This window comes from uncultured Modestobacter sp., assembly GCF_947486615.1.
Taxonomy (GTDB): domain Bacteria; phylum Actinomycetota; class Actinomycetes; order Mycobacteriales; family Geodermatophilaceae; genus Modestobacter.
The window spans coordinates 563,526-619,739 of the sequence record NZ_CANKUD010000001.1 but is presented as its reverse complement, the minus strand read 5'-3'; the positions used below and the strand labels follow the sequence as shown (position 1 = coordinate 619,739).

At 74.1% G+C, this 56,214-nt stretch carries 52 protein-coding genes and 2 pseudogenes (1 of these 54 cut by a window edge); 33 read left to right on the top strand and 21 right to left on the bottom strand.

Annotation, left to right across the window (positions count from 1 at the left end):
* Window positions 1-160: 160 nt before the first annotated feature.
* A complete protein-coding gene (locus tag Q1A09_RS02995; protein WP_299951904.1) occupies window positions 161-2,293 on the top strand; it encodes a SpoIIE family protein phosphatase in 2,133 nt (710 codons plus the stop codon).
* Between the two features lie 43 nt (window positions 2,294-2,336).
* On the opposite strand, the gene Q1A09_RS02990 is transcribed toward Q1A09_RS02995, so the two are convergent.
* From Q1A09_RS02990 to Q1A09_RS02975, 4 genes are all read right to left on the bottom strand, one after another.
* Window positions 2,337-2,786: an ATP-binding protein gene (locus tag Q1A09_RS02990; RefSeq protein ID WP_299951903.1), complete on the bottom strand. Its 450-nt coding sequence runs from the start codon at window positions 2,784-2,786 to the stop codon at window positions 2,337-2,339.
* Between the two features lie 467 nt (window positions 2,787-3,253).
* A complete protein-coding gene (locus Q1A09_RS02985; RefSeq protein ID WP_299951901.1) occupies window positions 3,254-4,021 on the bottom strand; it encodes a GAF and ANTAR domain-containing protein in 768 nt (255 codons plus the stop codon).
* 186 nt (window positions 4,022-4,207) lie between these two features.
* Window positions 4,208-4,768: a class I SAM-dependent methyltransferase gene (locus Q1A09_RS02980; RefSeq protein ID WP_299951898.1), complete on the bottom strand. Its 561-nt coding sequence runs from the start codon at window positions 4,766-4,768 to the stop codon at window positions 4,208-4,210.
* 76 nt (window positions 4,769-4,844) lie between these two features.
* Window positions 4,845-5,747 (bottom strand): SDR family NAD(P)-dependent oxidoreductase, encoded by a 903-nt coding sequence (locus tag Q1A09_RS02975; RefSeq protein ID WP_299951896.1) that lies wholly within the window; start codon window positions 5,745-5,747, stop codon window positions 4,845-4,847.
* 105 nt (window positions 5,748-5,852) lie between these two features.
* On the opposite strand from Q1A09_RS02975, the gene Q1A09_RS02970 reads away from it, so the two are divergent.
* Window positions 5,853-6,518 (top strand): TetR/AcrR family transcriptional regulator, encoded by a 666-nt coding sequence (locus Q1A09_RS02970; RefSeq protein WP_299951894.1) that lies wholly within the window; start codon window positions 5,853-5,855, stop codon window positions 6,516-6,518.
* A 50-nt stretch (window positions 6,519-6,568) separates the two neighbouring features.
* Here Q1A09_RS02970 and Q1A09_RS02965 read toward each other — a convergent pair whose 3' ends face one another.
* Window positions 6,569-7,417: a helix-turn-helix transcriptional regulator gene (locus Q1A09_RS02965; RefSeq protein ID WP_299951892.1), complete on the bottom strand. Its 849-nt coding sequence runs from the start codon at window positions 7,415-7,417 to the stop codon at window positions 6,569-6,571.
* Window positions 7,418-7,517: 100 nt separating this feature from the next.
* Here Q1A09_RS02965 and Q1A09_RS02960 point away from each other — a divergent pair, with 100 nt between their 5' ends.
* Window positions 7,518-8,282, top strand: a complete 765-nt coding sequence (locus Q1A09_RS02960; RefSeq protein ID WP_299951890.1) for an SDR family oxidoreductase — start codon at window positions 7,518-7,520, stop codon at window positions 8,280-8,282.
* 64 nt (window positions 8,283-8,346) lie between these two features.
* Here the strand turns inward: Q1A09_RS02960 and Q1A09_RS02955 are convergent, their stop codons facing one another.
* A complete protein-coding gene (locus Q1A09_RS02955) occupies window positions 8,347-8,991 on the bottom strand; it encodes a TetR/AcrR family transcriptional regulator (RefSeq protein WP_299951888.1) in 645 nt (214 codons plus the stop codon).
* 98 nt (window positions 8,992-9,089) lie between these two features.
* On the opposite strand from Q1A09_RS02955, the gene Q1A09_RS02950 reads away from it, so the two are divergent.
* Entirely contained in the window at window positions 9,090-9,809 is a 720-nt protein-coding gene (locus Q1A09_RS02950) for an SDR family oxidoreductase (protein WP_299951886.1), read from the top strand.
* A gap of 302 nt (window positions 9,810-10,111) precedes the next feature.
* Window positions 10,112-10,231, top strand: a pseudogene (locus tag Q1A09_RS22575) (dihydrofolate reductase family protein); the annotation flags it as partial.
* On the opposite strand, the gene Q1A09_RS02945 reads toward Q1A09_RS22575, so the two are convergent.
* The 3 genes from Q1A09_RS02945 to msrA all read right to left on the bottom strand — a co-directional run bounded on the left by Q1A09_RS02945 (window position 10,182) and on the right by msrA (window position 12,809).
* Window positions 10,182-11,384: a HEAT repeat domain-containing protein gene (locus Q1A09_RS02945; protein ID WP_366139750.1), complete on the bottom strand. Its 1,203-nt coding sequence runs from the start codon at window positions 11,382-11,384 to the stop codon at window positions 10,182-10,184. The pseudogene Q1A09_RS22575 and the gene Q1A09_RS02945 overlap by 50 nt on opposite strands.
* Before the next feature lie 8 nt (window positions 11,385-11,392).
* Window positions 11,393-12,085 (bottom strand): HEAT repeat domain-containing protein, encoded by a 693-nt coding sequence (locus Q1A09_RS02940; RefSeq protein ID WP_299951882.1) that lies wholly within the window; start codon window positions 12,083-12,085, stop codon window positions 11,393-11,395.
* Window positions 12,086-12,296: 211 nt separating this feature from the next.
* Window positions 12,297-12,809, bottom strand: a complete 513-nt coding sequence (gene msrA / locus Q1A09_RS02935) for a peptide-methionine (S)-S-oxide reductase MsrA (RefSeq protein ID WP_299951880.1) — start codon at window positions 12,807-12,809, stop codon at window positions 12,297-12,299.
* 425 nt (window positions 12,810-13,234) lie between these two features.
* Here msrA and Q1A09_RS02930 point away from each other — a divergent pair, with 425 nt between their 5' ends.
* From Q1A09_RS02930 to Q1A09_RS02915, 4 genes are read left to right on the top strand one after another with little or no spacing between them, the layout of a single operon-like run.
* Entirely contained in the window at window positions 13,235-14,161 is a 927-nt protein-coding gene (locus Q1A09_RS02930) for an ABC transporter substrate-binding protein (RefSeq protein WP_299951878.1), read from the top strand.
* Entirely contained in the window at window positions 14,161-15,123 is a 963-nt protein-coding gene (locus Q1A09_RS02925) for an amino acid ABC transporter permease (RefSeq protein WP_299951876.1), read from the top strand. Before Q1A09_RS02930 ends, Q1A09_RS02925 begins: the two co-directional genes overlap by 1 nt.
* Window positions 15,120-15,893: an amino acid ABC transporter ATP-binding protein gene (locus Q1A09_RS02920; protein ID WP_299951874.1), complete on the top strand. Its 774-nt coding sequence runs from the start codon at window positions 15,120-15,122 to the stop codon at window positions 15,891-15,893. Before Q1A09_RS02925 ends, Q1A09_RS02920 begins: the two co-directional genes overlap by 4 nt.
* Window positions 15,894-15,929: 36 nt before the next feature.
* Complete coding sequence (locus tag Q1A09_RS02915) at window positions 15,930-17,084, top strand: FAD-binding oxidoreductase (protein WP_299951872.1); 1,155 nt, start codon at window positions 15,930-15,932, stop codon at window positions 17,082-17,084.
* A gap of 17 nt (window positions 17,085-17,101) precedes the next feature.
* On the opposite strand, the gene Q1A09_RS02910 is transcribed toward Q1A09_RS02915, so the two are convergent.
* Window positions 17,102-17,770: a GntR family transcriptional regulator gene (locus Q1A09_RS02910; RefSeq protein ID WP_299951870.1), complete on the bottom strand. Its 669-nt coding sequence runs from the start codon at window positions 17,768-17,770 to the stop codon at window positions 17,102-17,104.
* 275 nt (window positions 17,771-18,045) lie between these two features.
* On the opposite strand from Q1A09_RS02910, the gene Q1A09_RS02905 reads away from it, so the two are divergent.
* The gene (locus tag Q1A09_RS02905; protein ID WP_299951868.1) at window positions 18,046-18,744 is read left to right on the top strand and encodes a class I SAM-dependent methyltransferase; all 699 of its coding nucleotides are present in this window, start codon (window positions 18,046-18,048) and stop codon (window positions 18,742-18,744) included.
* Between the two features lie 133 nt (window positions 18,745-18,877).
* Window positions 18,878-20,200 (top strand): aminotransferase class V-fold PLP-dependent enzyme, encoded by a 1,323-nt coding sequence (locus Q1A09_RS02900; protein WP_299951866.1) that lies wholly within the window; start codon window positions 18,878-18,880, stop codon window positions 20,198-20,200.
* Between the two features lie 10 nt (window positions 20,201-20,210).
* Here Q1A09_RS02900 and Q1A09_RS02895 read toward each other — a convergent pair whose 3' ends face one another.
* Entirely contained in the window at window positions 20,211-21,008 is a 798-nt protein-coding gene (locus Q1A09_RS02895) for a MerR family transcriptional regulator (RefSeq protein ID WP_299951864.1), read from the bottom strand.
* 133 nt (window positions 21,009-21,141) lie between these two features.
* On the opposite strand from Q1A09_RS02895, the gene Q1A09_RS02890 reads away from it, so the two are divergent.
* From Q1A09_RS02890 to Q1A09_RS02860, 7 genes are all read left to right on the top strand, one after another.
* Window positions 21,142-21,996 (top strand): helix-turn-helix domain-containing protein, encoded by an 855-nt coding sequence (locus Q1A09_RS02890; protein WP_299951862.1) that lies wholly within the window; start codon window positions 21,142-21,144, stop codon window positions 21,994-21,996.
* 67 nt (window positions 21,997-22,063) lie between these two features.
* Window positions 22,064-23,008: an NADP-dependent oxidoreductase gene (locus Q1A09_RS02885; protein WP_299951860.1), complete on the top strand. Its 945-nt coding sequence runs from the start codon at window positions 22,064-22,066 to the stop codon at window positions 23,006-23,008.
* A 240-nt stretch (window positions 23,009-23,248) separates the two neighbouring features.
* Window positions 23,249-24,259, top strand: coding sequence for a VanZ family protein (locus Q1A09_RS02880; protein WP_299951858.1), 1,011 nt, complete (start codon window positions 23,249-23,251; stop codon window positions 24,257-24,259).
* Between the two features lie 466 nt (window positions 24,260-24,725).
* Window positions 24,726-25,724, top strand: coding sequence for a hypothetical protein (locus tag Q1A09_RS02875; RefSeq protein WP_299951856.1), 999 nt, complete (start codon window positions 24,726-24,728; stop codon window positions 25,722-25,724).
* A gap of 1 nt (window position 25,725) precedes the next feature.
* Window positions 25,726-27,309, top strand: coding sequence for a hypothetical protein (locus tag Q1A09_RS02870; protein WP_299951854.1), 1,584 nt, complete (start codon window positions 25,726-25,728; stop codon window positions 27,307-27,309).
* The gene (locus tag Q1A09_RS02865; RefSeq protein WP_299951853.1) at window positions 27,306-28,025 is read left to right on the top strand and encodes an ABC transporter ATP-binding protein; all 720 of its coding nucleotides are present in this window, start codon (window positions 27,306-27,308) and stop codon (window positions 28,023-28,025) included. Before Q1A09_RS02870 ends, Q1A09_RS02865 begins: the two co-directional genes overlap by 4 nt.
* Complete coding sequence (locus tag Q1A09_RS02860) at window positions 28,022-29,377, top strand: ABC transporter permease (protein WP_299951851.1); 1,356 nt, start codon at window positions 28,022-28,024, stop codon at window positions 29,375-29,377. The genes Q1A09_RS02865 and Q1A09_RS02860 overlap by 4 nt, the downstream gene beginning before the upstream one ends.
* 91 nt (window positions 29,378-29,468) lie before the next feature.
* On the opposite strand, the gene Q1A09_RS02855 is transcribed toward Q1A09_RS02860, so the two are convergent.
* Window positions 29,469-30,854, bottom strand: a complete 1,386-nt coding sequence (locus tag Q1A09_RS02855; protein ID WP_299951850.1) for a serine hydrolase — start codon at window positions 30,852-30,854, stop codon at window positions 29,469-29,471.
* A gap of 584 nt (window positions 30,855-31,438) precedes the next feature.
* Between Q1A09_RS02855 and Q1A09_RS02850 the strand changes: the two genes are divergently transcribed.
* Complete coding sequence (locus Q1A09_RS02850) at window positions 31,439-32,068, top strand: FMN-binding negative transcriptional regulator (protein WP_299951848.1); 630 nt, start codon at window positions 31,439-31,441, stop codon at window positions 32,066-32,068.
* Between the two features lie 229 nt (window positions 32,069-32,297).
* Window positions 32,298-33,701 carry a threonine/serine exporter ThrE family protein gene (locus tag Q1A09_RS02845; RefSeq protein ID WP_299951846.1) on the top strand — a complete coding sequence of 468 codons (1,404 nt, stop codon included), beginning with the start codon at window positions 32,298-32,300 and terminating at the stop codon, window positions 33,699-33,701.
* 86 nt (window positions 33,702-33,787) lie between these two features.
* On the opposite strand, the gene Q1A09_RS02840 is transcribed toward Q1A09_RS02845, so the two are convergent.
* Genes Q1A09_RS02840 through Q1A09_RS02830 form a run of 3 tightly spaced genes read right to left on the bottom strand, consistent with a single transcriptional unit; the run spans window position 33,788 to window position 37,088 of the window.
* Window positions 33,788-34,630 carry an SDR family oxidoreductase gene (locus tag Q1A09_RS02840; RefSeq protein ID WP_299951844.1) on the bottom strand — a complete coding sequence of 281 codons (843 nt, stop codon included), beginning with the start codon at window positions 34,628-34,630 and terminating at the stop codon, window positions 33,788-33,790.
* Complete coding sequence (locus Q1A09_RS02835) at window positions 34,627-35,562, bottom strand: alpha/beta fold hydrolase (protein ID WP_299951842.1); 936 nt, start codon at window positions 35,560-35,562, stop codon at window positions 34,627-34,629. Before Q1A09_RS02835 ends, Q1A09_RS02840 begins: the two co-directional genes overlap by 4 nt.
* The gene (locus Q1A09_RS02830; RefSeq protein ID WP_299951840.1) at window positions 35,559-37,088 is read right to left on the bottom strand and encodes an NAD(P)/FAD-dependent oxidoreductase; all 1,530 of its coding nucleotides are present in this window, start codon (window positions 37,086-37,088) and stop codon (window positions 35,559-35,561) included. Before Q1A09_RS02830 ends, Q1A09_RS02835 begins: the two co-directional genes overlap by 4 nt.
* An 81-nt stretch (window positions 37,089-37,169) precedes the next feature.
* Here Q1A09_RS02830 and Q1A09_RS02825 point away from each other — a divergent pair, with 81 nt between their 5' ends.
* The 6 genes and pseudogenes from Q1A09_RS02825 (at window position 37,170) to Q1A09_RS02800 (ending at window position 42,226) form a co-directional block, all read left to right on the top strand.
* Window positions 37,170-38,414, top strand: a complete 1,245-nt coding sequence (locus Q1A09_RS02825; protein ID WP_299951838.1) for a CdaR family transcriptional regulator — start codon at window positions 37,170-37,172, stop codon at window positions 38,412-38,414.
* A 77-nt stretch (window positions 38,415-38,491) separates the two neighbouring features.
* Window positions 38,492-39,080: pseudogene (locus Q1A09_RS02820) on the top strand (histidine phosphatase family protein).
* A 34-nt stretch (window positions 39,081-39,114) separates the two neighbouring features.
* Window positions 39,115-39,891, top strand: coding sequence for an ABC transporter ATP-binding protein (locus Q1A09_RS02815; RefSeq protein WP_299951834.1), 777 nt, complete (start codon window positions 39,115-39,117; stop codon window positions 39,889-39,891).
* Window positions 39,888-40,652, top strand: coding sequence for an ABC transporter permease (locus Q1A09_RS02810; RefSeq protein WP_299951832.1), 765 nt, complete (start codon window positions 39,888-39,890; stop codon window positions 40,650-40,652). The genes Q1A09_RS02815 and Q1A09_RS02810 overlap by 4 nt, the downstream gene beginning before the upstream one ends.
* A gap of 30 nt (window positions 40,653-40,682) precedes the next feature.
* Window positions 40,683-41,453: a MerR family transcriptional regulator gene (locus tag Q1A09_RS02805; protein ID WP_299951830.1), complete on the top strand. Its 771-nt coding sequence runs from the start codon at window positions 40,683-40,685 to the stop codon at window positions 41,451-41,453.
* A 119-nt stretch (window positions 41,454-41,572) separates the two neighbouring features.
* Complete coding sequence (locus Q1A09_RS02800) at window positions 41,573-42,226, top strand: histidine phosphatase family protein (protein ID WP_299951828.1); 654 nt, start codon at window positions 41,573-41,575, stop codon at window positions 42,224-42,226.
* Window positions 42,227-42,276: 50 nt separating this feature from the next.
* Here Q1A09_RS02800 and Q1A09_RS02795 read toward each other — a convergent pair whose 3' ends face one another.
* Window positions 42,277-42,852 (bottom strand): hypothetical protein, encoded by a 576-nt coding sequence (locus tag Q1A09_RS02795; RefSeq protein WP_299951826.1) that lies wholly within the window; start codon window positions 42,850-42,852, stop codon window positions 42,277-42,279.
* 173 nt (window positions 42,853-43,025) lie between these two features.
* Here Q1A09_RS02795 and Q1A09_RS02790 point away from each other — a divergent pair, with 173 nt between their 5' ends.
* Window positions 43,026-44,321, top strand: a complete 1,296-nt coding sequence (locus Q1A09_RS02790) for a HupE/UreJ family protein (protein ID WP_299951824.1) — start codon at window positions 43,026-43,028, stop codon at window positions 44,319-44,321.
* A 57-nt stretch (window positions 44,322-44,378) separates the two neighbouring features.
* Here Q1A09_RS02790 and Q1A09_RS02785 read toward each other — a convergent pair whose 3' ends face one another.
* The 4 genes from Q1A09_RS02785 to Q1A09_RS02770 form a co-directional block, all read right to left on the bottom strand.
* A complete protein-coding gene (locus tag Q1A09_RS02785; RefSeq protein ID WP_299951822.1) occupies window positions 44,379-44,816 on the bottom strand; it encodes a MerR family transcriptional regulator in 438 nt (145 codons plus the stop codon).
* On the bottom strand, window positions 44,816-46,291 hold the full coding sequence (locus tag Q1A09_RS02780; RefSeq protein WP_299951820.1) for a SulP family inorganic anion transporter: 1,476 nt from the start codon (window positions 46,289-46,291) through the stop codon (window positions 44,816-44,818). Before Q1A09_RS02780 ends, Q1A09_RS02785 begins: the two co-directional genes overlap by 1 nt.
* Before the next feature lie 190 nt (window positions 46,292-46,481).
* The gene (locus Q1A09_RS02775; RefSeq protein WP_299951818.1) at window positions 46,482-48,167 is read right to left on the bottom strand and encodes a ribonuclease J; all 1,686 of its coding nucleotides are present in this window, start codon (window positions 48,165-48,167) and stop codon (window positions 46,482-46,484) included.
* A gap of 98 nt (window positions 48,168-48,265) precedes the next feature.
* Window positions 48,266-48,859, bottom strand: a complete 594-nt coding sequence (locus tag Q1A09_RS02770) for a hypothetical protein (RefSeq protein WP_299951817.1) — start codon at window positions 48,857-48,859, stop codon at window positions 48,266-48,268.
* 146 nt (window positions 48,860-49,005) lie between these two features.
* Between Q1A09_RS02770 and Q1A09_RS02765 the strand changes: the two genes are divergently transcribed.
* Together Q1A09_RS02765 and Q1A09_RS02760 are read left to right on the top strand one after the other, a co-directional pair.
* Window positions 49,006-50,157: a transglycosylase family protein gene (locus Q1A09_RS02765; protein WP_299951815.1), complete on the top strand. Its 1,152-nt coding sequence runs from the start codon at window positions 49,006-49,008 to the stop codon at window positions 50,155-50,157.
* Between the two features lie 187 nt (window positions 50,158-50,344).
* On the top strand, window positions 50,345-51,562 hold the full coding sequence (locus tag Q1A09_RS02760) for a 3-deoxy-7-phosphoheptulonate synthase (protein WP_299951813.1): 1,218 nt from the start codon (window positions 50,345-50,347) through the stop codon (window positions 51,560-51,562).
* An 81-nt stretch (window positions 51,563-51,643) separates the two neighbouring features.
* On the opposite strand, the gene Q1A09_RS02755 is transcribed toward Q1A09_RS02760, so the two are convergent.
* Window positions 51,644-51,922 (bottom strand): hypothetical protein, encoded by a 279-nt coding sequence (locus tag Q1A09_RS02755; RefSeq protein ID WP_299951811.1) that lies wholly within the window; start codon window positions 51,920-51,922, stop codon window positions 51,644-51,646.
* Between the two features lie 247 nt (window positions 51,923-52,169).
* Here Q1A09_RS02755 and Q1A09_RS02750 point away from each other — a divergent pair, with 247 nt between their 5' ends.
* The 4 genes from Q1A09_RS02750 to Q1A09_RS02735 form a co-directional block, all read left to right on the top strand.
* Window positions 52,170-52,622 carry a helix-turn-helix transcriptional regulator gene (locus tag Q1A09_RS02750; RefSeq protein WP_299951809.1) on the top strand — a complete coding sequence of 151 codons (453 nt, stop codon included), beginning with the start codon at window positions 52,170-52,172 and terminating at the stop codon, window positions 52,620-52,622.
* A gap of 5 nt (window positions 52,623-52,627) precedes the next feature.
* On the top strand, window positions 52,628-53,038 hold the full coding sequence (locus Q1A09_RS02745) for a VOC family protein (protein ID WP_299951807.1): 411 nt from the start codon (window positions 52,628-52,630) through the stop codon (window positions 53,036-53,038).
* Between the two features lie 97 nt (window positions 53,039-53,135).
* Window positions 53,136-55,502 (top strand): excinuclease ABC subunit UvrA, encoded by a 2,367-nt coding sequence (locus tag Q1A09_RS02740; protein ID WP_299951805.1) that lies wholly within the window; start codon window positions 53,136-53,138, stop codon window positions 55,500-55,502.
* Window positions 55,503-55,722: 220 nt separating this feature from the next.
* A protein-coding gene (locus Q1A09_RS02735) for an AraC family transcriptional regulator (RefSeq protein ID WP_299951803.1) crosses the window boundary here: on the top strand, window positions 55,723-56,214 show its 5' portion. The gene runs 306 nt beyond the window's last position; the window shows 492 of its 798 coding nt (coding positions 1-492); its start codon is at window positions 55,723-55,725; its stop codon lies off the right edge, out of view.

Here is a 56,214-nt window from a genome sequence, read left to right as displayed (position 1 = left end):
GAGGAACCACGCCCGGCCGCCCGGGCCCGCCCGGTCAGGGTCGCCTGTTGCTCGGCCGGGATGCGGGTTCGGCTTGGCAGAATGGGTCGCCACCGGGCCGGCAGCCGCGACCGGTCGACGACCGGGGGACGGGGCAGCTGTGGTGGGCGAGGGGCAGTGGTTGGACGCATGCGAGACCGGCGCGGTGCCGGACCGGTCGCCCGCGGTACCCGACGCGCAGGGCGAGCTGCTCGACCTCGACCTCGCCCGCGCCGCCGCCGGCATCGGCACCTTCGACTGGGACCTGGTCACCGGCCGGCTGGTGTGGGACGACCGGCTGCTGGAGCTCTTCGACCTGACCCCGGCGACCTTCGACCAGACGATCGAGGGCTTCAACGCCCGCGTCCACCCCGACGACCTGGCGCACGTCAGCGCGCTGCTCGACTCCGCGATCGCCACCTGTGGCGACTACGACGCCGAGTACCGGGTGCTGCGCACCGACGGGTCCTCCCGCTGGGTCGCCGCCCGCGGGCGGGCGCTGTGCGACCAGGCCGGCGTCGCCGTCCGGCTGCTGGGCGCGGCCTGGGACGTGACCGACCGGCGCGAGGCACAGGACCGGATCGCCGGCGCGCTGGAGGGCATGGCCGTCGGCTACCTGGTCATGGACGCGGACTGGCGGATCACGTACGTCAACGCGCAGGCGGAGCAGGCCTTGGAATCCCCGCGCACCGAGCTGGTCGGCGGGGTGATCTGGGACCTCTTCCCCGGCACGGTGGGCACCGACTTCGAGGCCGGGTACCGGCAGGCCCGCGACACCGGCCAGCCCGTCACCTTCGACGCCTGGTACCCGGAGCCGCTCAACGCCTGGTACGAGGTGCGGGCCACGCCCGAGGGTGGCGGGGTGGCCATCTACTTCATCGACGTCACCCAGCGGTACCGGGTCCAGCAGCGCAACGACCTGCTGGCGCAGGTCACCGGTGAGCTCACCGGCACCCTGGACGCCGAGGAGGCCGTCGCGCGGCTGGCCGACCTGGTGGTGCCCGCGCTGGCCGACTGGTGCATCGTCACGCTGGTCGGCGACGAGCGGCACGGCAACATCCGCCGCGACCTGCGCGACGTCGGCTTCGCGCACGCCGATCCGCAGCTGCAGGCGGCGGTGGCCGAGTACGCCCAGGTGCGCATCCCCGCCCTGCTGGACGGCTCGTTCGTGGAACGGGCGATGACCTCTGGTCGGCCGGTCGTCCTGCAGCGGGACGCCGCGGCGCGGATCAGTGCGGTCTTCACGCCCGGGCGGGCGCAGGAGCTGATCGGCGAGCTCGCACCGGATGCCTTCGCCGTCCTGCCGCTGCGCGGGCGCGGGCGCACCGCCGGCCTGCTCACCCTGTTCCGCGGCCCCGGCCACGGCGGGATCTCGGCCGAGGACGTCGCCACCGCCGCCGAGATCGCCGCCCGCGCCGGCCTGGCGCTGGACAACGCCCGCCTCTACCGGGAGCAGCGGGGTCTCGCCGAAGGGCTGCAGCGCTCGCTGCTCACCCCTCCGCCGGAGCCCGACCACGCGCAGGTGGTGGTCCGTTACGTGCCGGCTGCCGAGGCCGCCCAGGTCGGCGGTGACTGGTACGACGCCTTCCTGCAGCCCGAGGGGGCGACGGTGCTGGTCATCGGTGACGTGGTCGGGCACGACACGCAGGCCGCGGCCGCCATGGGCCAGATCCGGACCATCGTGCGCACCCTGGGCGCCCAGGCCACCCACGGCCCGGCGGAGATCCTGCGTCGGGCGGACACCGTGATGGAGACGCTCATGGTGGGCACCGTCGCCACCGTCGCCGTCGCCCGGCTGGAGCAGACGCCCGAGGAGGAGCTGCGCGGGGTCACCCGGGTGCGCTGGACGAACGCCGGGCACCCCCCGCCGTTCGCCATCCACCCCGACGGCAGCGTGCACCCGCTGCTCGGCGGTCAGCCGGACCTGCTGCTGGGCGTGCGCCCCGACACGTCCCGCCAGGAGCACGAGGTGACGCTGGACCGGGACAGCGTCGTCGTCCTCTACACCGACGGGCTGGTCGAGCGCCGGGGCCAGGACCTCGACGCCGGTCTGCAGCGACTGCAGGAGACCCTGGAGGAGCTGGCCGGGCGCGACCTGGACGAGCTGTGCGACGAGCTGCTCACCCGCCTGCTGCCCGGCAACGCCGACGACGACGTCGCCCTGATCGCGGTGCGCCTGCACCCGCAGCACGAGCCACGGCCGGTGGAGGCCGGACCGAACGTGGTCCCGCCGAACGTGCCCGACGCGCCTGACGTCATCCCGGGGGCGGGCTGACCGTCCCGGGTGGGGGGGACCGCGCCGGCCGCCCGGGGCGCGGTCAGCCGGCGGGGACCAGGGCAGCCCAGACGTGCTTGCGGGCGCCGTCGGCCGTCCAGCCGAAGGCCGCGGACAGCCGGGCGACGAGGTGCAGACCCAGTCCGCCGAGGGCTGGGTCGCGGTCGACCGCGGGCACCGGTGGTCGGTCGGGGAGCGCGTCGCTGACGTCGACCATCCAGCCACCGTCACAACTGTCCACCCGCACCTGGATCGGTGCGCCGCTGTGCCGCAGACCGTTCGAGGTGAGCTCCTCGAAGGCGAGGAGCAGCCGCTCCACGTCGTCCTCGTCCGCCCCGGAGGGCAGCGGTACGGCCGCGAGGCTGCGACTCAGTTCCCGGCGGGCACCGGTCAGCTCGGCCGGTCGGGCGATCGTCCAGTTCCAGGTGACGTGCGCTGCGGTGGCAGTCGGGAGGACGCGGTGCGCCCACGCAGCTGCGCGGTCGGTGCTCATGTGCTCCTGCAGTGGTCGAACGGCTGGTCTCGCCGCTGTACGGTCCCGGGTGGTGCTCTGCTGAGCGGCTCGGCCGAGCACCCGCCGGGTGCGCAGGACCCCGTCCCCGCCGGTCGTCGGGACCGGCAGAGCCACCGGGGCGTGGCGCACGACATGCAGCGTGCCAGCGGTCGAGCAAGCCGGCACGTCGACGTGACCGGGCACCCGTCGGCGGTGCCACCGGGACTGAGGCGCCGGCGCCTCGCGGCAGCCGCGTGGGTGACGTGCTCGACGCGGGAGGCGGTGCCGGACACCGCCGGTCGGGCAGACGCGGGCCAGGCGCTCGGGCAGCAGCTCGTCACCGGGCAGGTCGTCGGCGCAGTCAGCGGACATGGGCGACCCCGCTCGCCGTTGGTCCGACGAGCGGGGTCTTGACGCCGTCCGGGCCCGGGCCCGGACGGCGCCCGCACAGGGGCCGCGAGGCCGGGTCAGGCCGGGCGTCGGCGGCGGGGGAGGTCGGGCAGCGCCAGCTGGCCGGTGTCGACGAGCTCGGTGGCGATGTGGCGGAGCTTGCGGTTGCTGGCCTGGCTGACGGCGCTGAGCAGCGCGAAGGCGTCCTCGCGGGTGAGCTTGAACCGTTCGATGAGGATGCCCATGGCCGCACCGATGTCCCGGCTGGCGTCCAGGGCCCGTTCCTTGGCGGTGGCCTGCTCGGCCATCGACCCGCCCCACACGGCGAGCGCGGCGAAGGTGGACAGCACCGAGAGCACCGGCAGGGCCTGCTCCAGGTCGAAGGCGTCCCGGTGTCGGGAGTACAGGTTGATCCCGCCGATGAGCTGCTGGCCGGCCGACTGCTCCTCGGGATCGAGGAAGACCCGGTGGGACAGCATCGACTGCACACCGAGCTCGGCGGCGCGCCGGCCGAAGACCGGCCACTCCGGTGAGGATCCGAGGTTGCCGGTGGCGAAGGTCCGTTCGGTGAGGACGACGTCGACGCAGGGGCCGCTGTGCAGCTCGTACTGGACCTGGTCCACGCGTTTCACCAGCGGGTCGGTGGCCCCCAGGCTGGTCAGCTCGCCACGGCGATCGACCTTGGTGAGGCCTGCCCAGTCCGCGCCGTGGACGAGGTCGACCGCGGTCCTGGCCATCGCCGACGCGGCGTCCTCCGCGCGGTCGAAGCCCCGGAGCCGGCTGGCCACATTGGCGTGCAGCGCCACCAGGTGGACGGGGGACATCTGCTGCGGCGCATCGGACAAGTACTGGACCCCACTCCTGGAGGAGGGACGGCCACCGCTGAGGGTGGCGATCCCGCGACAGGCCGTGGTTGGACCGGCCAACCAAGGTACGCCTCCTGGCACCCGCCCGACCGTGCGCTCGCGTGGGCACGGCCGGAGGGAGGCGGTGACCTGCCGGCCCTGGGGAGGAGCAGGGGCAGCGACCGGCTACGTGGCTCCCTGCGCGGACCGAGCCTGGTCGACCCCCCTGGGGCGGCGCGCGTAGTACACGAGAGCGGGAGGGAGGTTCCGCCACACGGTGCGGCTCAGGAGCACCTCCTCGAACCGGGCCTCCAGTTGCCGGCGGAACCGGCGGGCGGCGGGCGTCCAGAGGCCGTGGAGGTAGGCGAACGTGGTGAACACGCCATCGGATGCCAGGCCGCTGATCACCGCGTCGAGCAGCAGCTCCTGCTGCCGTGGCCGGAATGCGGCCCAGGGCAGACCGCTGACGACGACGTCGGCGTGCGTGATGCCCCGGTCGGTGAGCACGGTCCTGAGGTCGGCAGCGTCGGCCTGGACGACCTCGACCGCCGGGTGCCGGGCGGACAGCGGCACGGCCAGCCGTGCGTTGACCTCGATCGCCAGCTGCCGGCCGCGTCCGGCGAGTCGCCGCTCGATGGCTCCGGTCATCGCCCCGGTGCCGGGGCCCAGCTCGACGACGACGACATCTGCGCCCACCGGCACCGGTGCCGTCGCGGCGCGCGACAGCGCTCGACCACTGGCCGCCACGGCGCCGATCGTGGTGGGCGTCCGGATGAACTCGCCGAGGAGCGACAGGTCAGGACACCGGGTCGAGGCGAGCCGCTCAGACAGGGGAGGTCACGCCCGTCAGGTCCTCGGAGACGGCCCACAGCCGTCGCTGGACCGCGAGGTCGTACGACTCCGGGCTGGACGTGACGAGGCGTGGGTGTCCACGGACCTCGCCGCGGCCGCCGGGACCGTAGTACTGCCCGCCCAGGACGGCGGGGTCGGTCGCGGCCCGCAGCGTCGGCAGGGCACCCATCGAGGCGGGCTGGGTGACGAACGGAGCCAGCCGTTCCGCCGGTGCCCGGACCATCGTGGGGGTGTTGCGCACGAGTTCGGTGTTCGACACCCCCGGGTGTGCGGCCGCCGCGAGGGTGGTCGTGCCGTGTTCGGCGAGCCGGCGCTGCAGCTCGTAGGTGAACATGAGGTTCGCGAGCTTGGACTGCCCGTAGGCGCCGGCCCGGGAGTACGAGCGTTCCCACTGCAGGTCGTCGAAGTGGATCGCTGCGCGGATGCGGTGCCCGGTGCTGCTGACCGTGACCACGCGGGATCCGGGCACGGGAAGCAGCCGGTCCAGCAGCAGCCCCGTGAACGCGAAGTGGCCCAGGTGGTTGGTGCCGAACTGCCGTTCGAAACCGTCCTCGGTCAGCTGTCTCGGGGTGTACATCACCCCGGCGTTGTTGATGAGCAGGTCGATCCGGGGATGGGCGTCGCGCAACTGCGCCGCAGCCGCGCGTACCGATGCCAGGGACGTCAGGTCGAGCCGTTGCACGGTGACGGCGCCGGCGATCCGGGCAGCTGCCTGCTCGCCCTTGTCGACGTCCCGCACCGCCAGCACCACCGAGGCGCCGCGCTCGGCGAGGACTCTGGCGGTCTCGAACCCCAGCCCGGTGTTGGCGCCGGTGACGACGGCCACCCGGCCGCGCTGGTCGGGGACGTCGGATTCAGTCCAGGTCGTGTTCATGTCGTCCTCCAGAAGAGACCGGTGGTCTGTTGGTGTGCAGGACGCTAAGAGACCGCCGGTCCACTCTCAAGAGACCACCGGTCTGCACGGTGTTAGGGTCGCACCGTGACCTTCCATCGGGCCCGCAGCGAGGAGCAGCGCGAGATCAGGCGCCGGGCCATCCTCGACACGGCGGCCGCCATGCTCGACGAGATGCCGGTGGCCGACGTCAGCCTCAACGAGCTCAGCCGCCGCGTGGGCCTGGCGAAGTCGAACGTGCTGCGCTACTTCGACTCCCGCGAGGGCGTGCTCCTCGAGCTGATGAACTCCGTGGTGCAGGACTGGCTCGCAGAGTTGGCCGTCGACCTCGCGAGCGGCGTCGATGCGGGGCTGCCGCTGGAGGTGCGGGCCGAACAGCTGTCCGCGGTGCTCGCCCGGTCGCTGGCGGGGAACCGGGTGCTGTGCGACCTGGTGGGTGCGCAGGGTGGCGTCCTGGAGCGCAACGTGACCGTCGAGGTCGTCATGCGCCACAAGCGCGTCGCCCTGGCCCGGCTCACCGCCACCGCAGACCTCCTGCGCCGCCACCTGCCCGAGCTCGGTGCCGCCGGCGAGACGTTCTGCTTCCAGGTGATGGTCCTGGCCGGCGCCCTGGCCCCCTACAGCTCGCCACCGCCCGGTGTGCGCGCCGCCTACGAGGCCGAACCGGCGCTCGCCGTCCTGCACCTCGAACTGCAGGAATCCCTGCAGCTGGCCATCACGACCATGCTCCTGGGGGCCGTACCGCGCGGCTGACGGGGCCGCAGGGCCGCCGAACCGGGTCGGCGACGACCCGGTCGGTACATCTAGTGCTCCGGGGCGAAGGCCTGCGTGCCGAGGACGGTGAGGAGCGCGAGCCGGCTGGCGGCGTCGGTGCCCGGGGGAGCGGTGAGCACCAGCAGCACCTGGGACTCGTCCTCGGTGAACAGCGCCTGGCAGTCGACCTCGATGGGACCGATCTCGGGGTGCAGGAGCACCTTGTGGTCCTCGAACCGCCGGCCCACCTCGTGAGCGGCCCACAGCTGCGCGAACTCCGGGCTGGTCCGGGAGAGCACCTGGACCAGCTCACCGGCTCGTGACCGAGGCCCCATCGACCCGTAGGCGGCGCGCAGCGAGGCCACCTGGGCGCGGCTCTGCCGGTCGTGGTCGTCGGCCGGGTAGTGCGCCCGCTCCTGCTCGGGGTGGGTGAACCAGCGGTAGATGCCGCTGCGCTCCAGGCCGGTCAGGTGGGTGACGTCCCCGAACAGGGCCCGGGCCGGGTCGTTCTGCACCAGCGTCTCGCCCAGCGCGGACAGGATGAGCGCCGGGGTGTCGGTCAGCCGGTCGAGGACACGCAGCAGCCCGGGAGCGATGTGGTCACCGCCGCCGACGCGGTCGGGGGCGTCGTGCCCGGCGACCCGGTAGAGGTAGGCGGACTCGTCCGCGGTCAGCCGCAGCGCCCGGGCGAGCGAGGCGAGCATCTGCGTGCTCGGCTGCGGCCCGCGCCGCTGCTCCAGCCGCGTGTAGTAGTCGGTGGACATCGCGGCGAGCTGGGCGACCTCCTCCCGCCGCAACCCCGCGGTGCGGCGACGCGCGCCCGGGCTGAGACCGACGTCCGCGGGCTGGAGGCCGCTGCGGCGCCGGACGAGGAAGTCGGCCAGGTCGTCCCGGTTCACCGGCCCAGTGTCACCGCTGCCGCCTGCCGCAGCCAGGGACCAGCGGTCCCCCGATCACCGCGCTCTGCCACGGGCTCCGGAGCCGGCCGACGCTGAGGCCATGGACATCTCAGGGAACACCGTCTTCATCCCCGGCGCGACGAGCGGCATCGGCCTGGCGCTGGCGCTGCGTCTGCACGAGGAGGGCAACACCGTCGTCATCGGCGGGCGGCGCACCGCGCTGCTGGAGCAGATCACCGCCGAGCACCCCGGTCTGCACGCCGTCCAGATCGACACCACCGACCCGGCCAGCATCCAGCACGCGGCTGCCCAGGTCGTCGCCGAGCACCCGGACCTCGACGTCCTGGTCACGATGGCCGGGATCATGCGGGTCGAGGACTGGACGACGCCGGGCGGCTTCCTCTCCTCGGCCGAGGAGACGGTCACGACCAACCTGCTCGGCCCGATCCGGCTGATCGCCGCGTTCATCGAGCACCTGCGCTCCCGGCCCGCCGCGACGATCATGACGGTCTCCTCCGGGCTGGCGTTCGCCCCGCTGCGGGTCACGCCCAGCTACAACGCCAGCAAGGCCGCGATCCACATGCTCAGCGAGTCCCTCCGGCTCCAGCTGTCGGGCACCGGGGTGGCGGTGGTCGAGCTGGAGCCGCCGTCGGTGCGCACCGCGCTGCTGCCGGGACAGGAGGAGAGCGAGTTCGCCATGCCGCTGGCCGACTTCGTCGACGAGGTCACCGAGCTGATCCGGACCCAGCCGGACGCCCGGGAGATCCAGGTGGAGAACGTGAAGTTCCTCCGGTACGGCGAGGCGCGCGGCGACTACGACCACGTCGTCGCCACCATCAACCACCTCGACCCGCACGGCCACTGACGTCTCACCACCGCGGCCCACCTGGGTCTCGTGGGTGCGGGGCCGCGACAGGGTGCGGCCGTGCTCACCGCGTCGTCATGCCGAGCGCGGCGAGCACGACGTCGTCCACCACGGAGACGAAGAAGTCCCGCTGCACCGGCTCGCGGCTGGTGCTCAGGCGATGCGTGCTCATCGCCGGGATGACCTCGGCCAGGAGGTCGGTGCTCGCGGCGAAGTGGGCGGTGGTCTCCCCGTCGTCGATCGAGCGGTGCAGCAAGCGCCGGTAGACCTCGACGTAGGGCTCGGTGACCTCCGAGCGGATCACGTCGGCCAGCCGCTCCGAGACCTGGGTGGCCGATGCGAGCCCCGCGAAGATCGACAGCCGGCGCTGCGGGCCGCCGAGCCACGGGGAGTCGACCACGGCGAGCAGGTTCGCTCGGAGAGAGCCGAGATCGGGCAACCGATCGGCCTCCGGCGGTCGTCCGGCGGCACGGATGGCGGCGATGACGAGGTCTTCCTTCGTCGCCCATCTCCGGTAGAGCGTGGTCTTGGCCTTCCCGGTGCGGGCCGCGACCTCGTCCAGGGTGACCCGCTCGTAGCCGCGCTCGACGAGCAGGTCGAGCGTGTTCGCCAGGATCAGTGCATCGCTCGAGTGGTCGTAGGGACGGCCGGTCCGCTGACCGTTCGTGACGGTCCGGCGGGCTGGCGACGCTGGGGCCGGGGTCTCCACCCACCAGACGGTAGGTCATGCTCCGATGACTTACGCTACTTTGCGGTAGCGCAAGTCATCGGAGCGCCGCAGTCGTGCGGCGACGGAGGAGAAGACCAGTGGACGTCAAGAACAAGGTCGTCATGATCACGGGCGCGTCATCCGGCATCGGAGCCGCGACGGCGCGGGCCGCGTCTCGGGCCGGCGCGCGGTTGGTCCTGGCCGCTCGGCGCGAGGAGCGCATCGCGGACCTCGCGGACGAGCTGGGCCGGTCGGTCGCCGTCCGCTGCGACGTCACCGATCAGGCAGAGGTCGGCTCGCTGGTGGACGCCGCCCTCGGCGCCTTCGGCCGGATCGACGTCCTGGTGAACAACGCCGGGCAGGGGCTGCAGGCCGGCATCGAGCAGATCTCGCTGGACGACTTCCGTGCAGTGCTCGAGCTCAACCTGGTGGCACCGCTCGCGGTGATGCAGGCGGTGTTGCCCGCGATGCGCCGGCAGAGGGCGGGGAGCATCGTCAACGTCAGCTCCGGTACGACGTTCGCGGACGTCCCCGGGACCGGTGGGTACGTGGCGTCCAAGATCGCTCTCGAGCGTCTCTCCGCGATCGCCCGCAACGAGCTCGACGGTACGGGCATCGTCGTCTCGACCATCATCCCGTTCGCCACCAGCACCGAGTTCCTCAGCTCGATCAGGGCAGGCCGCGCTGACGCCGAGGCGATGACGGCCGGCGCGGCCTTCGACTCACCCGAGCAGGTCGCCGAGGCGATCCTCCGACTGATCGAGAGTGGCGAACCCCGGGCAGACCTGGTGCCGGCGGCCTATGGCGGCACCCGCTGATCCACCGGGCCGCCGACCTACCGGCGACGGCCCGACGCTGACGTCGGCTGGGCGACACGTGGCCGGACCGATGACTCCTGCGCGCCGTGCTGGTCTGTACGCCAGCGAACGACACCCAGGAGGCATGACGTCATGCGGAGACTGCCCGTCGGGATGAACCTGAGCCTGGACGGCTACGTCGCCGCGCCCGGCGACGACCTCAGCTGGGGAGTGTCGAGGGCGCGGTCGACGGGAACGCGCGCCTGGTCACCGGCGATGCGGTTCCCGAGATCGCCCGGCTCAAGACCGAGGACGGCGGCCCGATGGACGTCGGCGGCGCCACCCTGGCCGCGGCGGCGATGCAGGCCGGGCTGATCGACGAGTACGCGATCGTCACCCACCCGGTCCTGGTGGGCGGCGGCACGCCGTTCTTCCCGGCCCTGGGCAGCCGGGTGCAGCTGAGCCTGGTGGAGACCCGGACGTTCCCCGGCGGCGTGGTCCTGACCAGGTACGAGACCAGGCACTGAGCCCCGGCGGCCGGCCGGACGGCGCCGAACGGGGCGTCGAGGCCGGTGGTGGATCTGCCGCGGTGTCCTTCCCGGCCTCGCGGAGCCGGTCGTCGACGAGCCCGACGAACACCGAGGCGACGCGGGCGACGGCGCGGTCGTCGTCCTGGGTCAGTCTGTGCAGCACCTCCCGCGCCCGGGTGCCGGACACCTCGACCAGTGCCTGGGCCAGGCGAATCCGCACAGCGGAGCCGGCGGCTGGTGCAGCGAGTTCGTCCACCAGAGCGGTCATGACCCGGTCCGCGCACCCCGGGTCCTGGGACAACGAGCCCAGGACCTCCGCCGCCTCGACGTCATGGGAGCCGGCCACCACCATGCCGACGAGTGCCGGCACGGCCGCGGCCATCCCGAGCCGGCCCGCCGCGAGTGCGGCGTGCCCGCGCACGGTGGGATCGGGATCGGTGAGCGCCTCCATGAGCAGCGGCTCCGTGTCCGCGGGCAGCTCGGCGACGGCGACCACCGCGCGGCGCCGGACGTCGGCAACGGGCGAGCGCAGGCCCGCCGCGAGCGCCGCCAGACCGTCCTCGCCCGACCGGGCCAGTGCCCAGCGGAGCGCGCCGGCCACGTGGGGGTCGGACTCGGCCAGGACCGCACCGGCCAGCAGCTCACCGGGGACGTGTTCGGCCTCCGGCCGGGTCAGGACGGCCTGTTGCCGGCGCGCCGCACTGGGGGAGTCGAGCCCCCGCATGAGCTGGACGATGCGCAGGACGTCGTGCCAGCCGGTGGGTGTCGACGCAGCCACCGCGCGCAGCCGCCCGAGCAGTTCCTGCTCCTGCCGCAGGCGCTCCTCGCTGCGCCGGACGAGGTTCGCTACCAGCGCGGACGGCGTGAACGCGGGGTCCGCGAGTGCCCGCCGGACCTGGTCCAGCGAGAGCCCGAGGGACCGCAGGCTCTCCACGTGGAAGAGCCGGCGGACGTCGTCGGCGGAGTACTCGCGGTAGCCCCCTGCGGTCCGGCCGGTCGGGCGCACGAGACCGAGGGAGTCGTAGTGCCGCAGCATCCGGGCGCTCACCTTCGACCGGCGGGCCACGTCGCCGATCAGCACCCCGTGGCCCGCCCGTCGGTGGCGACGGCGCCTGCGTGGCCGAGGGCGGTGAGCCGTCGCGCCTCCGCACGAGCCGCCTCGAAGCCGGCCTCCGGGTCCCGCAGGAGCAGCTCGGTGGCCCGGGCGTGCTCCGCGACCGCCGGGTCGATGTCCGCCGCGGCCCGGCGGAGTGCGGGCACCACGACGTCGCCCAGGTCGACGAGGGCCCGGCTGAGGCTCGACTGCACGCCATGGCCCCCACGGCCCAGCTGCGACAGCAGCTCGTCGGCCAGGTGCTCCTCGCCGTCCTCGGGCACCAGGGCGACGGCTGCGCGCCACGCGGCCCGGGCGACCTCGTCGTCGGGGTCGCGCAGCAACGCGGGGGTGATCCAGGCCCAGGAACTGCGGACGCCGATCTTGGACAACGTGTGCAGCGCCTGACTCCTGGCCTGTGCGTGCTCGGAGCCGAGCTCCCGGCGGATCCGCGGCAGCGTCGTCCCCGCGGGGAGGCGGGTCAGTGCCCAGGACAGCATGTCCCGCACGAAGAAGTCGGGCTCGACCGCGCAGCGTTCGACGAGTGCCTCCAGGAGCCCGGCGTCCGGCTCGGTGCCGATCGCCAGGGCCGCCCGCAACCGCACCGACGGGTCGTCGGCGGCCAGTGCCCCGGCCACGTCCCTGCGCTGCCTGCTCCTGCTCGTGGTGTCCATCGGGCCCACCTCCTGGACCCAGGGGACACCTTGTCACCGTGTGAAGGTCAAGTCCGTGTCCCACCGGCGGCCACACCGACCCGGCTCGTGGGACCGGTACCGGCGGGACACGCGTCGAGGGGGACGCCCCGCAGGAGCGTCCCCCTCTCCGTCGTCGCCCGCTGGCCCCTGACGTGCGTCCGGAGCCGTCCGGGACGCGCCGATCGGGCCGTCAGGCGGTCTGCGCCTCGCGACGCGGGAGCACCCAGTCGGGCCGCACGTAGTGGCAGGTGTAGCCGAAGGGGATCTTCTGCAGGTAGTCCTGGTGCTCCTCCTCGGCCTCCCAGAACGCCCCGGCCGGCTCCACCTCGGTGACGACCTTGCCCGGCCAGATGCCCGAGGCGTCGACGTCGGCGATGGTGTCGAGCGCGACGCGCTGCTGCTCGTCGCTGCCGTAGAAGATCGCCGAGCGGTAGCTGCGACCGACGTCGTTGCCCTGCCGGTCCTTCGTCGACGGGTCGTGGATCTGGAAGAAGAACTCCAGCAGCTCGCGGAACGAGATCACGTCGGGGTCGAAGACGATCTCGACGGCCTCGGCGTGGTCACCGTGGTTGCGGTACGTGGCGTTCGGGGTGTCGCCGCCGGAGTAGCCGACGCGGCTGGACAGCACCCCCGGGCGCTTGCGCAGCAGGTCCTGCGCGCCCCAGAAGCAGCCGCCGGCGAGGATCGCGGTCTCAGTGGTCATGGGTGCCTGCCTCTCTGTCGAGTACGCCACGACAACACCGCGACCGGTGCCGGTGCTTCCCACCGCGTGCCGAAGGCACCGCTGGGGCGTGCGGGCCGCACCGGCGCCCCACGCGCCCGTACCGCGCAGCCGGTCGGGAACCCGGGCCCTGGCCCGGGGGGCTCGCTACGTGACGGAGTCGTCCCCAGCCGGCCCGGGGTCTCGTCCGCGGCCGGCGAGGTGGTGTGTCGACCATCGCTCAGGCGGCGCGCCACGGTCGCCGCAAGCACCTGGCCAGCCGCGCGCGCGAGGGCGGTTCACCGGCTCGTAACGCGGGTGCTCCCGAAGTAACACGTTGTGGACGCCGAGTCGTTGACACCCCGAACCTCATCCGAGAGGGTCGCCTTGTCTGACTGTCAGACAGCACCACCCGTGGAGGAGTGCTCATGACCCTGACCGCCGTTCGCCGGATGACCCTTCCGCTGACTGCTGCCCTCTCCGTCGGCCTGCTCAGCGCCTGCGGCCTCGGTTCCTCGCCCAGCACCGATGGGGATGCGGCCGCCGCGTCCTCGTCCGTCCCGGCGCAGTCGGTCGACGAGGAGATCGCCGGGCAACTGCCCGCAGCCATCGCCGACGCCGGGGTCATCCGGATGGCGATCAACCCCGCGTACCCGCCGTTCGAGTCCACCGCGGCGGACGGCGTGACGCTGGAGGGTCTCGACCCCGACCTGGCGCACGCGATCGGTCAGGTGCTGGGGGTGGAGATCGAGTTCGTGCCGACGTCCTTCGACGCCATCATCCCGTCGCTGACCGCCGGGGACGTGGACATGGCGATGTCGTCGATCGGCGACACGAAGGAGCGCGAGGAGGTCATCGACTTCGCCACCTACTACTGGAACGGCACGCTGATCATGGTCCCCGAGGGCAACCCCGACGACCTGGCCGCAGACCAGCTGTGCGGCGCCCAGGTCGGCGTGATCCGGGGATCCCTCCAGCAGTCGACCTTCCTGCCGGCCCAGGCGCAGGCGTGTACCGACGAGGGCGCTGAACCCCCCGTCGAGCAGGCCTACCAGGACGGTCCCCAGGCCCAGCTCGCCCTGCAGAGCGGGCGCATCGACGCGGTGATGACCGACGCGCCACCGCTGCTGGACGCGGAGTCCAAGAACCCGGACACCTTCGACACCGAGGGCCCGCTGACCCGCAACCCCAACCCCGGAGGGGTCGCGTTCCCCAAGGGGAGCGAGCTGGTCGAGCCGGTGCACGCCGCGCTGGGCGTGCTGATCGAGAACGGCACGTACGAGGAGATCCTGGACCGCTGGAACCTGGCCGACATCGCGATCGAGGCATCGGAGATCAACGGGGCGGTCCAGTAGTGGCGACGTCCGCAGCCCAGCAGGCGCCGACGCCGGGGGCCGGCGCCCCGCCGGCCGCCGACGACCTGCCCGTCGTCCGGCTGCGGCACCCGTGGCGCTGGGTGTCCTACGGCGTCATCGCCGTCCTGGCAGCGATGTTCCTGCACTCGCTGGTCAGCAACCCGAACTTCGGCTGGGACGTCGTCGGTGAGTACCTGTTCTCGGTGCGGATCCTCGACGGGCTCGCGAAGACCCTGCAGCTGACCGCCATCGCGATGCTCCTCGGGATCGTGCTCGGGGTGGCCCTGGCCGTCATGCGGCTGTCGGACAACCCCGCGCTGTCACGCACCAGCTGGCTCTACATCTGGTTCTTCCGCGGCACCCCGGTGTTCGTGCAGCTGCTGTTCTGGGGTTTCATCTCCGCGCTCTACCCCTCGCTGTCCATCGGCGTCCCCTTCGGGCCCAGCTTCTTCGAGACCGAGACCAACGCGCTGATCACCCCGGTGGTCGCCGCGATCCTCGGACTCGGCCTGAACGAGGCCGCCTACCTCGCGGAGATCTTCCGTGGCGGCATCCAGTCGATCGACCGGGGGCAGACAGAGGCGGCGCAGGCGCTGGGGATGAAGAGGTCCCGGATCCTGCGGCAGATCATCATGCCGCAGGCGATGCGGGTGATCGTCCCGCCGACGGCGAACAACACGATCTCCATGCTGAAGACGACGTCGCTGGTCAGCGTGCTGTCCTTCCCCGAACTGCTGTACGCCGCGCAGCTCATCTACTCGGTCAGCTTCGAGACGATCCCGCTGCTGATCACCGCGTCCATCTGGTACCTGGTGGTGACCTCCGTGCTGACGGTCGGGCAGTACTACATCGAGCGGCACTACAGCCGGAGCGACCGGCTCGAGGGCCTCGGCCGGTTCGGCCGGTTGGCGGCGCTGCAACGCCGCCGAACGGTGACCGACCTGGGCCAGGACGCGCGATGACCGCCGCAGTCCAGCCGATGGTCGAGGCGCGCAACGTGCACAAGTCCTTCGGGCACCTCGAGGTGCTCAAGGGAGTGGACCTGCAGGTCGCGCCCGGCGAGGTGATGACCCTCCTCGGGCCCTCGGGGTCGGGGAAGTCGACCTTCCTGCGGCTGATCAACCACCTGGAGACGTTGACGTCGGGGCGGCTGTCGGTGGACGGCCAGCTGGTCGGCTACCGGGAGGACCGCGGTCGGCTGCACGAGCTGCGCGAGGCCGAGATCGCCCGGATGCGAGCCCAGATCGGCATGGTCTTCCAGCGCTTCCACCTGTTCCCGCACATGACGGTGCTGCAGAACGTCACGTGCGCCCCCATCGGCGTCAAGGGCGAGTCCCGCGACGTGGCGGAGCAGCGGGCGATCGCACTGCTGGACCAGGTCGGCCTGTCGGACAAGGTGCGGGCCTACCCGCAGTCGCTGTCGGGCGGGCAGCAGCAACGAGTCGCCATCGCCCGGGCACTGGCCATGCAGCCCAAGTTGATGCTCTTCGACGAGCCGACGTCCGCCCTGGACCCGGAGCTCGTCGGCGAGGTGCTCGACGCGATGCGTGACCTCGCCGCCAGTGGCATGACGATGATCGTCGTGACCCACGAGATGGGTTTCGCGCGGGAGGTCGCCGACTCGGTGGTCTTCATGGACGGCGGTGTCGTCGTCGAGTCCGGCAAGCCGGAGCAGGTGCTGCGCGACCCGCAGCACGAGCGCACCCGCAGCTTCCTCAGCAAGGTCCTCTGACCCTGCACCCAGCACGACCGATCCCCAGGAGTGAACGTGCACGTCGTCGTCATCGGTGCCGGTGTGGTCGGCGCATCGATCGCCGCAGGACTGGCCCAGCGCGGAGCCCAGGTCACCGTCGTCGAGCGTGACTGGCCGGGGGCCGGTACGTCGGCCACCTCCTTCGCCTGGATCAACTCCAACGGCAAGGAACCGCAGAGCTACTTCGAGCTCAACGCCGCCGGGCTGCGTGCCCACCACCAGCTGGCCGGGGGAGCGTCGCCCTGGTTCGTGCCGAACGGGCACCTCGAGTACGCCACCGCCCCCGAGCACGTCGACCGGCTGCGCGGGCGGATGGGACGGCTGGTCGAGCGGGGCTACCCGGTGCAGGAGCTCACCCACCAGAAGGCCGCGGCGCTGGAGCCGGACCTCGTCATCCCGGCCGACTGCGACACGATCGCCTTCTTCCCCGGTGAGGCGCACGTCTTCCCCAGCCTCTACCTGGCCCAGGCACTGGCCCGGGCGGTGGACGCCGGGGCCACCGTGCGGCCGCGCACGGAGGTGACGGCGCTCGAGCCCGCGGGCAGCGGCGCCCGAGTCACCTTGGACGACGGCACGGTGCTGCATGCCGACGCAGTCGTGTCCGCGGCCGGTCGCTGGTCCGCGCAGCTCGGGAGGCTCGCCGGCGTCCACGTACCGATGGCCGAGTTCACCGACCCCGGTGACGTGACGGTCGGCTACCTGATGGAGACGGGGCCGCTGCCGGTGCGGGTGGAGCGGTTGATCACCAGCCCGCGGCTCAACGTCCGCCCCGACGGCGGCGGTCGCCTGCTGTTGCAGGCCCTGGACCTGGACGTGACCGCCGACCCGGCAGTGGTCCCGGCCGTCGCATCCGAACTGGCCGACGCGGTGCTGGAGCGGCTGCGCGGGGTGCTGCGCAACGCCGAGGCCGCGGACGTGCGGCGGCTGGTGGTCGGGCAGCGGGTGATGCCGGCCGACGGATACACCGTGGTGGGGCGCGCGCCGGACGCCGAGTGGCTGTACGTGGTGGCCACTCACAGTGGGGTCACGCTGGCGCCGCTGCTGGGCGAGCGGGTCGCCGCCGAGCTGTTCGGCCAGGACGAACCGTTGTTCGCCGACTTCCGGCTCGAGCGGTTCCTGGCCGGGACCGCGGTCACCCCGCCGGTGCCCCGCCGCCCCGGCGAGCAGTGAGCCACCCGGCCCCGGGGTCAGGCTCCGGGGCCGGTCACCCCTGAGGAGATGAGCACCAGCTGCTCGGCCTCCTCGAGCCGGGCCAGCAGGCTCTTCTTCGCCGCGGCCGTGTCGCGGGCCAGCACCAGGTCGCCGTACTCCCGGTGCCTGCGGACCAGTTCGGCGTCGTCCCGGTTGTCGCTCTCCTCGACCTGGGTGATCGCCAGGCTCAACCGCGCCATCAGCTGGTTGTGCAGCTCGCTGAGGTGGCGGGAGCGGAGGAACCCGACCGTGCAGGTGTGTGACCGGGTGTCGGCGGCGACCAGCGCGGCGGTGTCGCCGGCGGCTGCTGCCCGGGCCATCTCGTCGACGGCCGCCACCAGCTGCCGCAGCTCGTCGTCCGACGCGTGCGCGGCCGCATCCACCCCGGCCAGCTCCAGCACCCGGCGAGCGCGGTAGATCTCCTGCACCTCGGCCGAGCTGAGCGTCGTGACCGCCAGGATGCGGGTCTTCGGGTCACGGGTCAGCAGGCCCTGCATCGCCAGGGTCTTGAGGACCTCGCGCACGGTCGGCCGGGACATGCCCAAGGCGGCCGCCATGGCCTCCTCGGTGATCGGTGTGCCGGGCACCAGGTCGCTGTCCAGTATCCGCGTGCGCAACAGGGTGACCCCCTGGTCGACCACCGTCTCCCGGCGCACCTTCGACACGCGACCTCCTCCGCTCCGCCACCGACGCGGCCCATGACGGCCCGGCCACAGCATCCCACTGCGGCGGCTGTCGGCGGTGGTCCTGGAGCGCAGCTCGGCGTCGTCCTCGAGCAGGGTCGACGGCCTCGGTCGTGCGGACCACCGAGGCCCGCGCGGACGGCGGACAGGCCGACCGCTCGATCGGTCGCCGACTCCCAGCGGCGGTTCGGGAGCGGGTCCGGTGAACGGTCCGGGCTAGGTTGACCGCTCGACCAGTCACCGGAGGCGGAACCCACGTGAAGGTCAACGACTACGACAGCTTCGGTGCGGCGTACTCGGCGGAGAACGACGTCAACCTCATCAACCGGCACTACGAACGACCCGCGATGCTGGACCTCGTCGGGAACGTCCGCGGTCGCCGCGTCCTCGATGCCGGGTGCGGCTCCGGTCCGCTCGCCGCGGAGCTGCTCTCCCGGGGTGCGGCCGTGACCGGCTTCGACTCCAGCGCGGTCATGGTCGACCTGGCTCGCGAGCGGCTGGGTGCCGACGCCGACGTCCAGGTCGCGGATCTGTCCGCGCCCCTTCCCTTCGCCGACGGCAGCTTCGACGACGTGACCATGTCCCTCGTGCTGCACTACCTGCGCGACTGGGGCGCGCCGCTGGCCGAGCTGCGGCGGGTGCTCAGGCCGGGTGGCCGGCTCGTGCTGTCGGTCAACCACCCGAGCCTCTACAAGATGCTGCACCCCGAGAGCGACTACTTCGCCCTCACCGAGTGGACGGACGAGTACGACTTCGGGGGTCAGCCCGCCGTGCTGACGTACTGGCACCGGCCGTTGCACGCCATGACCGACGCCTTCTCCGACGCCGGCTTCCAGCTCGCCCGCATCAGTGAGCCACCGTGGTCGCCGGACACCCCGGCGGAGCTGCTGCCCCCGCAGTTCGCGGGCCGGACGTCATTCCTCAGCTTCGTCTTCTTCGTGCTCGTGGCCGGCTGAGTCCGTCCGCACCCACGCTGCGGGGCTCTCCCGGCGGCCACCGGGTGTCGGCACCCGTCGCCGGGGGGAGCGGTGGGAAGCTGCCGACCGGTCACCTGCGGCGGTGACCGGTCACGACGGGAGCTGCGAGACGATGACGCCCTTGGTGGGAACGGGAGACCTCTCCCAGCGGGACGCCCTCGTCGGCGGCGACGTGTCCGTGCCCGTCGGCGGCGAGCACCGCAGGTACGTCGATCTCGACGCCGCGGCCACCACCTCGGCCACGGCGGGCGTCGTCCGGGCCGTGCAGGAGTTCCTGCCGTGGTACTCCAGCGTCCACCGGGGCGCCGGCGCGAAGTCGCAGGTCACCAGCGCCCGCTACGAGCAGGCCCGGGAGAGCCTCCTCCGCTTCGTCGGCGCGGATCCGACCACGCACCTGGCCCTCTTCCCGAAGAACACCACCGAGGGCCTCAACCTGATCGCCTACCGGCTGGGGCTGACCCGGGACGACGTCGTCCTCACCACCGCGATCGAGCACCACGCCAACCTGCTGCCCTGGCGGCGGCACGCGCAGGTGCGGATCGTCGACGTGGACCGGTCGGGCACCTACGACGTCGACGCCGTCGTCGCTGCCCTCGACCAGCGGCCCACGCCGCGCGTGCTCGCGGTGTCCGGGGCGTCCAACGTGACCGGCTGGCTGCCCGACCTCGCCGGCATCGCCGCGGCGGCCCGGGACCGGGGTGTGCTGGTGGTCGTCGACGGGGCGCAGCTGGTGCCGCACCGCCCGGTGGACGTGGCCGCGCTCGGGATCGACGTGCTCGTGTGGTCCGGGCACAAGATGTTCGCCCCGTTCGGCGCCGGTGGCCTGGTCGCCGACCGGCGGCTGCTCGCCGACGGCGAGCCGTTCCTCGTCGGGGGTGGGGCGGTGAAGGCGGTCTCGGACGACGAGGTCGTCTGGGCCGACACCCCCGACCGGGACGACGCCGGCACGCCCAACGTCGTCGGCGTCGTGGCCCTCGCCGCCGCGGCGGAGGAGCTGCTCGCCGCGGGGGAGCGCAACCGGGTGCACGAGGACCTGCTCGTCCAGGCGCTGGACGACGAGCTCGGCACCGTCCCCGGGCTGCGCCGCCTGGGGCCGACGTCCGGAGACCGCCTGCCCGTGGCCGCCTTCGTCATCGACGGGATGCCGCACGCGGAGGTCGCGCACCGGCTGGCCCGGGAGCACGGCATCGGGGTGCGCAGCGGGTGCTTCTGCGCCCACCCCTACCTCAGCCGGCTGTTCGGGCTCACCGCAGGCGAGGTGCAGCAGTTCCACGACGACGCCCGGGCCGACCGCACCGACCGGCTGCCCGGCGCGGTGCGGGTGAGCTGCAGCTCGGCCACCCCACTGGCCGACGTCGCCACGCTGGGGGAGGCCCTGCGCGCGCTCACCGCCGGAGCCACCCGGCCCGTCGTGACCGCCGGTCAGGGGCGCTGACGCCCACAGCTCAGCGCGGGGCCACCCGGAAGACCGGCCAGCCGATCTCGGTGCGCCAGGCGGCCGGGTCGGGCGTGTCGCGCGGGCCGACCAGGTAGGTCTCGCGCACCGGGCCGGCCACCGCCAGGGCGTTGGCCACCACCCACCGGCCGAGTTCGCCGTAGGTGACGGCGATGTCGTCGTGCTCGCCGGCGTGCACGGTGACGGCCAGCTCCGCGGCCGGGAGGGTGGCCGCGTGTACCCGGCCGCTGCGCGGCGGTGCCGCCGTCGGCCGGTACACCAGCAGGTGCCCACGGCCCTCCTCGAACAGCGCGTTGTCGTACAGCCCGCCCGGGGCGCCGGTGGGGCCCTCGACCACGGCGTCCAGCTCGGCCATGGCGCCGGCGTACCAGGCGAGGACGTCGTCGAGGTCCACGTCGTCCTCGACCGCGGCCACCGTGGTCGGCGGCACCGCGCGCAGCTCGACGTCCAGGCGGGCGGGCTCCGGGTGCAGCAGCCGGCGCAGCGACACCACCGCGGCGCGGGTGCGGTCCAGCTCGGACTCGAGGCGCCGCAGGTGGTCGGCGACCAGCGCCGCGCGGGCGCCCGGATCGGGGGAGCGCAGGATGCGGTCGACGTCGGTCAGCGGGACGTCGAGCTGGCGCAGCCGGTGGATGACCTGAGCGGTCGGGATCTGCTCCGCGCCGTAGTACCGGTAGCCGGTCGCCTCGTCCACCGTGGCCGGCTCGAGCAGGCCGGCGTCGTGGTAGCGGCGCAGGGTGCGGACGCTGAGATGGGTCAGCCGGGAGAACTCGCCGATCGACAGCACGCGTGCACTGTGCACCCTCTCCCGGTGGGAGGGTCCAGTGCTCGAGCCGCCGGTGGTCCGAGCTGCACCCGGCGGGTCCCGCGGCGTCGGCCGGGTCGCACCATCGGTGCCGGTCGCCGGGCAGACTCGCCCCGTGGAGCGTCACGACCTCGGTGCGGCAGTTCGCCTGCTGCGGGAGGGCGCCGACCCCGCGGCCCTCGGGTTGTCCGTGGGCAGGCGGCGGGTGCCCGGGTTGCGGCGGGAGGAGCTCGGTGAGCTCGCCGGCATGTCCGCGGACTACGTGCGCCGGGTGGAGCAGGGGCGCAGCCACCCCTCGGCCGCTGTGGTCACGGCGATCGCCCGGGCCCTGCGCGTGGGACGGGCGGATTACGAGCGGCTCAGTGCGCTGGCCGGGTACGCCGCCGCGGACGGGCAGGTGCCGTCCGAGCTGGGGCCCGGCGCGACGCGGCTGCTGGAGCGGTTCTCCGACACCCCGATGATCGTCACCGATGCGGCGATGAACGTCGTCGCGGTCAACAGCGGGTTCCTGGCCCTGGAGCACTGGGACCTCACCGGGGAGCGCTGGGAGTGGAACGTGGCCTGGCGCATCTTCTGCCGTCCGTTCGCTGCCTTCCAGCAGTCCGACGCCGACGCGACCGTGCACGAGGGGATCCAGGCGGCCCAGCTGAGAACCGCGCTGCTGCGGTACCCCGATGATGCGTCGCTCGCTGCGATGGTCGACGAGATGCGCACCCGCAGCCGGCGGTTCGACACGCTGTGGCGGGCACCGCGACCGGTGGCGGCCTACGAGAGCAGCGCGACCTTCACCCAGTCCGACGGGGACTCCGTCACCCTCGTCGGGAACCTGATCGCCATCCCCGGTGACGACCTGGCGGCCGTGATGCTGACCGCGGCGCCGGGTTCGCGCGACGCGGCGCGGCTGGCGGAGGTGGTCGGCGCATCCGATGGCCGGGCAGTCGTGAAGGTGGGCCAGTCCGGCCCAGGCTGACCGCGCCGGGACCTGCCACGTTGGGTGACGTCTCAACGACGTCACGATCACGAAGGCGGGTCCAGCGATGAAGGCAGTGCGTTTCCACGAGGTCGGCGGTCCCGAGGTCCTGCGCTACGAGGACGTCGACCAGCCCACCCCCGGCGCGGGCGAGGTGCGGGTGCGGGTGGCGGCCTCGGCGTTCAACGCCGCCGACGCCGGCATGCGCGGCGGCTTCCTGCCGATCCCGGTGCAGCTGCCGCACGTGCCCGGCTACGACGTCTCCGGCACCGTCGACGCGCTCGGGGACGGCGTCGGCGGCACCATCGGCGGCCTGCAGGTGGGGGACGCGGTGATCGGGTTCCTGCCGATGGAGCGGGACGGCGGCGCGGCGGAGTACGTGATCGCCCCGGCCGACGCGCTGGTCCCGGCCCCCACGAAGGTCGACCTGCCCGACGCGGCAGCGCTGCCGTCGGTGGCGCTGACGGCCTGGCAGGCGCTGTTCGACCTCGGTGAGCTGACCGCCGGGCAGCGGGTCCTGGTCAACGGCGCCGGGGGAGTGGTCGGCAAGTACGCCGTCGCGCTGGCCAAGCGGGCCGGCGTGCACGTCGTGGCGACCGCCAGCCCACGCAGCAGCGACGCCGTCCGGGCGGCCGACGCCGACCAGGTCGTCGACCACACCACCACCGACGTGCTCACCGCGGTCGAGGAGCAGGTCGACGTGCTGGTCAACCTCGCCCCCATCGACCCCGACCGGTTCGCCGCGCTCGTCGCCCTGGTCCGCGACGGCGGCAAGGTCGTCAGTACCACCGCGTTCATGGCCACGCCCGGTGACGAGACCCGCGGCGTCAGTGCGGCGACGGTGTTCGTGCTGCCGAACCGGGACCGGCTCACCGAGCTGGTGTCCCTGGTCGACAGCGGGGACCTGCAGGTCGAGGTCACCCGCCGCATCCCGCTGACCGACCTGCCCGCGCTGCACGCCGAGGCCGCCGCCGGTCGCATCGAGGGCAAGGTCGTCGTCCAGCCGGCCTGAGCCCGGTGCCCGGGCGGTCGGCCGGCTGACCGCCCGGGTGCACCCGGGTCTGCATGGGCAGCCGCCTGCCGTCCCGGGCCGGCCGGGCGGGCTCGTGCTCGAGCAGTGACCGGCTCCCGGGGGATGTCGTGGGCGTATGCGAAACCGCAGACGGTCCTACGACAGCCGGACGACTGCACTGGTGGGCGTCCACCGGTCCCCGTGCCGCCTCGGCTCCGCCGAGCGGGGAGGAGTCCTCCCATGCCCCCCACCCACATGCCCCCCACCCACCTGCCCACCACCGACCACCCGGACCGGCGGCGCTCCGACCGAACGCCGGGTGCGCAGCTGCTCGTGCCGGCCGCGATCGCGGTACTGCTGACCGTCGGCGTCGTCACGCTCGGTCCGTCCTGGTTCGTCGCCGACGCCCGCCGGGCGGTGGTGGCCGGGGTCGAGGCGCTGGCCGCTCCGTGGCCGGGCACGGTGCACCGGGCGCAGGTCGAGGCCGTCGCGAACGTGCTGCTCTTCCTGCCGGTGGGTGCGCTGTCCGCGCTCATCCTCCGGCGCTCCGGCCCGGTGCCGCCGATCGCCCTCGGAGCCGTGGCGTCGGTGCTGGTCGAGCTGGCGCAGAACACGGTGCCCGGCCGGGTGCCCGACCTCGCCGACGTGGCCACCAACACCGCCGGCACGGTCCTGGGCGTCGGGCTCACCACCGCGTGCCTCCGCCGGCGGGCGCGGCCGCGGCGCTCCCGGCGCTGGCTGGTCGTCACGCTGGTCGCCGCACCGCTGCTGGTGGTGGGCCTGGCCGGGTGCTGCTCGGGCGGGGGTGCCTTCACCGCCGCGGACGGCCACGTCGCCGACGGCGAGGAGCTGTCGCCGTTCGCCGACGTCCCGGCCATCACCCGGCTGGACGACGCCCTGCGGCGCGCCGTCCAGGACGCGGCCCGGGAGGCGACCGCCGACGGGATCGACTTCCACGTCGCCGGCGGATGGCGCAGCGCGGCGTACCAGCAGGCGCTGTTCGACGCCGCGGTGGAGCGGTACGGCAGTCCGGAGGCCGCCCGGGAGTGGGTGCTGGGCCCCGACGAGTCCGCCCACGTCACCGGCGACGCGGTCGACATCGGCCCCACGGACGCGATGAGCTGGCTGAGCCAGCACGGTGCGGACCACGGCCTGTGCCAGACCTACGGCAACGAGATGTGGCACGTCGAGCTGGCCGTCGAGCCCGGTGGCCAGTGCCCCGCACCGGCGGCCGACCCCACCGCGGGCTGACCCGTGCCGTCGGACAGCGAGCCGGCCAGCGTCGTCGCGGCCCGTCAGCTCGCCGCCGAGGCCCGGGAACGCCGTCAGGTGCCCGCCCGGCCCCGCCGTCACCGCGCCGTCCCGCGGCGTGACACACCGCCCGACCCGGGTCCTGCGGGATGACGCGCGCGGCCGGTCGCAGGTGCCCGGCCGGCTCCTCGCGGCACGGGCCGGTGCGGTGACGTCAGCACGGGAGCGCAGGCGAGCGGATGGACGGTCCAGGAGGGGCGTCCGTCGTCCTGTGCGCTGCCGGGACCCGGTGCCGGAATGCCGCAGAGTGGTGCGTGTCCTCCCGTTCCACGGAATGGGGCGTCCGTGCGACGAACGGGTCATCCCGGAGTCGTACGACTCGACGCGAGAATTCCGACTCGGGAATGGCGTCTATCACCATCCGCGGCCGCTACGGTCTGCGCCAACTGCCTCCCAGGGAGATCTCATGCGCATCCGCCGTACCTCGGCCGCTCTGTCCGCCCTCACCGCTCTCGCCCTGGTGCTGGCCGGGTGCTCGGGCTCGGACGACGACCCCGCCGCGACCGCGGAGCAGGACTCCCCGTTGACCGAGTACTTCAACGCCGTCTACGGCGGCGACCTCTCCCCGGAGGAGCAGGAACGGCAGTTCGCCGAGCAGCAGGCGGAGCGGGAGGAGCTCGTGGCCCAGTGCATGCAGGACCAGGGCTTCGAGTACACCCCCGACACCCAGTCGTCCTCGTTCTCCGCCGGTGACGGGACCGAGTGGGAGCCCGACGACCGGGAGTGGGTCAGCCAGTACGGCTACGGCGCGGTGGAGTCCCCGTTCAGCGACGAGGGGCAGCCGGAGGAGCAGGAGTACGTCGACCCCAACGGCGACTACGTGGCCACCCTCTCGGAGTCCGAGCAGATGGCCTTCTACGAGGCGCTGTACGGCCCGCAGCCCACCGAGGAGGAGGCGATGAGCGAGGAGGTCTCCTACGAGTACGACTGGGAGACCGCCGGCTGCCAGGGGTCGGCGCAGCACGAGGTCGAGGGTGAGGACGTGTCCCAGTCGGAGGAGTTCAAGCCCCTCTTCGACGCGATCAACGAGCTGTACGAGGGCATGGCGTCCTGGCCGGGCATGGCCGAGCTGGACGCCGAGTGGTCGGCCTGCATGGACGCCGCCGGCCACGGTGGCTTCGCGACCCAGGTCGACGCGCAGAACTCCGTCTACGACGACCTGAACGAGATGTACGAGAGCACGGAGCCCACGGAGGACGGGGAGATGGCCGCCGAGCCCGACCAGGCCGCGCGCGACGCCCTCGCCGAGCGTGAGGTGGAGCTCGCCCTGGCGGACCTGGACTGCCGGGAGGAGACCGACTACCGCGACCGGGCCACCGAGATCTCGAACGAGGCGGAGCAGCAGTTCGTCGACGACCACGAGAGCGAGCTGGAGGCCATGAAGGCCGCCGCCGAGCAGGACTGACGTGGCCGAGCGGGAGAGCACCAGCGAGTTCGAGGTGGTCCAGGACGTCAGCGGGGACGACGCGGTCGAGGAGGGGCCGGCCACCGGGGGCAGCCGCTGGCGGCGTCCCGCCTGGCCGGCGTCCCTGCAGCGCAACCGCCCGCTGTGGACCACCGCCGCGGTGGCGGTGGTGGCCCTGGTCGCCGGGCTGGTGGTCGGCCGGTTCGTGGTCGCACCGGACCCGGCCGGCGCCCAGGCGCCCGCCCCCGGACTGGTCACCGTGCCCGTCGCCTTCGGTGCGCTGAGCAACGACGTGACGATCCGCGGGGAGATCGGGTACGCCGACCCCGTCGAGGTCACCCTGGACACCTCGGCCATCTCCGGTCCCGCGGTGGTCACCGGCCAGGTGCCGGAGGTCGGGTCGGAGCTGGGGCCGCTCGGCGTCGCCCTGGAGGTCGCCGGCCGGCCGGTGGTCGTGCTGCCCGGTGAGCTGCCGGCCTACCGCACGCTGCGGATCGGGGTGTCCGGGCCGGACGTCGTCCAGTTCAAGGAGGCCATGCGCGCGGTCGGCATCGACGCCGGTGACCCCGCGGACGACGCGTTCGACCAGACCGCCGCCTCGGCGGTGACCACGCTGTACGCCCAGGCCGGGTACCCGGCGCCGGCTCCCGAGGAGGGCGCCGCCGACGGCGTCCGCGCGGCGCAGGACGCCGTCCGGGCAGCGGAGCAGGCGGTGTCCGCCGCCGAGGCCGAGCTGGCCGAGGCCCGGGGCGGGCCCTCCGCGGTCGAGGTGCGGGAGGCCGACAACGCCGTCGCCAGCGCGCAGCGTGCCCTGGACGCCGCCGTGGCCACCACGCCGGAGGACGCCGTGGCCGTCGGCGACCTGCGGGACGGCCTGGCCCTGGCCCGGCTGCGCCGCCAGCAGCTCGACGTCGCGCCGGACACCGCCGCGCAGCGCGCCCAGCTGGGGGCCGCGCAGGAACAGCTGGCCCAGGCCCGCCGGAACGTGGGCGAGGCCCAGGAGGCCGTGCTGCCGGTGCTGCCCGCCGGTGAGGTCCTCTACCTCTCCCAGCTGCCCCGGCGGGTCGACGCGGTGGCCGCCGAGCGCGGGTCGGTGCTGAGCGGTGCGGCCATGACCGTCTCGGGGGCGACGCTGGCGCTGTCCGGGACGGTGGCCGCCGCCGACGCCCGGCTGCTCAGCGCCGGGATGCCCGCCTCGTTCGAGCTGCCCGGCGGCGGCGAGCACGCCGCGACGATCACCGAGGTCACCCCGGGCGAGGGCGACGACGCCCGGTGGACCGTGGCGCTGGAGCCGGCGCCGCTCGCCCCGGAGCAGATCACCGAGCTGCAGGGCACGAACGTGCGGGTGGGCATCCCGGTCGGCGCCACGGAGGGCGACGTCCTCTCGGTGCCCCTGGCGGCGCTGACCGCGGGGCCCGGTGGGGAGTCCCGCGTCGAGGTGGTCGAGGGCGACCCGCGGGACGGCGACCGGGCCGAGACCCGCCTGGTGGTGGTCGAGACGGGCCTGGCCGCCGACGGCGCGGTCGAGGTGCGCCCGGTGGAGGACGAGCTGGCGGACGGGGACCTGGTCGTGGTCGGTCGATGACGGCACCGGCCACCGCGCCGATCCCGATCGCGACCCCGGGGACCACCCCGGCGATCGAGCTGCGCGACGTCACCCGCTCCTTCCCCGGCCCCCCGGAGGTGCAGGCGCTCAAGGGCGTCAGCGTCACCGTCGCCGACGGCGAGTACGTCTCGATCATCGGGCCCAGCGGTTCGGGCAAGTCCACGATGCTGAACATCCTCGGGCTGCTGGACCGGCCCACGGTCGGTGAGTACCGGCTGAACGGGGTGCTGACCAGTGCGCTGGAGGAAGACGAGCGGGCTGCCGTGCGTGCCCGGCAGCTCGGGTTCGTGTTCCAGGCCTTCCACCTGATGTCCCGGCGCAGCGTGCTGGAGAACGTGCTGCTGCCGATGCTCTACAACGGCACCCCGCGGGCCGAGCGGGAGTCCCGGGCCCGCGAGGCGCTGCACCGGGTGGGGCTGGACCACCGCATCGGCTTCCTGCCCGGCACGCTCTCCGGTGGTGAACGTCAGCGCGTCGCCGTGGCCCGGGCGGTGGCCTCCCGACCGCGGGTGCTGCTCGCCGACGAGCCGACCGGCAACCTGGACCAGACGACGTCGGCGGAGATCATGGCGCTGTTCGAGGAGCTGCACGCCGACGGGCTGACCCTCGTGGTGATCACCCATGACGGGGCCGTCGCCCGGCGGGCCTCCCGGCGCATCCGGCTCGCCGACGGCCGCGTGAGCGAGGCGGGGTGACCGAGCAGGTGGCCGAGCCGACCAGCACCGGGCGCCGGTCGTGGCGGGGGCTTCGGTCCCGGCTGCGGATCCCGGCCCGGCTGCGCCGGAGGCGGGAGGCGGCCGCGGTGCCGGGCGTCCCGCCGGTGCACCCGGCCGACCGGTTCCGCTTCGCCGACCTGCTGGGCGAGGCGACCGCCGACATCGGGTCCCGCCCCGGACGCCTGGTCACGACGATCGTCGGCACCGTCCTGGGCATCGCCGCGCTGATCGCCACCATCGGCTTCGCCCAGACCGCCGCCGGTCAGATCGCCCGGCAGTTCGACCGCACCGCCGCCACCCAGCTGGTCGTCACCCCGACCACCGCCGACACCCGCGGCGGGGCGACCGTCGCCGCGGCCGCGCTGCCCTGGGACGCCGTTCCGCGCCTGGAGCGGCTGGCCGGCGTCGAGTCCGCCGCCCTGCTCGCGGAGGTGCCGTTGCCCGAGGCGGTCATCGCGGCGGTGCCGGTGAACGACCCGTCCCAGCCACCCACGGCGCCCCCGCCGGTCTACGCGGCGTCGGCGGAGCTGCTGGACACCGTCGGCGGGCGGCTGGCAACCGGCCGGTTCCTCGACGCCGGGCACGACACCCGCGCCGACCGCGTGGTCGTGCTCGGCTCCCGGGCGGCGGACCGGCTGGGCGTCCACCGCGTCGACACCCAGCCCTCGATCTTCATCGACGGCATCGCCTACGCCGTCCTGGGCATCGTCGAGTCGACCGACGTCCGCGCCGAGCTGCTCAACGCGGTGCTGCTGCCCACCGGCACGGCGCGGGCGGACTTCGGGCTGCGTGCCCCCGGCGACGCGCAGGCCCGCATCGCGATCGGTGCCGGACCGCAGCTGCGCACCCAGGCCGCGCTGGCCCTGGCCCCCGACGAACCCGACAGCCTCGAGGTCAACGCACCCGATGGCCGGTCCGAGCTGGGGCAGGACGTGCAGGCCGACGTGAACGGCGTCTTCGTCATCCTCTCCGTCATCGTCCTGCTCGCCGGCGGGGTCGGGATCACCAACGTCACCATGCTGTCGGTGATGGAGCGGGTCGGTGAGATCGGGCTGCGCCGCGCCATCGGTGCGACCCGGCGGCAGATCGCCGGCCAGTTCGTCGCCGAGTCCGTGGTCATCGGACTGCTCGGCGGCCTGATCGGCGCCACGCTCGGCGTCTTCGCGGTCATCGGCATCTCGCTCGTCCGGGACTGGACCCCGGTCATCGACCCCTGGATCGCCGTCGGCGGCGCCCTGCTGGGGGCCGTCCTCGGGCTGGTCGCCGGCGGGCTCCCGGCCCGTCGCGCGGCAGCCATCGAACCGGTCGACGCCCTGCGCGGGGGCACCTGACCGCCCGGCCGCGTCCCGGCCGGCGCCCCGCGGGGCACTGCACGTCACCCGCCTCGCCCCGGCCCCGCCACCGCCGGCCCGGCGGTCCCGGTCAGGCCGGCGTCGCCACGCTGTCCACGCGGGAGGCCAGCCGGCCGCCGAAGTGCATGCCCTGCAGGGCTCCCGCGTCGTCCCGGGCGAAGTAGCCGCGCATGCCCTTGGCCGGTCCCTCGGAGATGACGAAGGGGTCGCGGTCACCGGCGACGAGGGTCACCGGCATGCGGGTCCGCTCCTCGGCCTTGTCGCCGAGGGCGGCGGTCATCGCGGCCTTCGACCACGAGGTGACGACCAGCTGACCGGCCTCGACCGTGACGTCGCTGACCGTGGCGATGGTCTCGTAGCGCCCCGCGTAGCCGGTGAGCGCGTCGTCGCCGAGCGCCAGCGCCTGCGGCTCCGTCTCGCGGATGCCCAGGTGGTGCTCCAGCGCCCAGGTGGTGAGCCGGTGGTTGAGCTCGGAGCCGTTGGGCCCGCTGTTGGTCATGCTGAGCACGGCGAAGTCCCGGGCCGGCACCATGGTGAAGTCCGAGTACTGCCCGTTGGTCGTGCCGCCGTGCCCGACCAGCTGGGCGCCGTCGACCTCGCGCAGCAGCCAGCTGATCCCCACCGCGTCGCCCAGGGCGCTGCCGCGCATGTCGGCCGTCGGCTGCTGCATCTGCCGCACCAGCTCCGCCGACAGCACCCGCGAGCCGTCGCGGGCGACCCCACCGCCGAGGTGGAAACGCGCCCAGGCGAGCTGGTCGGCGGCGGTCGCGGACATCCCGCCCGCGGCGGTGACGGCCCGGGGCAGCGCCCAGGGCTGGTTGACGGTGACGGTGCCGTCGTCGGCGCGGGTGTGGCCGACGGCGAACCGGCGGGTCATCACCTGGCCGGGGAGGGCGAGGGTGTCGGCCAGCCCCAGCGGGTCGAGCACGAGGTCGCGCATCGCCTGCTCGAAGGTGCTGCCGGTGACCTCCTCGACCACCCGGCCGGCCAGTGCCAGGGAGGCGTTGTTGTAGCTGACCGTGGCACCGAGCGGGGTCACCTGGTCCAGCTCCGCCATCCGCTCGACGTAGCGGGCCAGGGCGTCGTCGCCGTTGCCGGTGTCGGCGAAGAAGTCACCGTCCCAGCCGGCGGTGTGGTTCAGCAGCTGCAGCACGGTCACCTGCTCGGCGACCTCTGGCTGCTTGGTGCGGAATCCGGGCACGTAGCGGCGCACCGGCGCGTGCAGGTCGACCCGGCCGTCCTGCACCAGCCGCATGATCGCGGTGGCGGTGAACGTCTTCCCGGTGGAGCCGAACTGGAAGAGCGTGCGCTCGTCCACCGGCAGTGGGTTCTCCACGCTGGTCATTCCGGCGAAGGCGTAGCTCTCCCGCCCGTCGTGCCACATCGCCGCCGCCACCCCGGTGACGCCGAGCTCTCCCACCAGCTCGTCGAGCTTCTCCTGCAGGTGCTCGGTCACGGTGGGGCCTCCGGGGGTGCGGCTGGACGGTGGTCCCCGGCCGGCGCGGCGCCTGGTCTGGATCGCGCCGGCCCGGGTCCCTCCGACTCTGGCCGGGCGGCCGCCGGCTGTCCTGGTCGGCCGGCCAGAACATCCCGCGCCGCGTTCGTCGACGCCGACAGGCCGCTGGCCGGTGCTCATGTCGGCCGGACGAACCCCCGTCGGGACAGGGCCCGCTCGCCGCCCGCTGCCGCAATGTGGCGCCCCAGCACGTCGCGGTGCTCGGTCTCGTCGGGGGTCTCGCCGCGCGCATGCCACCACCACGAGCGCCCGACGACCTGACGGCCTCCGGCAGTGGAGAGCGACGTTCCGTGGCCGGCTGGAGCGCCGGGCGCAGCTGCGTGGGATCAGGGCGCCTACGGTGATCGTCCACGGCCGCGGAGAACAGGGCCTGAGCTGGCGGGCCGCCCTGGCCACCGCCGAGCTGCTTCCACAGGCGGAGCTGCACGGCTACGAGTAGTCGGGGCACGACGTGTCCCAGGACATGCGGCCGGAGTTCGTGCTCGCCCTCGCGCGCACGGCGGCCCGAGGGGAGCGGAGCGACCATGCGTGAGAACCCGGAGTACGCCGGCGGCGGCCTGGACTGGGCGGCCGACCTGGTGCGCGCCCACTCGTGGGCCACCATGGTGTCCAACGGCGCGGACGGCGCCGGCCCGGTCGTCTCCCACTACCCGTTCCTGGTCGAGGACGGCGACCCCCGGGAGCTGGTGCTGGTCAGCCACGTGGGCCGCCCCGACGAGCAGCTGCACCGGCTGGGCACCCAGGAGCTGTGCGTCGTCGTGCAGGGGCCCAGCGGGTACGTCTCGCCGAGCTGGTACCAGGTGCCCACCGCCGTCCCGACCTGGAACTTCGCCACCGCGCACCTGTACGGCGTGCCTGAGCTGCTCTCCGACCAGGAGAACCTGGCGGTGCTGGAGCGGCTGGTCGCCACCTTCGAGGCGCCGTTGCCCGAGCCGTTCCTGCTGCGCGGCACCCTCGAGAACAGTGCGTACGCCGAGCGCATCGTGCACGGCACCGTCGGCTTCCGGATGCGGGTGACCCGCGCGGTCACCAAGGAGAAGATGAGCCAGGACAAGCCGGCGCCGGTGGTCGACCGGGTGCTCGCCGAGCTCGAGGGCGAGGGCCCCTACGCCAACCCGTCGCTCGCTGCCCGGATGCGCTCGGTCCGGAGCTGACCGGGCGGGCTGTGCGCCCTGGGCCCCAGCGATCCAGCGTCGGCTCCCGCCCGGCAGCCGCACCCGGCAGGCCAGCGCGGGGGCGAAACGGGTCTCCCGGCCGTCCAGGTACAGCCTCGGCGTCTCCCGGCTCCCGGCCGACGGCGGGTCGACCGCGTGTACCGAAGGCCACAGGCAGTGCACCGGCTGTCGCTCCCTGACCCTGGGCGTCGGTGCCTAGCCTGGCGGCGTGCACCCCTCGCCCCACGAGCGCAGGCAGCGACTCGCCGGCCTGCCGGACAAGGCGCGGAAGGCCGTCTCCGGTTCCGGGCCGCCGACCCAGCCCTTCACGCTGCGCGCGGAGCCCAACCGGATCGACCCCGCCGTCGCGCACGAGGCGCTCCGGCTGGCCCTCCGGATCGGTGAGTCGATGATGGCCGTCGGCGGCTCCGCGGCAGACGTGACCGCCACGGTGCTGCGGGTGTCCGCGGCGTTCGGGCTGACCGACTGCCAGGCCGACGTCACGTTCACGTCGCTGACGATCAGCTACGACCCGGACGACGCCACGCCGCTGGTGCTGATGCGCATCGTGCGCCCGCGGGGATCGGACTACACCCGGCTGCAGGGCATCACCGACCTGGCGCGGGCGATCAAGCCGGAGGGGCTGAGCGTCGAGGACGCCCACCGCCGGCTGGACGACGTGCTGTCCGCCCCGCACCCCTACCGCCGGCAGATCCACGCGCTCGGCTGGTCGGGCATGGCCGGCTGCGTCGCCTTCCTGCTCGGCGGCGGCTGGCTGGTGGCGCTGGTCGCCTTCGTCACCACGGCGGCGATCGAGCAGCTGATCCGAGTGCTGGCCCGCCGCGGCCTGCCGGCGTTCTTCCAGCAGGCGGCCGGCGCCGCGGTGGCCACGGGGTCTGCGGTCCTCCTGGTGGTCGCGGGGGTGCAGGTCCGTGCCTCGCTGGTCGTCGCCGCCGGGATCGTGGTGCTGCTGGCGGGGCTGTCGCTGGTGAGCGCCGCGGAGGACGCGATCAGCGGGTTCCCGGTCACCGCCGCGGCGCGGGCCTTCGAGGTGCTGACGCTGACCACCGGCATCGTCGTCGGCATCGCCGCGGTGCTGGACCTCGCGCAGCGTGCCCAGGTCCCGCTGCGGGTGGTCGACCCGTCGACGTACGGCGTCCCGTTGGCGATCACGTTGACCTCGGCAGCCGGGATGGCCGGCTTCTGGGCGCTGGCGTCGCACGCCCGCCCGCACGCCATCCTCGTCGCCACGGGGGCCGGCGCGCTGGCGTGGACGACGTCGTGGGTGTCCGGCGAGTTCGGTGCCGGTCCCGCGGTGTCGAGCGGGTTGGCGGCCGGCGTCGTCGGCTTCCTCGGGGAAGCGCTGCCCGATCGGCTGCGGGTGCCGCCGCTGCTCATCGCGGTGTGCGGGATCGTCCCGCTGCTCCCCGGGCTCACGATCTACCGGGCGCTGTTCGCGATCGTCGTGGAGACCGACGTGTCCAGTGGCCTGGACTCACTGGTGACGGCCGCGGCGATCGGGCTGGCGCTCGCCGCCGGCGTCGTGCTGGGCCGGTTCTTCGGCCGGCCGCTGGGCAGCGGGGGCGACCGGTTCGACCGCCGGGTGCGCCGTCGGGGGAGCACCGCCGGCTGAGGTCGGCAACCGGGGTCGGCCGCCGACGACCGACCCCGGTGCCCGCGACCGGCGCGAGCCGGTGGCCCGGCGTCGGCGGCCGGGGATCAGGAGGGAGACGCCCGCCGTTGCAGCCGGGCGGCGATCCGCGGGTAGGTGGCCGGGAACAGCCGCACCAGCAGGTCGACGGCCTTCGCGTCGTTGCCCACCAGGATGCGCGGCTTCCCGGCCTCCACCCCGTCCACGACGATCCGGGCGGCGTGCTCGGCCGGCATCCGCAGCAGCTTCTCGTTGTACATCCGCATCCGGGCCTCGTCCGCCGGCGTGACCGCACCCTGCGCCCGGCCGTGCTCGAGCGCCGCGGTGGCGATGTTCGTGCGCACCCCGCCGGGGTGGACGACGGTCACCTGCACCGGGTGCCCGGCCAGCAGCATCTCCGTGCGCAGTGCCTCGGTGAACCCGCGGACGGCGAACTTGCTCGCGCTGTAGGCGTTGATCGACGCCTGGGCCATGATCCCGTTCAGGCTGGACACGTTGACCACGTGCCCGTCGCCGGAGGCGATCAGGTGCGGCAGGAACGCCTTCGTGCCGTGCAGCACGCCGAACAGGTTGATGCCCAGGATGCGGTCGTACTCGGACCAGTCGCTGTCCAGCACCGCGGCGCCGCCGGCCACCCCGGCGTTGTTGTAGACCTGGTGGACGACGCCGAAGTGCCCGGCCACCGCGTCGGCGTGGCCGAGCACCGCGGCGCGGTCGGTGACGTCGAGCCGGGCGCTGTGCACCTGCGCGCCGAGCGCCTCCGCCCGCGCGGCGGTGGCGGCCAGCCCGGCCTCGTCGACGTCGGAGACGGCCAGCCGCGCACCGCGCCGGGCCAGCTCGACGGCCAGTTGCCGGCCGATGCCGGACCCTGCGCCGGTGACGACGGCGACCTTGCCCTGCACGCTGCTCATCGGGGATCTCCTGGGTTCGTCAGCGGAGCACCGGTGCTCTGCGCGTGGTCGGTGGTCAGGTCGACGAGCTGGTCGACGACGCCGGGGGCCAGGTGGTGGCCCATGCCGCTGATCTCCACGTGCCGGGATCCGGGGATCGCCGCCGCGGTGGCGCGGCCGCCGGTCGGGTGCACCATCCGGTCGGCGGAGCCGTGCACCACCAGGGTGGGGGCGGTGATCCGCCGCAGCTCTGCGGTGCGGTCGCCGGAGGCGTGGATGGCGCTGATCTGCCGGGGGACGCCGGCCCGGGCGCGCAGGCCGCCGCCGCGGTCCCAGAGCCCGATGGCCCAGGCCCGCTCGAGGTCGTCGTCGGGCAGGAACTGCGGTGAGCCGATGTGCCCGAGCAGCGCCAGGTGCCGCTGCACCGACTCCTCGACCGTGCGCGCCGGGCGCTTGGCCATCCGCAGCAGCGTCGACCGGGCCGGCTGGCCGACCCGCCGGTCGCCGGTGGTGGAGAAGATCGAGGTGAGGCTGGCGACCCGGCCGGGGTGCCGGGCGGCGACGGTCTGGGCGATCATCCCGCCCATCGACATGCCGACCAGGTGCACCTGCTCGACGCCGAGGTGGTCCAGCAGGCCGACGGTGTCGGCGGCCATGTCGGCCAGGTCGTAGGCGTCCGGGCGTGGCCGGGCGAGCAGCTGGCGCAGCCGCCCGGGCGGTGGGGTGGCGATCGAGGTCGACCGGCCGACGTCCCGGTTGTCGAAGCGGATCACCCGGAAGCCGCGGCCGGTGAGGCCGTCGACCATCCGCTGCGGCCAGGAGGTCAGGTCGATGCCGAGCCCGGCGACCAGCAGCAGCGGGACGCCGTCCTCCGGGCCGGCCGTGCGGTAGCAGAGCCGTGGGCCGGCGGGCAGGTCGACGAACAGGTCGTCGTCCGGGGTGGTGGCGGTCATGCCGGCACCGCCGCGGGAGCCTCGCCCTGGGATGAGTGGGCGCGGGAGAGGTGCAGCTCGGGGTCGGTGACGTCGTCGGTGCGCAGCATCGCGACGTCGGCGCGGTAGTCCATCGAGGTCAGCCAGGGCATCCGGTCACCCTGCCTGGGCAGTTGGTCGACCGCGCGCCGGATGTACCCGGCGCCGAAGTCCAGCAGCGGCCGGGTCGGCATGGTGGGATCGGCGACCTCCGGGCGGGCGGTGTCGTACCCGGCGCGGTCCAGGTGGGTGAGCAGCCGGCAGAAGTGCTCGCAGAGCAGCCCGATCTTCAGCGTCCAGGAGCTGTTGGTGTAGCCGATCGCGTAGGCCAGGTTCGGCACGCCGGAGAGCATCATCCCCTTGTAGGCCACGGTCTCGGGCAGCCGCACCTCGGCGCCGTCGACGGTGAGCGCGATGCCGCCGAAGGCCTGCAGGTTGAGGCCGGTGGCGGTGACGATGACGTCGGCGGGCAGCTCCCGGCCGGACTCCAGCAGCACGCCCCGCTCGGTGAACGTGGCGATCCGGTCGGTCACCACGGCGGCCGAGCCGTCGGAGATGGCCCGGAACAGGTCGCCGTCGGGGACGGCGCACAGCCGCTGGTCCCACGGGCCGTAGGGCGGGTTGAAGTGCTCGTCGACCGGATAGCCCGGCGGCAGCTGCTTGGCGGTGACCCAGCGGATGAGCTTCCGGGCACGATCGGGGTGGCGCTGGCAGAACCGCCAGATCCACTGGCCCTTGGCGATGTTCTTGGCCCGGATGAGCGGGTGGGCGCGCTCCTCGCCGAGCAGCCGGCGCAGCCGGTTGCCCAGCTTGTCCGCGGCCGGCACGGGCAGCACGTAGCTGGGCGTGCGCTGCAGCATCGTCACGTGCGCGGCGCTGGCCGCCAGCGCGGGCACCAGGGTGACGGCGGTGGCGCCGCTGCCGATGACCACGACCCGCTTGCCGGTGGTGTCCAGGTCCTCGGGCCAGGCTTGCGGGTGCACGATCGGCCCGGGGAACCGGTCGCGGCCCTCGAAGTGCGGGGTGAAGCCCTCGTCGTAGCGGTAGTACCCGCCGGTGCAGAACAGCCAGCCGGCGGTGAGCGTCGTCCGCTCGCCGGTGTCGCTGCGCTCGACGTCCACGGTCCAGCGGGCGTGCTCGGAGGACCACGCGGCGGCGACCACCCGGGAGTGGAAGCGCACCCGGGCGTCGATGCCGTGCTCGCTCGCGGTCTCGCGGAGGTAGGCCAGGATCCGGTCGGCTCCGGCGATCGACTCCTCGTCGCGCCACGGCTTGAACTCGTAGCCGAAGGTGTGCAGGTCGGAGTCCGACCGGATGCCGGGGTAGCGGAACAGGTCCCACGTGCCGCCGGTCGCACCGCGGGCCTCCAGCAGCGCGAAGCTCCGCTGCGGGTGGTCCCGCTGCAGGTACACGGCGGCGCCGATGCCGGAGAGGCCGGCGCCGACGATCAGCACGTCGAGGTGCTCGGGCGCCGGGCGGGGGCCGGGGGAGTCATCGAGGGATGGCACCCCTCGACGATCCGTGACCCGGGCCACGCTCGCCACCGCCATCTGCACCTGTCTCGGTCCTGGGTGGTGCAGGATGCACCGGTGACCCGGGACTGGACGCCGCCGTCGCCCACCGTCCGCGAGCTCTTCCGGCGCGGCGCGGAGGTCGCGCTGGACCCGCGGGCGGACTGGGTGACCGAGCTGCACACCGCCGCGCTCAGCGGCGCGGGCATGCGGCCGGTCGCCGAGGACCCGGTGCTCGCCGAGGGCACCCGGCGGGCGAACCTGGCCAACCTGCTGCACTGGGCCACGGCCAACGTGCAGCGGCCGGGGGAGCGGGTGCCGGTGGCGCTGGGGCCGGAGGTGCTCGACGGCGCCCGCGACCTGGTGCGCCGCGGGCTGGACCACGTCGGCCTGGACGCCTACCGCACCGCGCAGGGCGTGGCCTGGCGGCGCTGGATGGACATCTGCTTCGACCTCACCGCCGACCCGGGTGAGCTGCGCGAGCTGCTGGACGTCTCGGCCCGGTCGATCACCACCTTCATCGACGACACGGTCGCCGCGGTGGCCGCCCGGATGGCGACCGAGCGGGCCGAGCTCACCCGCGGCGCGCACGCCGAACGCCGGGCGACGGTCTCCCTGCTGCTGGAGGGCGCCCCGCTGGCCCGGGCCCGCGCCGAGGCGCAGCTCGGCTACGGGCTCACCGGACCGCACACCGCCGTCATCGTCTGGGGCACCGGTGGCGGTGGGCCCGAGCAGCTGGAGGCCGCGGCCGAGGCGGCCATGCGGGCCAGTGGCGCCGCCCGGCGGCTGACCGTGGTGGCCGGCGCGGGGGTGCTGTGGGTCTGGTTGCCGGTCGGCCGCGCCCCCGACGTGACCGCGCTGACCGCCGGCCTCACCGACGCCCCCGACGTCCGGGTGGCGGTGGGCCGGCCGGGCACCGACGTGGCGGGGTTCCGGCGCAGCCACCTGGACGCGGCGACCACCCAGCAGATGCTCGCCCGCCTCACCTCACCCCAGCAGGTCGCCCGTCACCAGGACGTGCAGCTGGTCGCGCTGCTCACCAGCGACCGCACCCGGGTGGCGGAGTTCCTCACCGACACCCTCGGCGACCTCGCCGGCGCCGACGCCGACACCCGGGACACGGTGCTCGGCTACGTCCGCGAGCTGGGCAACGCCTCCCGGACCGCGCAGCGGCTCTACACCCACCGCAACACCGTGCTGCGCCGGCTGGCCCGCGCCGACGCCCTGCTCCCGCGGCCGCTGGCGGAGAACGCGGTGGCCGTGGCCGCCGCCCTGGAGGTGCTGCGCTGGCGCGGCCCGGCGGCCGAGGGCGCCGGCCGCTGACCGCCCCGGCTGCGGGAGACTCGGGCCCCGGACAGCCGGCCCACCCGCGGCCGGCGCCGCCGGATGAGGAGCTGGTCGTGCGGCTGGTCCTGGTACAGCACGGGCAGACGAGCTCCAACCTCGTGCACGCGCTGGACACCGCGGCTCCCGGTGCCGGGCTCACCGACCTCGGGCGGCGGCAGGCGGACGAACTGGTGGCCGACCTGGTGGGCGATCGGGTCGACGTCCTGGCCGCCTCGCCGCTGCTGCGGGCGCAGCAGTGCCGAGGCGGTCGCCCGGTACCTGGACGTCGCCTTCGCGTGGGCCGGCGGCGGGCAGGCGCGCCTGCCCGGGGGGCCGGCGGGAGCCGACGTGCTCGCCGGGGTCGACGCGGCGGTCGCCGTCCTGGAGGACGCGGGCAGAGCCGCCGTCGCGGTCAGCCACGGGGCCGTGATCCGGACCTGGCTGGCCGCCCGGGCGGCGGGCGTGGACGTCGAGGAGGTCCGGCAGCGGCCGCTGGCCAACACCGGCGTCGTGGTCGTCGAGGGCAGCGCGACCAGTGGGTGGGAGCTGGTGTCCTGGCGCGAGCGGTCCGGGGCGGAGCAGCCGCTGACCGGCGTCGACGACGCGGGCGGCGTGCCACCGGGGGAGTGGCCGGGAGGGAGGAGCCGGGCGAGCGGGGCTTGACCTTGACGCAGCGTCAGGGCTGCACGCTCCCGCCATGACCACCTCACCAGCCATCGAGATCGCCGGGCTGACCAAGTCCTACGGTGATCGTGTCGTGCTCGGGGGCGTCGACCTGCGCGTCCCCGCGGGCACCGTCTTCGCCCTGCTGGGCTCCAACGGCGCCGGCAAGACCACCACGGTGCGGATCCTGTGCACCCTGCTCCGCCCCGACGGCGGAACGGCCACCGTCGACGGGTTCGACGTCGCCACCCAGCCCGCGCAGGTACGTGGCGCGATCAGCCTGACCGGGCAGTTCGCCGCCGTCGACGAACTGCTCACCGGGCGGGAGAACCTGGTGCTCGTCGCCGAGCTGCGCCACCTGCCCGCGCCGGGCCGGGTCGCCGACGACCTGCTCACCCGGTTCGACCTGACCGACGCCGCCGGACGACGGGTGTCGACCTGGTCGGGCGGGATGCGCCGCCGCCTCGACATCGCGATGAGCCTCATCGGCGAGCCGCCGGTGCTCTTCCTCGACGAGCCGACGACCGGGCTGGACCCGCAGTCGCGGCTGGAGGTCTGGGCCACCGTCCGGGAACTCGCCGGCCGGGGCACCACGGTGCTGCTCACCACCCAGTACCTCGACGAGGCCGAGCAGCTCGCCGACCGGATCGCGGTGCTGCACCAGGGACGGATCATCGCCGAGGGCACCCTCGCCGAGCTCCGGCAGCTGCTGCCACCGGCGACCGTCGAGCACGTGGAGAAGCAGCCGTCCCTGGAGGACGTCTTCCTCGCCATCGTCGGCGGCGGCCAGCAGGAGGAGACGCAGCGATGACCACCACCCACGCCGTCCGCGACACCACGACGCTGCTCAAGCGGTCGCTGCGGCACGTGCTGCGCAGCCCGGACACGATCATCACCACCGCGATCACCCCGATCGCCATGCTGCTGCTCTTCGTCTACGTCTTCGGCAGCGCGATCGAGGTGGGGGACGGGCGCTACGTCGACTACCTGCTGCCCGGGATCCTGCTGATCACCATCGCCTCCGGGATCGCCTACACCGCCTTCCGGCTGTTCACCGACGTCTCCAGCGGCATCTTCGAGCGGTTCCAGTCGATGCCGATCGCCCGGTCGGCGGTGCTGTGGGGCCACGTGCTGACCTCGGTGGTGGCGAACCTGGTCTCCCTGGTGCTGGTCGTGCTCGTCGCCCTGGCGATGGGGTTCCGGACCGGTGCCGGCGTGCTCGCCTGGCTCGCCGTGCTGGGCATCCTGGTGCTGTTCACCCTGGCGCTGACCTGGCTGGCGGTCATCCCCGGGCTCACCGCGACGTCCCTGGACGGGGTGAGCGGGTTCTCCTACCCCCTGGTGTTCCTGCCGTTCATCAGCTCGGCCTTCGTGCCCACCGACGGCATGCCGGGCCCGGTGCGCTGGTTCGCCGAGCACCAGCCGGTGACCCCGATCGTGAACACCCTGCGCGGCCTGTTCGCCGAGCAGCCCGTCGGCGACGACGGCTGGGTGGCGGTCGCCTGGTGCGTCGGCCTCCTGGTGGTGGCCTACGCGCTGGCGGTGCGCACCTACCGGCGGAAGATCAGCTGACCAGGACGACGAGGGGGGAGGATCCGGCCCGTGCTGACCATCAGCCAGCTCGCGTCCTACGCCGGGGTGACCGTGCGCGCCGTCCGGCACTACCACGCGACGGGCCTGCTGCCCGAGCCCGGCCGGGACCACTCGGGCTACCGGCGTTACGACGCCGCGGCCGTCGTGGAGCTGATCCGGATCCGCACCCTGGCCGAGGCCGGCGTCCCGCTGGCCCGGGTGCGGGAGCTGCTGGCGGCCGGCGAGGAGGAGTTCGCGGCGGCGGTCGGGGAGGTCGACCGCCGCCTGCGGGCGGAGATCCGCGACCGCCAGCGGCACCGGGAGCGGATCGCCCGGCTGGCGGCGGGGGAGAGCCTGGTGCTGCCCCCGATGGCGGTCGCCTACCTGGGTCGGATGCGCGAGCTCGGCTTCCCGGAGCGGCTGGTCGCGATCGAGCGGGACAGCTGGATCCTGATCGCGGCCCAGGCGCCGGACCAGGTCGCGCCGATGATGGCGGTCAAGCACGCGCAGATCGAGCACCCGGCGCTGCGCCGGCTCTACCTCGACCTCGGGGAGCTCGCCGACTGCACGGCCGACGACCCGCGACTGCCCGAGCTCGCCGACCGGGTGGAGGCCTTCCTCGCGGAGGCGGCCGCGGTGTCCGCCGGGGCGGACGAGCAGCCGATCAGCGACGACCTGATCGCGCTGCTGGACGCGGCGTTCCTCGAGCACTTCCCCTGCGCGCCGCGGTTGCTCCGGCTGCTGGAGCAACGCGGCTACACCGGCTGGACCGACATCCGGCGCACCTCCCCAGCCGGTTGACCCGCGCCCGGCCGGGGCAGGCCGCCGGGGCAGCTCGGTCGTCCCCGTGCCGCCCGTGGTGGACTGGCAGGGAGACCTCGGTGCGGCAAGGGGTCCCGGCCCGAACGGTGAGGCGGAGCATGCGACTGGTCCTGGTACGGCACGGGCAGACGGCGTCGAACCTGGTGCACGCGCTGGACACCGCGGCGCCGGGTGCCGCGCTGACCGACCTCGGCCACCGGCAGGCGGCCGAGCTGGTGGACGACCTGGCCGGCGAGCGGATCGACGTCCTGGCTGCCTCCCCGCTGCTGCGGGCGCAGCAGACCGCCGGGCCGCTGGCTGCCGCGCGGGAACTGCCGGTGCGCACCCTGGACGGGCTCCGGGAGATCGGCGCCGGGGACCTGGAGATGCACACCAGCGCCGAAGCCGGCACCCGGTACCTCGAGGTCGCGTTCTCCTGGGCCGGCGGCGCGGCGCCCGACCGGCTGCCCGGTGGGCCGGCGGGTGCCGCGGTGCTCGGGGCGTTCGACGCGGCGGTAGCAACCCTGGAGGCGGCCGCCGGCACCGCCGTGGCGGTCAGCCACGGCGCGATGATCCGCACCTGGCTGGCCGCCCGGGCAGCTGACGTGACGGTCGAGGACGTCCGCAGCCGGCCGTTGGCCAACACCGGTGTCGTGACGCTGGAGGGCAGCAGCGCGGACGGGTGGCAGCTGCTCAGCTGGCGCGAGCGGTCCAGCACCGAGCAGCCGCTCACCGGCACGCACGACGCCGGCGGTGCACCGCTGCCGGAGTGACCCGGCGGTCACCGGGCGCCCGGCCGTCCCGGTGTCCCCGGCCGCCGGCGTCAGGCGTCCAGGCCGGAGTAGGTCGGGGTCGCCTCCTCGCCGTCCCAGGTGACCCGGAACTCGAACGCGGTCTCCAGGTCGGCGAGGTACTGGTCGGCCTCCGCCTGGGTGATCGTGCCGTCGGCCAGCAGGGTGTCGATCGCGACGGCGTACTTCGCGACCATGCCGTCGATGAGCTCCTGCGGGTCGACGCCCAGGTCTTCGGCCACCTCGGCCAGCCCCTGCCCTGCCTCCATCCGGACGTGCAGCTCCTCGTGGGTGATGCCGAGCACCTCGTCCAGGACGTCCTCCACCGGCTGGTGCCCGCGGTGCAGGTCCAGGCTGGGGTCGCCGTAGGCGTCCTGGATCAGCGCGACCAGCTCGTCCTCGGTCGTCACCGACGAGACGTCGACCGACCCACCCGGCCCACCCTGCCCGCCGCCGGGCATCCCGCCGCCGCCGAACTCGGTGGTCGCCGTGCTGGACGTGGACGAGTCGCTGGACGCGGCGGTCGTCTCGGTGGCGGCGGTGCCGCACGCGGCGAGGGAGAGGGTGGCGGTGAGGGCCAGGGCGGCCACGGCCTTGCGGATCGTCACGGGAGCTCCTGTCGGTCGCGGTCGTCAGGGGGACGACGCGGGGTGTGGTGACCACGCTGGACGGCCCGGCTCTGTGCACCACGTGCGCCAGCTGTGCGGTCCCTGGGTCGTACCTGGACGACCCACACGGCGTCCTCAGCGCGGGCACAGCCGGTCCGGTCACGGTCGACGCCATGACGACGCGCACCCGCCCTGCCCTGCTCTCCCGGGTCACGGCCGCCACCGCGCTGAGCGGTGTCGCGGCCGGGGGCCTGCTGCTCACCGCCGGGCCGGCCCAGGCGCACAGCCTCACCAGCAGCACCCTGTCGGTGCGGGTGGGGGAGGAGCAGGTCGAGGCGACGGTCTCCGTCGCCGCCGACACCCTCGACGCCGTGCTCGGCGGGGCGGCCACCGACGCGGCGGTGACCGGCTACCTGGCCGACCACCTGTCCGTCACCGGCACCGACGGCGACGTCTGGGCCGAGACCTGGTCGTCGGTGGGGCGGGAGACGGTCGAGGGCATCGCCTCCTACAGCGTCGACGTCGTGCTGGACACCGGCGGCACCGACCCGTCGTCGTTCACCCTGGCCTACGACGGCGTCATCGCCACCGACAGCTCGCACGAGGCCGTGGTCGTGCTGACCGACGCCGCCGGCGACATCTCCACCGCCGGGGTGCTGACCGTCGCCGACGACACCCTCGCCGTCGGCGACACCACCGGCACGGGACTGGCCGACATGGTCGGCTACGGGCTGCACCACGTGCTGGAGGGCGCGGACCACCTGCTGTTCCTGCTCACCCTGCTGCTGGTCGCCCCGGTGGTGGCGGTCGGCGGCCGGTGGCACCGGCGGGACGGCGTACGGCCCACCCTCGGCGCGGTACTGGCGGTGGTCACCGCCTTCACCGTCGGCCACTCCCTGACCCTGCTCGCCTCCGCGCTGGGCTGGGTGACCGCACCGAGCGCGCCGGTCGAGGTGCTGATCGCGGTGTCGGTGGGCGTCGCCGCGGTGCACGCGCTGCGCCCGCTTGCCCGCCGCGGCGAGGTGCTGGTGGCCGGCGGCTTCGGCCTGGTGCACGGGCTCGCCTTCGCCGGCATCCTCACCGACCTCGGACTGGAGGGCGCGACCTCGGTACCGGCGCTGCTGGCCTTCAACGTGGGCGTGGAGCTGGCCCAGCTGCTCACCGTCGCGCTGGTGTTCCCCTCGCTCTACCTGCTCTCCCGCACCCGCTGGTACCCGGGCGTGCGGGTCACCGGCGCGCTCGTCGCGCTGGTCGCCGCGACGACCTGGGCACTGAACCGGCTGGGCTGGCTGGCCGACCCGCTGGCCGGGGTGGAGAAGACGCTGGTGGCCCACCCGTGGTGGGTCGTCGCCGGCCTCGCCCTGCTGGCCCTGGTGGCCCTGGCGACCGACCGCTCCGCCCCCGCCGGGCACGGCCGCCGGGCGGCCCGGGACGCCGGCCCGGCGCCGGTGCCGTCCACCGGGCGGTGAGGCGAGGACGGCGCCGGCCGGGACGGCACCGAACCGGTGCCGCCCCGGCCGGCGCCGTCAGGCGGTGCGGTGCGTCGTCAGCTGGGCGGCCAGGGTGTCGGCGAAGCCCTCGGCGACGGCGAGCTGGTCGCGCAGCGCGGTGACCCGGGCGACAGCGGCCTCGTGGAACATCTGCAACCGGTCGACCAGCGCGGCCCGGTCGCCGCCACCCTGGCCGAGGTCGTGCAGCAGGGTGAGCAGCTCCTGCATCTCCTCCAGCGAGAAGCCCAGCGGTTTCATCCGCTTGATGACCTCCAGCCGTTCGACGTCCTGGTCGCTGTAGAGCCGGAAGCCGCCGTCGCTGCGGGCGGTCGGCACGACCAGCCCGGTCTCCTCGTAGAAGCGGATGGTGCGCAGGCTCAGCCCGGTGCGCTCGGCCACCTGGCCGATCTGCACCAGCCCGTCCCGGGAGAGCTCCGGGGCCTCCGGGTCGATGGGGCCTTTCCCGGCGCGCATCAGTGGCTGCTCAGCTGACCGGCGTGCCGCTCGTACCGGGCGGCCGAGTGGTCGCTGAGCCCGACGACGGTGGCGGACTTGCCGCGGGTCTCGTACTTGTGCGTGATCGCGTCCAGCGCGGCGACGGTGGAGGCGTCCCAGACCTGCGCGCCGGAGAGGTCGATGACCACCTCCTGCGGGTCGCCGGCGTAGTCGAACTGGGTGGTCAGGTCGTTGCTGGAGGCGAAGAACAGCGCGCCGCGCACCTGGTAGACCCGGCGCCCGTCGGCGTCGGTGGTGGCGGTGACCTGCACCAGGTGGGCCACCCGGCGGGCGAAGAGCACGCAGGCCACCAGGACGCCGACCCCGACGCCGATGGCCAGGTTGTGGGTGGCCAGCGTGACGGCCACGGTCGACAGCATCACCGCGGTCTCGCTGAGCGGCATCGTGTGGATCGTGCGCAGGCTGTGCCAGTCGAAGGTGGCGATCGACACGAAGATCATCACGGCCACCAGCGCCGCCATCGGGATGATCGCCACGATGTCGCCGAGCACGACCACCAGCACGAGCAGGAAGGCGCCCGCCAGGAAGGTGGACAGCCGGGTGCGGGCGCCGGACTTCACGTTGATCATCGTCTGGCCGATCATGGCGCAGCCGCCCATGCCGCCGAACAGGCCGGAGGCGATGTTGGCCGTGCCCTGACCCCAGGACTCGCGGGTCTTGTTGGAGGGGGTGTCGGTGAGGTCGTCGACCAGCTTCGCGGTCATCAGCGACTCCATCAGCCCCACGAAGGCGACCCCGAGGGCGTAGGGGGTGATGATCGACAGCGTCTCCAGGGTGAACGGGACGTCGGGGAGCAGGAAGAACGGCAGCGTGTCGGGCAGCTCGCCCTGGTCACCGACGGTGGGCACCGCGATGGCGGCCACGACCGTGATGACGGTCAGCACGATGATGCTGACCAGCGGCGCCGGCACCACGGTGGTCAGCCGCGGGAGCCCGAAGATGATGACCAGCCCGGCGGCGGCCATCGGGTAGACCAGCCACGGGACGTCGATCAGCTGCGGCAGCTGGGCGGTGAAGATGAGGATCGCCAGGGCGTTGACGAAGCCGACCATCACGCTGCGCGGGATGAACCGCATGAGCCGGGCGAAGCCGGCCAGGCCGAGCAGGACCTGGAACACCCCGCCGAGGACGACGGCGGCGAGCAGGTAGCTCAGCCCGTGGTCGCGCACCAGCGGGGCGATGACCAGGGCGATCGCGCCGGTGGCCGCGGTGATCATCGCCGGGCGGCCGCCGGTGAAGGCGATGACCACGGCCATCACGAACGAGGAGAACAGCCCGACCCGCGGGTCCACGCCGGCGATGATCGAGAAGCTGATCGCCTCCGGGATCAGCGCGAGCGCGACGACGAGGCCGGCCAGCACCTCGGTGCGGGCGACCGACGGCGTGAGCCAGCTCGGGCGGCGGAGGGCAGGGGGTGCAGGCAGGGAGGACATGCCACCGTTCCGGGTCGTGCGCAGGGGAGCGCGGGGGAGCCGGAACAGCGGTGGTCCGGGGTCAGGACGGCGCGACGGCCTGTCCGAGTCCCCACCAACCTAACCCTCACGTCAAGGAAGGGTTGCACCAGGGTGGTGCACCGGACGACCGCCCGCGCCGGACCGGGGCGGGCGGTCGTCCGGTGCCGCGTCAGGCGTCGATGACGACCGGGATGACCACCGGCGCACGGCGGTGGGTCCGGTTGGCCCAGCCGGCCACGGCCCGGCCGATCAGCTCCTCCAGCTGGGCGGCGTCGGTCACGCCGTCCGCCGCTGCCCGGGCGAGCTCTCGCTCGATCACCGGCACCGCCGCGTCGAAGGACTCCGCCTCGTGCACGAAGCCGCGGGCCAGGAAGTCCGGTGCCTCGGCGAGCTGCCCGGTGTCGGCGTCGACGATCGCCACAACGGTGATCACGCCCTCCTCGGCGAGGGTGCGCCGGTCCTTGAGCGACGCCTCGGTCGCCCCGCCCACGGTGTTGCCGTCGACGTAGACGTTGCCGGCCGGCACCTTGCCGGTGATCGAGACCCGGCCGTCGACCAGGTCGATGACCACGCCGTCCTCGGCGATGACGACCCGCTTGGGGTCGACGCCGGTGCGGATGGCCAGGTCGGCGTTGGCCCGCAGGTGACGGGACTCCCCGTGCACCGGCATGACGTTGCGCGGCTTGACGATGTTGTAGCAGTAGACGAGCTCGCCGGCGCTGGCGTGGCCGGAGACGTGCACCTTGGCGTTGCCCTTGTGCACCACGTTGGCGCCGATCCGGGTGAACTCGTTGATGATCCGGTAGATGGCGTTCTCGTTGCCCGGGATCAGCGAGCTGGCCAGCAGCACCGTGTCACCCTCGGAGATCCGGATGACGTGGTCCCGGTTGGCCATCCGGGACAGCGCGGCCATCGGCTCGCCCTGCGAGCCGGTGCAGATCAGGCAGACCTGGTCGGCGGGCAGCTTCTCCAGCACCTTGAGGTCGACGACCAGGCCCTTGGGCACCCGCAGGTAGCCCAGGTCGCGGGCGATGCCCATGTTGCGCACCATCGAGCGGCCGACGAAGGCGACCTTGCGGCCGTGCTGGTGCGCGGCGTCGAGCACCTGCTGGATGCGGTGCACGTGGCTGGCGAAGCTGGAGACGATGACCCGCTTGGGCGCGGTGCGGAACACCGTGTCGATCGCCGGGGTCAGCTCGCCCTCGGAGGTGGTGAACCCCGGGACGTCGGCGTTGGTGGAGTCGGTGAGGAAGAGGTCGACGCCCTCCTCGCCCAGCCGGGCGAACCCGCGGAGGTCGGTGATCCGCTGGTCCAGCGGGAACTGGTCCATCTTGAAGTCGCCGGTGTGCAGCACCAGCCCGGCCGCGGTGCGGATCGCCACCGCGAGTGCGTCGGGGATGGAGTGGTTGACCGCCAGGAACTCCAGGTCGAAGGGGCCCAGCCGCAGCTCGTCGCCCTCGGCGACCTGCTCGGTCACCGGGGTGATCTTGTGCTCCTTGAGCTTGGCCTCGATGAAGGCCAGCGTCAGCTTCGACCCGACGACGGGGATGTCGCGCCGCTCGCGGAGCAGGTAGGGGACGCCACCGATGTGGTCCTCGTGCCCGTGGGTGAGCACGACCGCCACCACGTCGTCCAGCCGGTCCCGGATGGAGGTGAAGTCGGGGAGGATGACGTCGATGCCGGGCTGGTGCTCTTCGGGGAACAGCACGCCGCAGTCGACGATCAGCAGTTTCCCGGCGTGCTCGAACACGGTCATGTTGCGGCCGATCTCACCCAGGCCGCCGAGGGCGATCACCCGGAGGCCGGCCGCGGGCAGGGCCGGGGGCGTCCGGGGATCTCGACGCGTTCTGCTCATGATCCTGACGCTACGTCAGCGACCCTCGGCCGCGGCGCAGGGTAGTGCGGTGGTGCCTCCGCGGCGCGGGACCGGTGGCCGCACCGCCCCGGGCCGGCTCAGTCGTCGGAGCTGCTCCGGCCGTCGGCCGCGCGCTGCCGCTCGATCCGGTCGAGGACCGTCTTGCGGCCTCCGCCCAGGTCGCGCTCGGCGTGCTCGGCCCGGTCCAGTTGGGTCTCGCCGTGCAGGCCGGCCACCCGCCGGCGCGCCTCGGGTGCGGGGACGTCGACCAGCTCGGCGGCCGCCCGCGCCTCCCGGGCCGCGGCGGTGTTCGGCACGTGCTGCCGCTCACCCGACCTCTTCTCCCGGTCGGTGGCGCGCCGCTCCTCCGGGCTGAGCAGCTGCCACGCGGCGTCGGGCAGGTAGCGCCGGGTGCCGCCGTCCTCGTCCCGGGCCGACGCCTCGCCGTCGGCGGCGTGCCAGTCCTGGTCGGTCCACTCCTCGAGGTGGCGCTGGGACTCCGTCCGCTGGCCCTCGTGCCGGTAGCCGCCGCCCTGCTGCTCGTACTCGGTGACCAGCAGCTGACTCTTCCGGGCGCTCCACTGGCCCGGCCGCCCGCCGCGGTCGCCGGCCTTGATCTCCTCCTTGAGCCGGGCGCGCAGCTCCGGGTCGGTGTAGTCGTCCGCGTAGTCCTCCGCCGTCTTCCCGCTCATGGCGAGGCCGGTACCCCGACGCCGCCGGTGCGACGCCCCGCGACGCACCGGTCCGGCCTGGCCCGGGCCGCGTCGGCGGCGCACACTGGTCCGGGGACGGTCCACGCGGCGGTCCGGACGTGCAGGCCCGACGAGGAGGACGCCGCGTGCAGGAGACGACCCGGACCACTGGTGCGCGTGCCCGGCAGCGGCGCGGACGGCTGGCCGGTGTGCTGCTGACCGGCGCCCTGGGCTGGGCGCTCCTCCCCGGGGTGGCCACCGCCGCACCGTCGGACGAGCAGCTCGCCGCCGCCCAGCGCGCCGCGGACCAGGCCGTCGAGCAGGTCGGTGCGGCCCTGGCCGAGCAGGGAGCCGCGCAGGCGGCGATCGGCACGGCGCAGGCCGACGCCGCGGCCGCCCGGGCCCGCTACGAGCAGGGGCTGGCCGACCAGCGCGCCGCCGAGCAGTCGGCGGCAGCCGCCACGGTCGTCGTCCGGCAGGCCGAGGAGCGGGCGGACGCCGCGCGCGCCGAGGTCGCCGCCTTCGCGCGGGACACCTACAAGGGCAGCACCACCTCTCCGGGGCTCGCGGCGCTGGTCACCGCGGACGACCCGGCGGAGGTGCTGGAGCGCGTGGCGCTGCTCGGCGCGGTCGGCCGCAGCCGGGCCGAGGTCGCCGACCAGCTCACCGGCGCCCGGCAGCGCGCCGCCGAGGCCGCGGCCACCGCCCAGGCCACGCTCGCGGAGAGCGCCGCCCTCGCCGATCGCGCCGCGGCCGACCTCGCCACCGCCGAGCAGCAGGAGGACGACGCCCGCCGGCAGGCCGCCGAGCTGGCGGCGGAGCAGGCGGCCACCCAGGCCCGGCTCGCCGCCGCCCGGACCACGCTGGTCGCTCTCGAGGCCGAGGCCGAGGCCGAGGCCGAGGCAGCGGCGGCGGCGCCGCCGGCGCCCAGCGCACCGACGCCTGCCCCGGCTCCCGCTCCGCGCCCGGCGCCGGCTCCGGCTCCGGCACCAGCTCCGGTACCAGCGCCGGCTCCGGCACCCGCGCCGGCTCCGGCGCCCGCTCCGCCGCCCGCTCCCGCCGGGCACGACTGGGACGCCGTCGCCCGCTGCGAGTCCGGTGGCAACTGGAGCATCAACACCGGCAACGGCTACTACGGCGGCCTGCAGTTCGGCCAGCAGACGTGGGTCGGTCACGGCGGCACCGCCTACGCGCCGCGCGCCGACCTGGCCACCCGCGAGCAGCAGATCGCCGTCGCCGAGGAGGTGCTCCTCACCCAGGGCGCCGGCGCCTGGCCGACCTGCGGCAAGAACCTCTGACCCGCGCCCTCCCGCAGCCCGCCCCCTCCGCCGGGCGCCCCGTCGGGTGCGGGCCCCCGCACGTGCTTGATCGCGCGAAAGCGTGCGCGCTGTGCTGGCCGCCAGGCCTGTCCGGGGTGTGCGCCGCGGGATGCCGGAGCCGCCGGGACCAGACCTGCCGGTGACCCAGGACGACGGAGGAGACCCCATGCCGACCGACCGGCTGCTGGACGACGCGACCCGGGTGGCCGACGCCCTGCTCGAGGTGCAGACCCGGGTGAACGCGCAGGTCGACGCCACGCTGCGGGAGCTGCTGCCCGAGGTAGCCCGGGGGCTGGGCGTGGCCCCCGGGCCGGACGTCGACCTCGCCGACCTGGTGAACGCCCGGATCACCGGGCTGAGCGTCGTGGTCACCCCGGCGGCCGTGGCGACGGTGGTGCCGCTGTCCGCCGAGTCGGTGGCCACCACCCGGGAGGCGCGGCGCGCGATGACCGAGATCGTCGCGGGGGCCGACGACCGGCTGGCCGTGATCGCCGGCCCCTGCTCGGTGCACGACCCGGCCGCCGCGCTGGAGTACGCCGCCTTCCTGGGCCGGATGCGGGCGCGGCACGGCGCGGACCTGGAGATCCTGATGCGGACCTACACGGAGAAGCCCCGCACCGAGGTCGACTGGAAGGGCTTCGCCTACGACCCGTTCCTGGACGGTTCCAGCCGGATCAGCGTCGGCCTCGTAGCCACCCGGATGCTGATGAGCCGGATCACCGCGCTCGGCGTGCCGGTGGCGGCGGAGCCGCTGAACGCGCTCACCCCGCAGTACGTCGACGGGCTGGTCACCTACAACGGCGTCGGGGCGCGCAACGTCACCGACCAGACGGCCCGGGAGCGGGTGTCCGGCTTCTCCTCCGTGGTCGGCTTCAAGAACTCGCCGGAGGGCAGCATCGACGTGGCCGTCCAGGCGGTGCTGACCGCGCGGGCGGGCCACCAGTTCCTCGGCGTGGACCGGCACGGCGTCAGCGCCCAGCTGTCGACGACCGGCAACGACACCGGGCACGTCATCCTGCGCGGTGGCAAGGACGGCCCGAACCACTCGGCCGCGCACATCGCGGCGACGAAGCAGGCGCTGGCTGCGCGCGGGCTGCCCGAGGTGGTCGTCGTCGACGCCTCGCACGGCAACAGCCGCAAGGACCACCGCCGCCAGGCCGACGTCGTGCACGACCTGGCCGGGCAGCTGGCGGCCGGCGAGCAGGCCATCCGCGGCGTGATGCTGGAGAGCAACCTGGTCGCGGGCCGGCAGGACCTGGACCGCCGCCACCCGGAGGCGCTCGAGTACGGGGTGAGCGTCACCGACGCCTGCGTGGACCTGCAGACGACCGAGCAGCTGCTGGCCGAGCTGGCCGAGGCGTCCCGGGCGCGGCGCGGCGCCTGACCCGCCGCGACCGCCGCGCCGCCTCGCTGGACCTGAGCCGCCGCGCCGGGACCTGGGACCCGGCGCGGCGGCGACCGGCCCTCAGGCGGTCGCGGCCAGCCGCCCCGCCGAGGTGACGTCGACGGTGAGCACGCTGGGCAGCCGGTGCAGCCGGGCGGCCACCAGGTCGGCCTCGCCGGGCGTGGCGAGCAGGTCGACGCTGACCGTCCACCGGTCGGCGCCGGCCTCCTCGGCCGCCAGCCGGGTGAAGACGTGCTGCCGTCCGGTGAGCATGGTCAGGACGCGCTGCAGGCCGAGGGCGTCGGTGACGACGACGCGCACCTTGGCGGCGTCGCGGGGGGAACTGTGCGGGGCGGGCATGGGTGCCTCCGGGCCGGAGTGGCCCTGGTCAGCGGGGAGCGACCTCGACCGACGTGCGCACGGACCCGGCGGCGCGAGAGTCAGTCGCCGACGGGCCCGCAGGTAATCAGCTGCCCGGCCACAAGGGCACGGTAGCCCGCCGGTGACCGGCGCCACAACCACCCGCGGATGCCGGCGTGGCCGGCCAGGCCGCCGACGTGGCCTCGGCCCTGGTCACCGGGGAGGCCGCTGTGGCACGGTCGCCGACGTGACGAGCGCACCGGACGCGCGGCAGCAGCGGCTGGCCGACCTCGCGCGGCTGCGCCGGGTCCGCGACCGGATCGACCGCGAGTACGCCCAGCCCCTCGACGTCGAGGCACTGGCCCGGGGCGTGCACCTGTCGGCCGGGCACCTCAGCCGCGCCTTCCGGGAGGCCTACGGCGAGCCGCCCTACGCCTACCTGATGACTCGGCGGATCGAGCGGGCGATGGCGCTGCTGCGCCGGGGCGACCTCAGCGTGACCGAGGTCTGCTTCGCGGTCGGCTGCTCGTCGCTGGGCACCTTCAGCACCCGCTTCACCGAGCTGGTCGGGGTGCCGCCCAGCGTCTACCGGCGGGTGTCGGCCGGCGCGGCCGAGGGGCTGCCGTCCTGCGTCACCAGGCGGGTCACCAGACCGGTCAGGAATCGAGAAGCACCGGTGGCCGCGCCGTCCCTAGCGTGACCGGCATGGACCTCACCATCCACTCCAGCTTCCTCCCGCACACCGACCCCGACGCCTCGCTGCTGTTCTGGCGCGACGTCCTCGGCTTCGAGGTGCGCCTCGACGTCGGGTACGAGGGGATGCGGTGGATCACCGTCGGCCCGGCCGGCCAGCCCGACACCGCCGTCGTGCTGCACCCGCCGGCGGCCGGGCCCGGCCTCACCGACGACGAGCGCCGCACCATCGAGGAGCTGCTGGCCAAGGGCAGCTTCTTCGGCGTCAACCTGGCCACCCCCGACCTCGACGCCACCTTCGCGGCACTGGCGGCCGCCGGCGTCGAGGTGGTCCAGGAGCCGACCGAGCAGCCCTACGGTCTGCGGGACTGCGCCGTCCGGGACCCGGCGGGCAACATGATCCGGATCCAGGAGAGCCGGTGAGCGCCGCCGCCGGCCGATCTGCGCCAGGCTGACCGGGCGCCGGGCCGACCGAGCGCCCGACCGAGCGCCACCACCGCCCCGCCCGCAGAGGAGAGACGTGAGCACCGCACCGGAGCACGCCGCCGACCGCCACGACCGGATCCGGGTGGTGGGCGCGCGGCAGAACAACCTCGCCGACGTCAGCCTGGAGCTGCCCAAGCGCCGGCTGACGGTGTTCACCGGCGTCTCCGGGTCGGGCAAGAGCTCGCTGGTGTTCGGCACCATCGCCGCGGAGTCCCAGCGGCTGATCAACGAGACGTACAGCTCGTTCGTGCAGGGGTTCATGCCGAGCCTGGCGCGCCCGGACGTCGACGTCCTCGACGGGCTGACCACCGCGATCATCGTCGACCAGGAGCGGATGGGGGCCAATCCCCGGTCCACCGTCGGCACCGCCACCGACGCCAACGCGATGCTGCGCATCCTGTTCAGCCGGCTCGGGCAGCCGCACATCGGCTCCCCGCAGGCCTTCTCCTTCAACGTCGCCTCGGTCAGCGGCGCCGGGGCGGTCACCTTCGAGCAGGGCGGCAAGACGGTCAAGGAGCGCCGCGAGTTCAGCATCACCGGCGGCATGTGCCCGCGGTGCGAGGGCATGGGCCGGGTCACCGACATCGACGTCACCCAGCTCTACGACCACAGCAGGTCGCTGAACGAGGGCCCGTTCACCGTGCCCGGGTACAGCGCGGACGGCTGGTACGGCCGCATCTACAGCGGCTGCGGGTTCTTCGACCCGGACAAGCCGATCCGCGAGTTCACCGACACCGAGCTGCACGACCTGCTGCACAAGGAGCCGACCAAGATCAAGGTCGACGGGATCAACCTGACCTACGAGGGCCTGATCCCCAAGATCCAGAAGTCGATGCTGTCCAAGGACCGCGAGGCGATGCAGCCGCACGTCCGGGCGTTCGTCGACCGGGCCGTCGTGTTCGCCACCTGCCCGGAGTGCGACGGCACCCGGCTCAGCGCGGCGGCCCGGTCGTCGAAGATCGACGGGGTCGACATCGCCCAGGCCTGCGCTCTGCAGATCAGTGACCTGGCCGACTGGGTGCGCAAGCTGGACGAGCCCACGGTGGCACCGCTGCTGGCCGGGCTGGGGGAGACCCTGGACTCCTTCGTGCAGATCGGGCTGGGCTACCTCTCCCTCGACCGGCCGGCCGGCACGCTGTCCGGCGGAGAGGCGCAGCGCACCAAGATGATCCGGCACCTCGGCTCGTCGCTGACCGACGTCACCTACGTCTTCGACGAGCCCACCATCGGCCTGCACCCGCACGACATCGCCCGGATGAACGACCTGCTCCTGCAGCTGCGGGACAAGGGCAACACCGTGCTGGTCGTCGAGCACAAGCCGGAGACCATCGCGATCGCCGACCACGTCGTCGACCTCGGTCCCGGCGCTGGGACCAACGGCGGCGAGATCTGCTTCGAGGGCACCGTGGAGGGGCTGCGCGCCAGCGGCACCCTCACCGGCCGGCACCTCGACGACCGCGCGTCGCTCAAGCCCGCGGTGCGCACGCCGTCCGGCGTCCTGGAGGTGCGCGGTGCGAACACGCACAACCTGAAGGACGTCGACGTCGACATCCCCCTCGGCGTGCTCGTCGTGCTCACCGGCGTGGCCGGGTCGGGCAAGAGCTCGCTGGTGCACGGCTCGGTCTCCGGCCGGGACGGCGTCGTCACGGTCGACCAGACGCCGATCCGGGGCTCCCGCCGGAGCAACCCGGCCACCTACACCGGGTTGCTCGACCCGATCCGCAAGGCGTTCGCCAAGGCCAACGGGGTGAAGCCGGCGCTGTTCAGCGCCAACTCCGAAGGCGCCTGCCCCACCTGCAAGGGGGCCGGGGTGATCTACACCGACCTGGCCACGATGGCCGGCGTCGCCACCGTCTGCGAGGAGTGCGAGGGCCGGCGGTTCATGGCCTCGGTGCTGGAGCACCACCTCGGCGGCAAGGACATCAGCCAGGTGCTCGCCATGTCGGTGGCCCAGGCCGAGGAGTTCTTCGCCTCCGGCGAGGCGCGTACCCCGGCGGCGCACAAGGTCCTGACCCACCTGGCCGAGGTGGGGCTGGGCTACATCACCCTCGGCCAGCCGCTCACCACGCTCTCCGGCGGGGAGCGCCAGCGGCTCAAGCTGGCCACGCACATGGGGGAGCCCGGCGGGGTCTTCGTGCTCGACGAGCCGACCACCGGGCTGCACCTGGCCGACGTCGAGAACCTGCTCGCGCTGCTGGACCGGCTGGTCGAGGCCGGCACGTCGGTGCTGGTCATCGAGCACCACCAGGCGGTGATGGCGCACGCCGACTGGGTCATCGACCTGGGCCCCGGCGCCGGGCACGACGGCGGGCGGATCGTCTTCGAGGGCACCCCCGCCGACCTGGTGGCCGCCCGCAGCACCCTGACCGGCGAGCACCTGGCGGCCTACGTCGGGCGCTGACCGGGGGTGCCCGGCGCCCCGGACGGGCCGGCGGAGCCGGTCGGCGGCGCGCCGGACGACGGTCGCCGGCCGGGCCCACGCGCCGGTCCGGTGACCCTGCCGACGCCCGGGCGACCAGGGGAGCGCCCGGTGCTGCCACCCGGGCGCCCCGCGCGCTCTGCCACGATCACCGGCACCCGGCGCGGCCCGCGCGCCGCCGCATCGTCCCCCGGGAGGGCACGTGGACCCGCTGCCCCAGCAGGTGGCCGCAGCGGCGCGCATCCGGCTGCCCGTCTACGACGCGGACGCGATCGAGGTCCCGTTCGTCGCCCTCGGGTGGTCGGAGACGATCGGCGCGGACACCTGGTGGGATGAGCACGCGCACCCCACGCACGAGCTGCTCTGGAACCAGCGTGGCGCCTCGTCGGCCACGGCCGGCGCGCGGCACTGGACGCTCACCCCGGCGCAGGGGCTGTGGGTCCCCGCCGGCGTCCGGCACTCCGGGTGGGCTCCGGCCGGCACCCAGCAGCGGGCCGTGCACTTCAGCGTGCGCCGGGCGCGGCCGCTGGCCGCCGGTCCGGTGGCCGTGCAGGTGACCCCGCTGCTGCGGCTGCTGCTGGACCGGCTGGAGGAGGACGACCTGGCCGAGGTCTCGCGCGCGACGACGGAGGCGATGGTGCTCGACGTGCTCTGCCCGGCGCCGCGCGAGCTGTGCCTGCCCCTGCCGGGCTCG

What these genes read in the sequence shown, in the direction of transcription:
- Q1A09_RS02990 (WP_299951903.1), bottom strand. Translation starts at nt 2,786, where the DNA reads ATGAGCACCGACCGCGCAGCTGCGTGGGCGCACCGCGTCCTCCCGACT.
- Q1A09_RS02975 (WP_299951896.1), bottom strand. Translation starts at nt 5,747, where the DNA reads ATGAACACGACCTGGACTGAATCCGACGTCCCCGACCAGCGCGGCCGG.
- Q1A09_RS02960 (WP_299951890.1), top strand. Translation starts at nt 7,518, where the DNA reads ATGGACATCTCAGGGAACACCGTCTTCATCCCCGGCGCGACGAGCGGC.
- Q1A09_RS02940 (WP_299951882.1), bottom strand. Translation starts at nt 12,085, where the DNA reads ATGGACACCACGAGCAGGAGCAGGCAGCGCAGGGACGTGGCCGGGGCA.
- msrA (WP_299951880.1), bottom strand. Translation starts at nt 12,809, where the DNA reads ATGACCACTGAGACCGCGATCCTCGCCGGCGGCTGCTTCTGGGGCGCG.
- Q1A09_RS02930 (WP_299951878.1), top strand. Translation starts at nt 13,235, where the DNA reads ATGACCCTGACCGCCGTTCGCCGGATGACCCTTCCGCTGACTGCTGCC.
- Q1A09_RS02920 (WP_299951874.1), top strand. Translation starts at nt 15,120, where the DNA reads ATGACCGCCGCAGTCCAGCCGATGGTCGAGGCGCGCAACGTGCACAAG.
- Q1A09_RS02900 (WP_299951866.1), top strand. Translation starts at nt 18,878, where the DNA reads ATGACGCCCTTGGTGGGAACGGGAGACCTCTCCCAGCGGGACGCCCTC.
- Q1A09_RS02885 (WP_299951860.1), top strand. Translation starts at nt 22,064, where the DNA reads ATGAAGGCAGTGCGTTTCCACGAGGTCGGCGGTCCCGAGGTCCTGCGC.
- Q1A09_RS02880 (WP_299951858.1), top strand. Translation starts at nt 23,249, where the DNA reads ATGCCCCCCACCCACATGCCCCCCACCCACCTGCCCACCACCGACCAC.
- Q1A09_RS02875 (WP_299951856.1), top strand. Translation starts at nt 24,726, where the DNA reads ATGCGCATCCGCCGTACCTCGGCCGCTCTGTCCGCCCTCACCGCTCTC.
- Q1A09_RS02865 (WP_299951853.1), top strand. Translation starts at nt 27,306, where the DNA reads ATGACGGCACCGGCCACCGCGCCGATCCCGATCGCGACCCCGGGGACC.
- Q1A09_RS02850 (WP_299951848.1), top strand. Translation starts at nt 31,439, where the DNA reads ATGCGTGAGAACCCGGAGTACGCCGGCGGCGGCCTGGACTGGGCGGCC.
- Q1A09_RS02840 (WP_299951844.1), bottom strand. Translation starts at nt 34,630, where the DNA reads ATGAGCAGCGTGCAGGGCAAGGTCGCCGTCGTCACCGGCGCAGGGTCC.
- Q1A09_RS02835 (WP_299951842.1), bottom strand. Translation starts at nt 35,562, where the DNA reads ATGACCGCCACCACCCCGGACGACGACCTGTTCGTCGACCTGCCCGCC.
- Q1A09_RS02815 (WP_299951834.1), top strand. Translation starts at nt 39,115, where the DNA reads ATGACCACCTCACCAGCCATCGAGATCGCCGGGCTGACCAAGTCCTAC.
- Q1A09_RS02810 (WP_299951832.1), top strand. Translation starts at nt 39,888, where the DNA reads ATGACCACCACCCACGCCGTCCGCGACACCACGACGCTGCTCAAGCGG.
- Q1A09_RS02800 (WP_299951828.1), top strand. Translation starts at nt 41,573, where the DNA reads ATGCGACTGGTCCTGGTACGGCACGGGCAGACGGCGTCGAACCTGGTG.
- Q1A09_RS02790 (WP_299951824.1), top strand. Translation starts at nt 43,026, where the DNA reads ATGACGACGCGCACCCGCCCTGCCCTGCTCTCCCGGGTCACGGCCGCC.
- Q1A09_RS02785 (WP_299951822.1), bottom strand. Translation starts at nt 44,816, where the DNA reads ATGCGCGCCGGGAAAGGCCCCATCGACCCGGAGGCCCCGGAGCTCTCC.
- Q1A09_RS02780 (WP_299951820.1), bottom strand. Translation starts at nt 46,291, where the DNA reads ATGTCCTCCCTGCCTGCACCCCCTGCCCTCCGCCGCCCGAGCTGGCTC.
- Q1A09_RS02775 (WP_299951818.1), bottom strand. Translation starts at nt 48,167, where the DNA reads ATGAGCAGAACGCGTCGAGATCCCCGGACGCCCCCGGCCCTGCCCGCG.
- Q1A09_RS02770 (WP_299951817.1), bottom strand. Translation starts at nt 48,859, where the DNA reads ATGAGCGGGAAGACGGCGGAGGACTACGCGGACGACTACACCGACCCG.
- Q1A09_RS02760 (WP_299951813.1), top strand. Translation starts at nt 50,345, where the DNA reads ATGCCGACCGACCGGCTGCTGGACGACGCGACCCGGGTGGCCGACGCC.
- Q1A09_RS02755 (WP_299951811.1), bottom strand. Translation starts at nt 51,922, where the DNA reads ATGCCCGCCCCGCACAGTTCCCCCCGCGACGCCGCCAAGGTGCGCGTC.
- Q1A09_RS02745 (WP_299951807.1), top strand. Translation starts at nt 52,628, where the DNA reads ATGGACCTCACCATCCACTCCAGCTTCCTCCCGCACACCGACCCCGAC.